Consider the following 56,540-nt stretch of genomic DNA (forward strand, 5'->3'; position numbering starts at 1 on the left):
GACCGTGTCATATCCCCGTTTTTTGACAATGCCGCTGCGTCTCAGGAGCGACCGGAATTTCAGTTCCCTGAATGCTGAATTGATTTCAGAATCCATGGAAATGCTGGTGTTTTGAATTTGTTTTTGCATTGAGAGGGAAAATGTTTTACTTGTATTCATAGCGGCTCTTTCTTGTGTGTTATTAGGTGTTTGGCGATGTCTAATATTACACAATTAAGGCCGCTTTTCAAGTATTTTTTATATTATTTCAAATGGTTATATCTGTCCCCCTCCCATATTTCTTGTGCGAAACTTGAGTTTTAAGTCTAATGGCGCGAATGTTTCGGCATGCGCATTCATTTACAGATGCACCTCATTCACGGGGCTTTCGCCCCAAAAAGGAGGGTAACGCAAGGCATTATTTTCCAACCAACTCTTTATAGGGGCGGGAATTGCCTGATCGCCCGAAAACCAACGCGTCTTCAGGCTGTTACGCGGCTCTTGCCCTGATAATGTCTCACCACAATCCTCATACTCCAAGAAAAGGAGGCAGTCGCATGATTTACGATTCCAAACCCTGGCTAAAATCTTATGACTCCGGCATTGCTGAAAACCTGGAAATTCCCCAAACCCCCTTAAAGGATTATCTGGTCAAATCCTGTTTTGAGTATCCTGACCGGGCGGCGGCGAATTACATGGGAACGACCATGACCTATAAGGATCTGCTGGAGAAATCGGGAAGATTAGCCACGGCCCTCAACCAGGCGGGATACGGCAAAGGCGACGTAGTAGCCGTGTGCCTGCCCAACACGCCCCAGTACATGATCTCCATTGTTGGAGCCCTGCGCGCTGGATGCGCGGTTTCCGGCCTGGCGCCCTTGCTCATGCCTGATGAAATGGCCTATCAGTTGAACGATTGCGGCGCCAAAGCCCTGGTTATTCTGGACATGTTGTTCGACGCCAAACTGGCGCCGGTTGCGGACAAGGTCCCCAACCTGCAAAAAGTGCTGGTCACCGGCGTGTTCGATCCCATCCCCGGAACCACGGATTTCCCCAAAGGCTCGCCCATCAGCGGCAAGCAGGTGAGCAGCTTTTTTGAAGTGATCAATGAAACCCCGGACAATCCGCCCGAGGTTACGCTTGAAATGGGCGATCCGTGCTTTTTGCAATACACCGGCGGCACCACCGGGCCTCCCAAGGGCGCCGTATTGACCCATGGCGCCATGTTCAGCAACGTGTACCAGTTTGAAAAATGGCTGCACGTAAATCACGGCGAAGAGGTCTGGGTCTCGGGCTTCCCCATGTTCCATCAGGCCGGCCTGTATGTGAGCGTTTGCTGCATGGCTTACGGCGGAACCCAATGCCTGATCCCGGATCCCCGCAACACGGATCATATTATCGGGGAGATTGAAAAATATAAGCCCACCCTGCTTGTCAACGTGCCCTCTTTGTACATGATGCTCATGGCCAACGAAAAATTCAAAGATCTGGACTTCTCTACGGTCAGGGGCTGCATGTCAGGCGCGGCGCCCTTCCCCGTGGATGCGGCCAACCAACTGGAAGGCATCGTAGGCAAAAACAAGATGGTCGAAGTATGGGGCATGACCGAAACCAGCCCGCTCATCACGGTCAACCCGGTGAAAAACCCGGCCAAAATCGGCTCCGTAGGCCTGCCTTTGCCTAACACCAAATTCCGCATTGTGGATCTGGCCGACGGATGGACCGAAGTTCCCATGGGCGAGGAAGGCGAACTCATCTGCAGCGGCCCCCAGGTTATGCAGGGATACCTGAACAAACCCACGGAAACCACCAACGCCTTGCGGGAGCATGAGGGCGATCTCTGGATGCATACCGGCGACGTAGGCCGCATGGACGACGACGGATTCGTTTACGTGGTTGACCGTGCCAAAGACATGATCATTGTCGGCGGGTTCAAGGTGTTTTCCTCGGAAGTGGAAGACAAGCTGTATCAGCATCCGGCCATTGAAATGTGCGCCCTTGTCGGCCTGCCCAATCCTGAAAGGCCGGACAGCGAAATCGTCAAGCTCTTCGTCCAGAAAAGTGCGGAGTACGCGGATACGCCTGACGAAAAGGTCCAGGAAGAAATCGCAGCATTCGCCAAGGAAAAACTGGCGCCTTACAAGGTTCCCAAGGTGTATGAATTTGTTGAAGCCATCCCGCTGACCAGCGTGGGTAAGGTCAACAAGAAGATTTTGCGCGTGTAGTCCCCCCTGCATCCAGGCGCGCAGCGGGAGGGAAAATAGGTTCCCTCCCGCATTTTTTTTGGGAGCCGGGGTTATCTGTTGTCTTTATAATGCCTGTGCAGGTCTTCCGGCTTGGCGCCGAATTGATAGCGAAGCATGAGGGAGTAATTTCCCAACGTCCTGCGAAGATGCCCGTCCTGCCGCCACCTTCGGGCCGACGACCGAACCCGGGCGCGGCTCAGTTTGAACCCGCCTATCCGCAATAGCTTTTTAACCAGGTCCACCTCTTCCATCAAAGGAATGTCGGCAAATCCTCCGGCCCGCCAATAGGCCTCTTTCCTGACGAAAATCGCCTGATCTCCGTAGGGCATGTCAAACAGTCTGGTTCTTAAATTGGCGCCAAAGCAAATAAGATCCATGGCCGGGCCGGAGTCATCGGTCCCCAATGAAAAGGCGCCAAAAGCGATATCCGGGTTTTGCAACATGCGGGAAATCTCCTGGTCGAAACCGGCGGGAGGAAGGGTGTCGGCGTGGAGAAAAAGCAGTACGTCCCCGGTTGCATGGCGCGCCCCCGAAGATTGCTGACGGCCCCGCCCAGGCGGAGAGCCTAAAATCAGGTCCGCCAATCCGCTTGCTCTGGCAACAGTCTGATCTTGGCTGCCGCCGTCCACCACAATAATTTCATGGGCGCCGGGCCGGCAGGCCTGCAAGACTTTGCGGATATTCTTTTCTTCGTTCAAGCACGGAATGATGACGGAGATTTTCACAAGGGCTAATCCAAAATCTGCGGATGGGTGCGCCGCAATTCTTCCAATTTGTGCAATGTCTCCCCGGCTGCCGCCTCTCCTCGGGAAAGTCTTTGGAGTAAGATTTTCAGGTCCTCAAGGTCGTCCACATCTTTCCAGGGTGTGGTCAGGCCGCAGGGGATGCGGCTTTGCTGCAGAACATCCAGGGTTTGCGCCAGGACCTTGCTGGTTCCCCATTCAGGGCCGGAAAAGATGGAGGGAAAAAAGCCTTTCTTGGTGAATCCCACCAGAAAATAACCGCCGTCCTCCGAAGGCCCCAACACGCAGGCGTTTTCCTCCAGAAGTTTCTCCGCTTCCTGGATGATATCCATGGGCAAATCCGGGATGTCGCTGCCCATGAGCAAGGCCTTATCATAGCCCTGGCTGAAAATCTCCTCAAAGGCGTTTTGCATTCTCTCTCCCAGGGAGGCCCCTTTCTGGGGATGCAAGGGATAAGGAGTTTTCATTTGCGGCGGTTCTTCCGGAGGCCAAAAAAAAACGTGTATCTCCCCGCCTGTACGCTCCAGCATGGACAGCATGTCCTGGACGAAAGAGGCGTAAAGGTCGCAAGCGGCTTCATCGCCTATCCCGGCGGCCAGGCGGGTTTTCACCTTGCCCGGGACAGGATTGCGCATAAAAAAAATCAGGGCGCAGGGGGATTCCATATGCTACTCATCCAAAGAATCCAGGGAGCATGCCCGCCCCTTGAGGTTAAAGAAGAATTTCAGAGTCTTTTTCACTTTTTCGGAATAGAGTTTGGGCGCGAACACGTTACCGGCGGCTCTTTTGCTGATCTCAGCCAGGGTCGGGTACGGATGGATGGCGCCCGCCACGGTGGAGAGCTTGACCTTGCCGTTCATGATCCCCACCCACTGGTTGATGATGTTTCCCGCCTCCGGCCCTACGACCTGGACTCCAATAGGCTTTTCCTTTTCGTCCAGAACCAGTTTAAAGCAGCCTTTAGACTGGCCTTCGGCCAAAGCCCGGTCATTGCCGGAAAACTCTTCGATAATCACCTTAGGCTCAATGCCCGCTGCCCTGGCCCGTTTTTCGTTCATGCCGATGGATCCGATTTCCGGGTCCGTGTATGTGCACCAGGGGACCCAGGTGTAGTCCGCCTTTCGGGGCAAATGCAAAATGGCGTTGGACAGGGCTATGCCCCCTTCGTAACCGGCCACGTGGGTGAATTGCAGGCCGCCGTTGCAATCGCCCACTGCGTAAATGTGCTTGTGCTTGGTCCGGCAGCGCTTGTCCACGGGCATCCCCCGGGGGGAATGTTTGATGGCCAAAGCGTCCAGGTTCAGGCCCTCCACATTGGCCTTGCGGCCTAAGGCGACCAGAATATCCTTGGCTTCAATGGTTTCGGACCGGCCGTCTTCCGTTTGAATGACCAGTTGCCTGCCGCTTCCCAGGTCCTTAACTTCCTGGGCCGTGCAACCAAGCCGAAAAGCCACGCCCTCCTTTTCCAGAACCTCCTGGACAATGGCGGCCATGTCCGCGTCTTCCGGCCCTAAAATCTGGGTGTTTCGCTCCACCACCGTAACCTGGCAGCCCAGGCGGGCGAAAGCCTGGCTCATTTCAATGCCTATGGGGCCGCCGCCCAAAACGATCATGGACTCCGGAAGCTCCTGGAGGAAAAAAATGTCTCGATTGGTTAAGTGCGGGCATTGATCCAGGCCCGGTATGGGCGGAATCATGGCTGACGACCCAGTGGCGATCACCCAATGATCGGCCGTAATTTTCTTTCCATCCAGGTCAATGGTGTGTTCATCCGAAAAAAAAGGCTCCCCGAACAGCACCTTGGCGCCCAGGGAGCAAAAGCGCTCTTCGGAATCGTGCCTTTGGATGGTTTGAATCACCCCGGCGATGCGCGCCGCGATTTGGGAAAAATCCACGGGCGGCAAATCCACGGCGGGCAGGCCGAAGTCCTGGGCGATCTTCATGTAATGATAGACTTTGGCCGATTTGATCAGGGTCTTGGAAGGCACGCACCCAAAATGGAGGCAGTCGCCGCCCAGCAGGGGCTCCTTTTCAACCAGCAAAGTCTTGGCGCCCAATTGGGCCGCGCCCGAGGCCGCTGTCAGCCCTCCCGCGCCGCCGCCGATAATGCCGATGTCGTAATCTGCCATGCTGCTATTTCCCTTCGCCGGAATCGGCGCCCGGAGGCGTTAGGCCTGCACGCCTGCGGTAGAGTTCCAGCAGTTTTTTTACGGTGATGGGGAAAACGCCTAAAATGATGAACGAAACAATCAGGCTGGGAGACAAAATGCCGGACAGGGAGTCTATCTTGCCCAGTTCCTTGCCTGCGTTGACAAACACGATGGTGCCCGGAAGCATGCCAACCTGGGAGACCCAATAAAAGGTGCGCAACCGCATTCTGGTCAGGCCCATGGCAAGGTTGATCATCCAAAACGGAAAAGCCGGGACCAGGCGCAGGGTGAACAGATAAAACGCCCCTTCACGCTCCACGCCCTGGTTGATCTTCTCCAGGCGATGTCCGACTTTTTCCTGCACCCAGGATCTTAGTAAAAACCGGGAGACCGCACAGGCCAGCGTTGCGCCTATGGTGCTGGCGAACGAAATGACGACCAGGCCGGTCAACAGGCCGAACAAGGCCCCTCCCGCCAGGGAAAGCACAACGGCGCCCGGCAGGGAGAGGCCTGTTACAGCTATATAAATGAGCATGTACGTCCCGATGACTGAGACGGGATGCTCGCTGTACAACTGGGTCAGGCTCGCCTGGGAGGATTTGACGTACTCCAGGCTCATGAAGCGGCCAAGATCAAAGATAAAAAACGAGGCTGCAAGCGCAACCAAGATCCCTGCCACGATTATTTTTTTCACCGTCCCTGGCTTCATCCCCTCGCCCCTCCCCCCCTGTTATATGACTCAGGCCTTAGCTCTATACAATGTCAGGCTGTTGGTCACCACCGAAATGCTGGACATGGCCATGGCAAGGGCCGCCAATATGGGGTGCAAGTGGCGCAGGAATTCCGGCAAAAAGGCAAATCCGGCCAACGCCCCGGCGGCCAGGGGAATCAACACCACGTTGTATCCAAAAGCCCACACAAGGTTCTGCTTGATGGTGCGCATGGTGGCCCGTCCCAGCCCAATGGCGGAAACTACGCCGGTCAGCTTGCCGCTGGCCAGCACCACGTCAGCCGTTTCCATGGCTACGTCCGTGCCTGTACCCAAAGCGATGCCCAGGTCGGCGATGGCCAAAGCCGGAGCGTCGTTAATGCCGTCCCCCACCATGGCCACGATTTTTCCCTGGCCCTGGAGTTCCTTGACCTTGTCGCCCTTCTGCTCCGGCAGGACTTCAGCGAAAATATTGTCCACACCGATTTGCGAGGCGATGGCCTTGGCGGTCTGGGGATTGTCGCCGGTCAGCATGATCACTTCCAGGCCCTGGCTGTGAAGTTGCTTGATCGCCTCGGCCGATTCCGGCTTGAGCGCGTCGGACACCGCAACCAGGCCGGCCAGGGCTTTATCCCTGGCGACGACCATGACCGTTTTTCCCTCATTGGCCAGGCGGTCGATCTCAGCCTGGGCGCTTTGGACGTCCACGCCTTGGGCGGCGGTCCAGGCGGGCTTGCCCACGACTATATTGGCGCCCTCGATGTCGGCGGACACGCCGTTTCCTCCGTGGGCCTCAAAGCCTGCAAGGGCCAGCAGCTTGCTTCCCTGCTCCTTGGCGTGCTCCACAATGGCCCGGCCCAAGGGATGCTCGGAGCCGGATTCCACGCTGGCCGCCAGTTGCAGGACCTTCTCCTGATCCAGGCCGCCGAAAGCCGCCACGTCGGAAACCACGGGCTTGCCCATGGTGATGGTGCCGGTTTTATCCAAAACCACCACGTCCAGGTCGGTGGCCATTTGCAGGGCGGTGCTGTCCTTGAACAATATGCCGTGTTTGGCGCCCCGGCCCGTACCGGCCATGATGGCCGTGGGGGTGGCCAATCCCAAGGCGCAGGGGCAGGCGATGACCAGCACCGCTACAAAACGGATCATGGCGGGAACGAATTCTCCGCCGATGGTCCACCATAGGACGAATGTCAACACGGCCAGGCCGATGACCGCGGGCACAAACACAGCCGCCACCCTGTCGGCCAAAGCCTGGATAGGCGCCTTGCTGCCCTGGGCTTCCCGGACCATACGGATGATGTGGGCCAGTGCGGTCTCGCTGCCCACCCGGGTGGCCTCAATTTTCATTAAGCCCTGGCCGTTGACTGTGCCGCCCGCCACGGAGTCGCCGCCGGTTTTATCCACAGGCAGAGGTTCGCCCGTCAGCATGGATTCATCGACGGCGGAATTGCCCCACACCACCTTGCCGTCCACAGGCAGACGCGCGCCCGGACGGACCAGGACGATGTCTCCGACCTTGACCTGGGATACGGGGACTTCTTTTTCATCCTCCCCGTCCACGATGACTGCAGTGTCGGGAGTCAGGCTCATAAGCTCCTTAATGGCTGCGCCGGTTTTGCCTTTGGAGCGCGCTTCCAGGAGCTTGCCTAACTTGATCAGGGTGATGATGACGGCTGAGGTTTCAAAATAAACGTGCTGTCCCAGGACCGGAAAAAACAACAAGGCCAGGGAGTAGATGTAGGCCGTGGACGATCCCATGGCCACCAGAACGTCCATGTTGGCGCTCTTGTTTTTCAGGCTTTTGATCCCGCCCACATAATAATCCCAGCCCGTATAAAACTGGACCGGCGTGGCCAGGGCCAGAAAAAACCAGTTCACCCAAGGCTGATGGCTCCAGGCGCCGATCAGGCCGAAGTCGCGGGACATGCTGATGATGAACAAAGGCAGGGCAAAAACCACCCCCACCCAAAACTTGCGGGTCTGGTCCTTGATTTCCGCTTCACGGGCTGCGGCTTCCACATCCTCGGGCTCCTCGCCTTCTTGAGGACGTATGGCCTCGAACCCGGCCTTGGAAACCGCTTCGACTATTTTATCCAGATTGGTAAGGGCCTGGACGTACTCCACCGAGGCCCTTTCCGACGCAAAGTTTACGGACGCCGACACCACCCCGGGGACCTTTTTGTTCAGGCTTCGTTCCAGGTTGGCGGCGCAATTGGCGCACGTCATGCCGGTTATGGGGAGTTCAATTTTCGCCGTAGGCACGCCGAAGCCCAGGCTCTCAATTTTATTGATGACATCCTGGGGCTTGGTCTGTGAAGCGTCCAGGTCGAACGAGGCCTCCTCGTTGGCGAAATTCACCGACGCCTCGGCCACTCCGGGCAGCTTTTTAATGCCGCGCTCGATGTTCATGGCGCAATTGGCGCAGGTCATCCCTGTAACCGGTAAGGTTATCCTGGCGGGTTTCATGGCAGCCTCCAGGTTTACTCTGCGGGGTAATTGATCTCTTTGAGGATAGCCCTGATAGAGTCTTCGGTTGCCGGGGAATCCCATTTCACCTTGATGGTCTTGGATCCGGGATCGCCTTCCACGCCAGTCACGCCGTCAGCTTCATTCAGTTCCTCTTTGATGGCGTTTACGCAATGACCGCAGGAAATATTGGGTACGGTAAATGTTTTTTCTTCCATGATGGCGCCTCCATGCTACCAGCAAAAATGTCAAGTGAGACCAAATAGGTCCTAATTAATATGGAGTCCCCGATTAACTCTGTCAAGCGAATGCCATGGCGGGAAAAACAGCGGAGATCATCTACTGGCGAGGTGTGCAAGGGGAAGGCGGTCAAATTCCTTCCCCTTGCAAATACTTATCCTTTAATTGTCCGTCAGGACATGGTCGTCGTATTCAGTTTCGAAATACAGCTTATGCTTGGCTTCTTCCTGAGCCAAGGAAAGAAAAATTTCCTTGAGGTCCCCTTCCACCCGATTGGCCAAATGGGTGTACAGCATGAACGCGGCTTTTTCCTTTTTCATGGCCAAAATAAGGGCCTTTTGGAAATCCATGTTGGGCTCCACCGGAGCGTCCACCACGTAATCCGCAATTTTGAGGTCCGTTACATTGCCCGCTGCGGGGGCCATGGCCTGGCCTTCCTTGACAGACTTGAGCTTTTCTTCATGCCTCTTCTCTTCCGCAACAAAGCTCTCAAACAATGCCTTGGAGCCGGACCTGGTTGTGTTCTCAGCGATTTCTGCGTAAAACTTCTGGGCCTCCTGCTCATTTTTAATGGCGAAATCCAGGATGGCATCCACTGAATTAAAGTTGGTCATCGTGTATTCTCCTCCTCGTCATTTTGAACAATTTGGGCTCCAACCCAGGGCCCTGTTGGTTTATCTTAGCAACGATAATTTCTATTACAATATTGTTTATGTCATAGTTTTCAACGTTGCGTCAAAGAAATATCATGAAATTACATCACGGTTCAGTTCACGCTATTAACTCAAGATAGGCGCCGGAGGCGGAGTGGTCAAGAGCCATAACAGCCTGTTGGGCCTTTTTCCAGACCATGGACGCCGGAGCTTCCGGCGCTTGATCGCATAAAATATTGCGAACGACGTCGGCTTTGCTTTCTCCGGAAATCAAGAACAGAATGTTTTTGGCGGCGCAAATAAACGGCAGGCCAAGACTGATTCTGTCGTGGGGATGCCTATCAGACCGGGCCGCATGCACCCGGGCTTCCTGGGGATAGTCCTGAACGCCCTCGGGAAAAAGCGAGGCCGTATGGCCGTCCTCGCCCACCCCCAAAAGGACGAAATCCAGGCCTTTTTCCGGAGGAACGGCGGCTGCCATAAGGCCTTGCAGCGTCTCTTCATAGGATTCCGCAGCCTTTGCCGCGTCTTTTAAATGAACCGGGACGGAATAAAACCGTTCTTGGGGAAAGCCCGCGGGTTTGATGAGCGACTCCCGGATCAAGCGTTGATTGCTGTCTGCGGCGTCCGCGGAGACCATGCGTTCGTCCACCTGGAACAGGCGGGACTTTGCAATCCATGTTTTATTATGATTCTGAGCCAGAGCATTGAAAAAACCAACAGGCGTTTTGCCTCCTGAAAATGCAGCGGAAAACCGGCCGCGCTCCCGGATGCCGGATGAGGCGCACTCCAGAAAAAATTCAGCGGCGTAAGCGGCCAAGTCTTCCGGTGTTTCATGAATGACGACGGTCTTGCCGGGTCCGGCCTCTTTGACTATCATGCAAAATCTCTCCAACGCCTGCCGTCCCGCCCCATCAATTCGTCCGCGTCCGCGGGCCCCCAGGTTCCGGCCTTGTAATTGGGGAAGTTTGCGGGCGGATTATCCTCCCAATATTGAATGATGGGGTCCACCACGCTCCACATGGCTTCCACGCCGTCCTGCCTTGCAAAAAGCGTGAGGTCGCCCCGCAGGCAATCCAACAGCAGACGCGCGTAGGGAGGATAGCTGGCGGTCTGAAAGGCCTTGGAATAGTTGAACTCCAGCAAAGAAGGATGGGGAATGTTTCCCACCCCCGGCTGTTTGGCGTTAAATCGCAGGATGATGGATTCCTCCGGCTGAATTTGAAGGTGCAAAGCGTTTGGAGCGTCCTGACAGGCCGAGCCCATGAGTTTTAAGGGCGGCTGCTTGAACTCCACATAGATTTCCGTGATCCGCTTGTTCAGCCTTTTACCAGCCCGTAAGTAAAACGGCACCCCGGACCAGCGCCAATTGTCGATATAAAACTTGCCGGCGAAAAAAGTGGGCGAGACGGAATCCTTAGCCACATTCGCTTCTTCCCGATATCCCGGAACGGCCTGTTCGCCGTATCGTCCAGGGCCGTACTGGCCCCGAACCATGTTGTGACGCAGATACTCCTCATCCACTTTTCGGAAGCTCTTGTATATCTTGAATTTTTCGTCCCGCACCGCGTCCGCGTCAAAGCTGGCGGGCGGCTCCATGGCGGTATGGGCGGCCAGTTGCAGCATGTGGTTCTGGATGATGTCCCGAACCACTCCCGCCTGCTCGTAGAAGTTTCCGCGGGTTTCTATGCCGATGTCCTCGGCTGCGGTGATCTGGACATGATCCACGTAATTCCGGTTCCATAAGGGCTCGAACACGTTGTTGCCGAACCGGAAAAACATGAGGTTCTGGACGGTTTCCTTGCCCAGGTAATGGTCGATGCGAAACACCTGGTTTTCGTCAAAGGCATTTAGCACCCTTTGGTTGAGGGCCCGGGCCGACGCCCTGTCCCCGCCAAAGGGCTTTTCCATGATCACCCGAACGCGGCCCGGTCCTTGGGCCAAACCGTGATGCTTCAGCCTGTCGATAATCACAGGCGCTGAATCGGGCGGCGCCGCCAGGTAATGGAGCAGATTGAGGTTTTCTTGCGAAACCCCAGGCAGTCCTTTCTCGACGGCGGCTCTTACTTCCTCGTATTTGGAGTCGTCTTCAAAATTGGCGGAGATGAATTCAAAATGGCTGACAAACTCGTTCAACATGTCTTCCGGGGCAGGGTCTTCGCAATGCTTGATCACGGATTCCTTGATCATCGCCCGGTACTCCGCGGAGTTAAGATTTGTCCTGGCAAACCCGATGACGCGAAAGTCGTGGGCCAGGAGGTTGTCCCTGTAGGGCCGGAATAAAGTTGGCGCCAGCTTTTTCCGGGCAAGGTCTCCGGCGCCGCCGAACATGATCATGATAAAAGGATAGTCCCTGGCGCCCTGAGTTCCCAGGGGCAGGACGCACGGATCCACAGGCTGTTGGCCGCCTTGGGCGGCCGGGCCGGAATCACTCATCATGGTCGCTCCTTATTTTATGGCCGCCGAATTCCTTTCTGAGCGCGGCGATTACCTTGGCGGAAAAAAAGCTGCTTTGCCGGGACCGCAGCCTTTCCAACAAGGCCGTGGTGATGACGGGCGCAGGCGCGTCCTGTTCCATGGCTTCGGCCACGGTCCACCGGCCTTCGCCCGAGTCCTCCACGTACGCCCAGACGGACTTCAGGTCCGGTTCTTCGCGGAAAATATTTTCGCACAACTCCAGCAGCCAGGACCGGATGACGCCGCCCTGATTCCAAAGATGGGCGATCTTGCCCAGGTCCAGGCCGAAATCCTCTTTGCCGTGCATAAGCTCGAATCCTTCGGCGTAGGCCTGAAGCATGCCGTACTCAATGCCGTTGTGGATCATTTTAACAAAATGGCCCGCTCCGTTGGGGCCGACATGCAAAAATCCGCCGGGCGGCGCCAAATCTACAAAAATGGGCCTGAGCAGGTTAAACGCTTCCTCTTCCCCGCCCACCATCAGGCAATAGCCGTTTTCAAGCCCCCACACGCCTCCGCTGACGCCGGCGTCCAGGAAGAAAATTTCCTTTTCCTCCAAGGCACGGGCGTTGGCCATGGAGTTCTTATAAAAGGAGTTGCCGCCGTCTATAATGCAGTCCCCCGGCTCCATAAAATGGATTAATTGATGTATGATGGAATCCGTTGCCTGGCCCGCCGGAACCATCACCCATATAATCCTGGGGAGCGGCAGGCTGGCGACCAGATCTTCCAGGCTTTCTGCGCCGTATGCGCCCTTGGCCGCTATGGCTTCCACGGATTCCCTGGTTCGGGCGTATGCTGAAACCTTATGGCCTCTTGCCAGCAGCCTCTCCACCATGGCTCCGCCCATTTTGCCTAATCCCACAAATCCGATTTCCATAGGATCCTCCGAAAACTATCTGATGGTGCAAAAACGCGAATGGGATGATTCGCCGGCATGGATCGCCGGCGCCGAATTTTTCATTTACAAAGAATATACTACGGTCCAATCGCGGGGTTCAAGGAAAGTCTATGAAATGATTTGCGTCCCGGTCCTATTTGATTTATTGTTGGTGAACAGTTTGATCGCGCCTTGAAACAACTCCCGGATCGGAGCATCCATGAAAGACAGCAAAACCATTCACCAAGGAAGAATTTTCACCCTGAACCATGACCAGGTAACTCTGCCCAACGGCAAGGAAACGGGTTTGGACGTCATTCGCCATCCGGGGGCGGCGGCCATGATTTGCTTGAACGAGAAGCAGGAGGTTCTGCTTCTGCGTCAATTCAGATACGCCGCCGGGGGATATCTCTATGAAATTCCAGCCGGGACCTTGGAGACCGGAGAATCGCCCCTTGACTGCGCGGCCCGGGAAATCGAGGAGGAGACCGGATTTTGCGTTTCCTCGTGGAAAAAGCTGGGTAAAATGATTCCTGTTCCCGGGTATTCGGATGAAGTGATTCACATCTTTTATGGTACAGGGTTGACGCCCTCCAGCCAAAATCTGGATCAGGACGAAATTTTGGAAGTGGAAGCCGTTCCATGGAAAAAGGTCATGACTATGGCCGGAGACGGAACCATTTGGGACGCCAAAACCTTGTGCGCGCTTTTTTGGCTTGACCGGGAGCTCTCCCGTTGAAAATCTTTACATTTCCGGCTTAACCGTTTATGCTGGAAAGGTTTCTACAACCCCAAACGCGGCCTTCAGGTGTTCATATGATTCTAGGACTTGACGTTGGCGGAACCCAGACCGACGCCGTTGTGTTGGAAGACGGCCATGTCCGGGCTCACACAAAAACGGTTAATCGCCCGGAACTTCTCGAAACATTAGGACAATCCCTCGACAAAACCCTGGCTGGAATAGAACCGGATAAAATTCAACGCATGGTGTTTTCCACCACCATGGCCACCAACGCCGTGGTGATGGACAACATGGACCCGGCGGGCATGATCGTTTCGGCGGGACCGGGCATGAATCCGGAATGGTTCAGCGTCGGCCCCTCCTATCATGTGGTGGAAGGGTGCATGGACCACCGGGGAACCGAGGTGATGGCCCTGGATAAAAGCCAGGTTAAAGAAGCCATCCGGGAAATGGAAAAGGCGGGCGTAAACGCCTGCGGCATCGTGTGCAAGTTTTCGGTCCGCAACCCCCATCAGGAATTGCAGTTGGAGGAATGGCTGGGCGATCAATTCGGGTACAAAGCGCTCGGCCATCGCTTCTCCGGCAGCCTAAACTTTCCCAGGCGCATAGCAACCGCCTATTTAAACGCGGCCTTGCACAAACTGCATACAAAATTCATTTCCTCCCTGGAAACCACGCTCACGGAAAGAGGACTGAACGCCCCCCGGTACTTGATGAAACCGGACGGCGGAACAATCCGTTTGGATAAGAGCTGCGAGTTTCCCGCCCAGACCGCCCAGTCCGGTCCGGCAGCCAGCGTCATGGGCGCTCTGGCTTTGGACGGGTGCAAAGGCGTGACTCTGGTCCTGGACATCGGCGGAACCACCACGGATATGGCCCTTGTTTTGGACGGCCTGCCTTTGTGGGTGCCGAACGGCATTCGCATCGGCGAACACAGGACTTCCATCCGCTCCCTGCTGACCCGTTCCGTGGGCTTTGGCGGAGACTCGGAAGTCAAGGTGGATGACGGCAAAAAGCTGTCCATCGGTCCTATACGCCGGGGCGAGGCCATGGCTTTCGGCGGCCCCATGCCCACTCCTACGGACGCCATGATTACCCTGGGACTTATGGAGGAAGGGGATAAGGATCTGGCCCGAAAGGCCATGGAGGACATCGGCGCCCAGCTATCTCTGGACGCAGAAAAAGCAGCCAAAATAATCCTGGAGGAAACCACCAAGGGCATGACCAAGGCGGTCATCGACTTTGTTAAAAGAATCAACTCCAGGCCCGTATACACCATTCATGAAGTCATTGAAGGCATCAAAATTGATCCCGACCGCATTGTGGTGCTTGGCGCTCCCGCGCCTATTGTCGCGCCCATGCTGGAAAAAGCCTTTAACATCCCTTGCGTCGTGCCGCCCCATTACCAGGTGGCCAACGCCGTGGGCGCCGCCGCAGCCAAGGTTACGGCGGAAATTTCGCTCCAGGCGGACACCCAGCGTGGATCCATGGTGATTCCCGAAGTGGGATTGGAAAGCGCCATTGCCAGGGATTTTACCATGGCGGCGGCCATGGAGCAGGCCAAGGAGGCGTTATTCTCCAGAGGACTGGCCGTGGGCGCGGACCCCGGCGACCAGGAGTTCGCCGTTATAGAAAAAGAAGAGTTCAATATGATCCGGGGCGGGTACAGGGTTGGAAAAAACATCCGCCTGAAATTAGCGCTGGTTCCGGGTTTAATTCCTGACTGTAACTGCGGGGGGCAGCAATTATGATTAGGGCGAAACGAAAAACCGGGCTTGTTTTTTTTCCCGCTTTTGACTGGGCCATCAGCCCCACCCACCCGGAAAGGGAGGAAAGGCTTTTATACACCCAGGACCAGGTCATGGAAGAGGGCCTGCTGGACGTGCCGGGCATCCGCGAATACCGGGTGCGGCCGGCTAAATACAGCGACCTGCAACGGGTGCATTTTTGCGTGCCGGACGAACCGTCCATGGCAACGGAAAGCCATTTGATTTCCGCCGGCGGCTGTCTGGTGGCTGCGGACGCGGTCATGAAAAAGGAAGTGGAGAGCGCCTTCGCCCTGGTTCGGCCTCCCGGGCATCACGCCATGAAAGTGGTTCACGGCAACCGGGGATTTTGCAACATCAACATCGAAGCGGTTATGGTGGAGTATATCCGGGACGTCTACGGCGTGAAAAAAATCGCCATTGTGGATACGGACTGCCACCACGGAGACGGCACCCAGGACGTTTACTGGCACGATCCAAACGTTCTGTTCATCTCCATGCACCAGGACGGCAGGACCTTGTATCCCGGGTCCGGCTTCGCCGAGGAAAACGGCGGCGCCAACGCCAGGGGTACGACCATCAACATTCCCCTGCCTCCCAGAACCGGCGAAAAAGGCTTTTTATACGCCCTGGAAGAACTGGTCATGCCCCTGCTTGAAAAATTCGAGCCGGAGCTTGTCATCAACTCGGCCGGCCAGGACAACCATTTTGACGACCCCATCACCCACATGAACTTCTCCGCCAAGGGATATGCGGAATTGAACGCTCGCCTTAAGCCGGACCTTGCGGTTCTGGAAGGCGGCTACTCCGTGGAAAAGGCCCTGCCCTACGTGAATGTGGGCATTATCATGGCCATGGCCGGCATGGACACATCCACGGTCAAGGAGCCCGGGTACGACAAGCATTACGCGCCCCAGGCCCCGGACATTACGGATTACATCACCAACCTCATGGGAACCTTAAAAGATCAGTTTCTGATCAATCCCCCGGCGCCGCATCCGGCAAAAAATGGGGAGATTATCACGACTTCCAAAAGAATCTTTTACGATACGGATATGATCAACGAGAACCAGGACGAACGCCTGGTCCGTTGCCGGGATTGCGCAGGGGCATTGGCCATAGACTCCCATTCCAGCAAGGGGAACAAAATGATGGGCGTCCACATTCCCAAAGACGCCTGCCCCATGTGCCAAAAGATGGCCGAAAAATGGGTGAACGAAGCCCTGGACAACAAAAAGTTCCACCACATCTTTTTGCAGGACCGCACCAAATGCACGTACGAGGTGCTTCGTTAAGGGCCAACTGAAATCTTGAAATAATACTTATGATGGGATCTCAATGCAGGACGATACAGTCAACTTGAGATCCCATTTTTTTAGAGCAATTGGGTAAGCGGAGACGTTGATCAGCGATAGGATAGAATCGGCCAGTCCATTTGATCGGCCTTTTTCCTGAGCGGATCGGTGGGCTCCACCGCAAACGCGTTGCCCACCATGGAAAGGAGCGGGATGTCGGCCTGATGGTTTCCATAGGCAAAGGACCTGGCGAGGTCAATGTTTTCGGACTCCGCAAGGGCTCTCGCTTTTTTGACCTTTTCCTCTTCAATGCACAAAGGCCCCCGGGTTCGCCCGGTCAGCATACCGTCCGGGCCGGTTTCCAGGTCGCTGCATAAAAGGTGGTCAAACCCCAGGTCGGCCCGCACAGGCTCCAGGGTGTACCGGAGGGAGCCTGAAATCAGGACCGTGACATGGCCTTGCTTCTTATGCTCAAGGAATCTTTCCAGGATATTTTTGGCAAGTTGGGGGCGGATCATGTCCTCGTAAAATTCGCAGATTCCATCCACAAAAGGATCCAAAGGCTTGCCTCTGTAGAAGCTCAAAAGAATGCGCGCCATGGCCGTCTCGGACAGCAAATGCCTTTTATAAAGCAGACTGGAGCCCCAGACTTTCAGGATGTACGGCAGGGGCGCCAGCCCCGTCTCCCACAAAAACTTGATGCCCTGCTTTGCGGAATCGGTCTCCAGCAGCGTGCCGTCAAAATCAAAAAAGGCTCCAATGCGTTCGGTCATGGCAATCTCCTGTGTCGTCGAAGAATATGCACGAATCCCGAACAAATAGCAAGGACGGCATGGGACGAAGCGCCCCCTTAGGGAAAGGCGGTTCGCTGCACGGCCTGGGAAATCATGCTCAGGCTGGAGCTGGAAAGCATGTGCACGGGCTTTTTGTGCTTTTTGCCCAGATTTTTTACCATGGTGCAGGCGCCATGGCTGTTGCAGTTCACCGGACACAGCACCACGTCAGCCCTCCGAAGGCGATTTTCCAGATCCCGCACACCGCCCTTGATATAGCCGTCGTGATACTCGAAAATGCCGCCGTTTTTCTCCACGACTTGCCGGTACAAGGCTTCCATCTTTGTTATGCCGCCAACCAGCAATATGCGCTTGCGGCATAAGTTGAACGACGGGCACGAGTCATCGCAACGATTCATCTGCATGAAGTCGTTGATCATCTTTCGGGCCTGCACCTTAAATTGCTCTTTGCCTTCTTCCCTGGCTGATAGCTCCTTTTGCAATTCCTCGCTCTGCGCTTCAAGGGAAGCCAGACGGGCGTCCTTTTGCGCCAGCTCTTTTTCAAGGCGTGACAGCCGATGCAACAATGCCGCGTTTTCCTCTTCCAAAAGGACGGCGCGTTCAACCTGTCCTTTCTCAGGGATAAAGGCGTCCTCCTCATTGACGGAGCTGATTTTGGACTCCAAGGCCGCGCATTTTTGAGCAAAATCAGAGTTTTCCTTGCTCAAGGCTTTGCTCTTCTTAACCTCGTCCCGGTGTAATTTCCTGACTCCGGCAAGCTGCTCCTCCACGGCTGACAGGCGCTTGGCCAACTGGGCCGCGTTTTGAGCGGTCTGATGCATGTCCATGTGAACCGCGCCGAAAATGTGCGCCATGTTTTTGGCGGATAAAACCTGGCGCTCGGCCGCCGCCCAAAGAACCGCCTCGTAGCTGCCGGTCCGGAAGGCGCTTTCCCAGTGATCCATGAACGCCTTTTCGTCAAGATCCCGCAACGGGGCGGCTTCTTTCAGGAATTTCTTGTTCAGCAAGTTCTCAACCTTCCGGGAGAGCCGGTTTTGGTTTTCACAGGAGCCAATCAATATCTCATGGATCTCGTAAAGCGTTTTGCCTTTGGGCGTTATGCCGGACTTTTTTAAAAGCTGCTTCTGCTCAGGAACAGTCAGGCACATGCCCATGAGAGGACATCGAAAAATCTTGTCCGTCTCCCACAGCCGCCGAGGCTCCCGGGAAACCGAGGAAAGATCGATTTCTTCGGCGGAACCGGTCCGATGTTCAAAGTCCGTGATGTGCGCGTTTAACATGGGGCTTTCTCCTTTCTCGCTCCGACGCCGAGTTAGAATATTCTAACTTAAATCCCCTAAAAAATCCGCCTTATTTTTGCGCTAAAGGCGGAATTTGGCCTTCCTATTTTGCCTTAATCGGAATCCCTATCGTTCTACCTATTTTTCTTTTTGCATCGCCTAATAATTAGAATGGGAAACCTAAGTTAGATATATCTATATACCAGGAGACCGGAAACTGTCAAGCCGAATTTTCAGGCCATAGTCAAAACAGGCGGCTGTTCTTTCAAGCCGCCTGTTTTTAAGCAAAAAATCTACATGACCAAACGGGAGGTGGGGACGGACAGCGCATCCTCGCCGTAATGGGCGATGGCTGCGTTGAGGTGGTCTATCATTTTTTCCCGGTCTCTTGGCAGTCTGCCGAACATGGATACGAGGTTGGTGGGGTGGTTGGCCTGGAGAAGAACGTCGTCATGGGCGATGCTTTTGATGAGGGCCTTTTCCTCCTCCAAAACCTCCAGTTCGGTGGGCAAGTTAAAGCTGCCGGAGAGGATGTCCTGATACAGGGGGACGGTCTTAAAAACCCCCATGGTTCCCAGCCAGATGAGGCTGGGTTTTACCTGGTTGAGCAGGTCCGCTGTTTTTTCCGCGTTTTTGGCGCCGTTTCCGGCCCCTGCGGCGCCCAGCATGAGGCTGGTTGCATACTGGATGCCGGCGTTGGTCAGACGATTGAGGTGGTGCACGGCGTCTTTGACCGTGTGCCCCTTTTTAAGATGCTCCAGGACGGAATCCATGCCGGACTCCACGCCCACGTGGAAATCGTTGATTTTTAGTTTTCGAAGCTCCGCCAGTTCCGCATCCGTTTTATTTCGAATGTTTTTGATGGAAGCGTACATGCCTATATTTCGGCATTCGGGAAAGTACTCCAAAATCTTCTCAGCGATGGCCTTGAGGGCGTCCGCCTTCAGCACGAAAGCGTCGCCGTTGACCAAAAAGACTCTCTCAGCCTTGGGGTAAATCCCCCGGGCTTCCTGAAGGTCGCTTTCAATCTCCTCCATGGAGGATACGCGGAATTTCACGTCCCGATACATATTGCAGAAGGAGCATTCATTGTGCGAGCACCCCACTGTAACCTGCAGGAGCATTGAGTCGCATTCCACAGGCGGGCGGTAGGTGGTTCCTTCGTATCTCATAAGCCGTCTCCTATTGACCGGTCAAACCGGCCTGAACCAGGGCCGTCATTTGCTCCCAGGATTTGGCTCCAATCAGACGATTTTCTCCAAAGATCATGGTGGGCACGGCGGTAATCGCCTTGGCCTCCGCAGCTTCCCATTCTTTGTCCACCGCCTCCTGGTAGGTGCGATCCGTGATGATTTTCTCCGCTTCATCAAGGGGCAGGCCCGCTTTTTCCGCGATGTTCAGCAGCACGTCCTTGGAGGCAAGATTCAACCCCTGGCCGAAAAAGGCTTCAAAAGCAGCCTTGTGGAAGGCATGCCCTTTTCCCTGATCCGCGGCCCAAAGCCCCAGTTCCTGAGCCAGCCTGCTGTTGTAGGTTTTGTCCAGGGAGCAAAAAGGCAGCCCCAGGTGGGCGGCTGTTTTCGAAAACTCCCTGTCCCACTTTTCCACTTCGGAGAGGGGGACGTCCAACAGTTCTGTCAGGGCTATGCCCTCGTCGGGAACGTCGGAATGCAAAGGGTAGTAGCGCCAGCGGATGGGAACATTAAATTCCTTGGCCAGTTTTTCGGCGTTTTCCATATTAAAGTAGCAAAAGGGGCAGGTGTAGTCGGAAAATACTTCCAGCACCTGTGAAGATTCGGGCATGCGTCTTCTCCTGATTATCGTCGAGGGTTTCCTGCGGAGCCGTGGGCTCCGCTATACAACTGTATTACTGTATGCCCGGAACGGATTTTGTCAATCATTCGCATGGGCAAGTCCTTAAAACGGATTCGCTTTTACGGTTTTCCTTGACAATCGGCGTTTAAAATTTTAGCTTTTGCCTAAGTTTTTTGTTGCGGGCCCTTTACGGGCTATAGGGAAAGCGGTGCAAATCCGCTGCGGACCCGCCACTGTAAGTGGGGACGAAAGCCGCACACGCCACTGTTTCAAAGGGAATGGGAAGGCGCGGCCGGTAGATTGATCCACGAGCCAGGATACCTGCCGCAACAAAACCGTGTTATTACGTCTTCGGGTTTAAGGCGGGGTGCGGATATGAATGTTTATATCCGTTTAATTCCTTGTTTGGGCGCTTTTTTAAGCCCTGCCTGTCACCCCGACGGGCAGGGCTTTTTTTGTTGCCTCTTCCCGGCCGGGCGATGCTCTGGATTGATTCCTGAGAACCTGGAGACGAACAATGAAGAATGATCATAAGGACGAAAAGGACATTTGGTTTCCGGCGAAAAAATACGGATGGGGATGGGGAATCCCCCTAACCTGGCAGGGATGGGCCGTCATGGTCGGATACATGCTTCTAATGACCGTGGGCGCCGTATTCCTGACGAGGCCTCCGCACGAGATTTGGTTTCTCCCTTTCACCGTAATCGCCACCGCCCTTCTGATCTTCATTTGCTGGAAAAAGGGGGAAAAGCCCCAATGGCGCTGGGGCAAAAAGGATTGAGCCCCAAAAGGCGCCCGGGCGCAATGGCCGCGCCCCGAAAAAATTACTGATAGCGAGCGGCCGGAAGAGGCACGTCTCCTCCTTTTCCGAACCGTTCTTCCGAAGGGTTTTCCGGCGCTCAAACACCGCTCACGAGCGCCGGGAAGCCTTTTGCTTTTTTTTGACAATGCCGTGATAAGGCATTAAAAGTATATAGCTTGATGGCAACATATTTTCCGTGCGCCAAAAACATAGGAGACCACCCATGAAGCCCCCCATCGTCCTTGCTGCATTCGGCACTTCCACCCGCGCAAAAGCCACTTACGACCTTATCGACGCAGCCTACAGGGAAGCATTCCCCGGCCATGAAATCCTTTGGGCATACACCTCCCGCACCGTGGCATCCAAGGTGAATAAACGCAGCGACGAACAAAAGCTCCATCCAGAAGAGGTCATGGATATGCTGGCCAGCCAGGGGCATGAGTGGGCTGTGGTGCAATCGTTGCACCTTGCCTGGGGGCATGAGTTTTTTCGTTTGAAGGATGACGTGCAGCACGAAAAAGTCCGGGCTTCCATGGGCCTGCCCTTGCTCACCTCCCCGGAGGATTGCATGGAAGTCGCCGAGGATCTCGCCCGATTTTTTGATTCCCCCGAAGACGAAGCCCAGGTGTTTGTGGGCCACGGCACGGATCACCCGGCATGGGCCATGTTCACGGCCATGGGGAGCATCCTGAAGGATATGTACGGGGATCGGGCTTTCATGGGAGTGCTTGAGGAAGGGTATCCGGACCGGGAGGTCCTGATCAACAAACTGCTGGTCCAGGGATATAAAAAGGCGCGGCTTATCCCCTTTTTGCTGGTTTCGGGCATGCATTTCGCCAAGGACCTGGCCGGGAAAAAGGATTCCTGGAAAGTGAAAATGGAGGAAGCCGGAATTCAAGTGGAAACGGAAAACATAGGCCTTGGCCAAAGCCCGGCCGTCATCCAAATGTTCGTCCGGCACACCCGAGAGGCCTTGCATTTGGTTCCTTTGTAGGCTGCGCAGTTGTGGGATAATGTAGGCTTGATATTTGTTAGTCGATTATGCAAAGACGTCCCCAAAAACGCACGAACATGTCAACCTCTCCGCTTGCCCCTTCCGCCGTTGCTGCAACGATGCTTTCTTTGTGGACATCCATTCCGACATAAAGTACCTTGTTCATGACCCCTCCTTGATGTGGCTCTGAGTGATTGAAAACTAACAGCTTCCAATTACTTAACCCACGGTTTCAAGGAGCGGGTCAACCCCCTTGGCCTGAATCGCCGCCCGTATTACCCATAATATCTACTATTTTTATAGATAAATCGTAGATTGGGTTGAGTTTGCAAAACCTAACAAAAACTGCGCCGAAACTGCATCCTTTGTTCGGCCGGGGCTGTTCCTCAAAACCGAAAATATTTTGCGTCCCTGTGACAAAAAAACTGCAAGGTTAACCACCGAAGACACGGAACACACAGAAAACGATCTTTCCGTGCCTTTCCGTGTGTTCCGTGGTTTTTTATGCTCTGTAGGCAATCCCCCTGCCCTTTGAAAAAACAGTCATTACGGACCCCGGCGGCACACTACGCTGCCGGGGGCGCCCAAATACTTACCAATTGGCCTCAGTTCTTTGTCGGCGGATCGTCGCCAAGAGCTTGAAGAATCCGGTTGATGGAAAAATGAATTCTCATGCCGTTTTTTTTGCCGTGAGGGGCCAGGGCGGCGTAGCATCCCGGGCAATAGCAATAGACGTTCGGCGCCGCGGTGGCTTTTAACTGATCCACCCGCTTCTGGGTTTCCTGGGCTGCCTGGGTATGATCCCAATTATTCCGGAATCCGCTGGCGAATCCGCAGCACAAGGAGTCCTGCCTGGTATTGGCCGGTTCCGCCAGGGTCAGGCCCGCCGCCTCGTGCAGTCCGTAAACCGCATCATAAAAGGACTCTCCCAACTCGCTGCTGTAGCAGGAATCGTTAATGGCCGCGGTTCCTTCCAACTTGTTTGTAAATTGCAAATCTCCGGCCTGAACCTTTTCCCACAACCAATCCCAAATGGAAATGACCTCAAAGGGCAATTCCACGCCGTGATAGGCGGGCCACATATTTCCGTAAAAGTTGGAGCATGAGCCGCAATAGCATACCAGCCGCTCGGTATCCAGTTGGGTCAGCATGCCGTAGGTGCGGTCCACGGTCCGGGTAAAGGCGTCGTAATCGCCGAACCGGTAGGGAATCTCGCCGCAGCATGCGTTGCGCGGGGCGTATTTCGCCAGGCCGGACAGGGCTTTGGAGTATTCTATGGTATGGGGAATGGTCCGGCCGAAACAGCCTATGAACAAGGTGTCGCGAGATTTTTCGGGAACCTCGGTCCATTTGTCCAAAATGGCCTGATGCGCTTCCGGCGCTTTTTTATATTGATCCAGAAAATAGCCGGAATCCGAGTCGCCCGTGAACATGTACTTCACGCCGGCGGGGACCTCCTTGCCGCCCTCCCGGTTTTTGGCGTTCATCCTCTCCATGATGAGCGCGTAAGGCTTTAGCTCCTGGGGACAGTAGTGGTTGCAGGTCATGCAGAAGGTGCATTCGTTCAATACCCGCTCCGGCTGCTCGCCGTTAAGCAGGCGTTTGATTTCCGCCTTGGACTCCTCCTTGCCCATTTGCATCACCGGGCATTTTTGCAGGCAGATTCCGCAATTGATGCAGGCGTCCTGGTCTTTGCCTGCAGGGATAAAAGCGTCGATATAGGATTTACTGGCCATGATCCCTCCCCAAAATAAATTATGATGATTTTATGAAAACAAAGCGCCGGACTATTAAAATGAATGGGACATCTTACACAAATTCATCCGATCGTGCAAATACTAATTCCGAATTTCCGCATGAGCCCATGGTGCGGGGTTTACTTCGCCAAAATCTCAAAAAGAATAGATCCCCGTTTCCGGGAGTGCGGCCTCTTCGCATCCTCATAAAGGAGCGCCAAACGCCCTTCGAATTTTCGTTCACCTCGAAAGGTCGTCATCCCGGCAAGGGCGATCCGTTTTTCAGGATCGTCCGCAAGCCGGGAGCGGCGTGATCTCCGGCTCCCGGCCTTGCTGAAGGAATGGCGGTTGAGCGTTTATCTTTTAGGCGCTGCGGCGGCTTGCATCATGCGGGTGTAGTTGCGGCAGAAGCGATCTTCGCCCAGGAGCATTTTGACGGTCAGGATCGCCTCCCGCATGGATGCTTCCGTGGGGTCTACAATGGCCGAATCCATACCGGCCGCATAGGCCAAGGTCAGAAAGGTTCGGTTGATGAGCATACGCTTGGGCAGGCCGAAAGACACGTTGCTAAGCCCCATGGTGATGTGGGCCTCGGGGAACTCCTCCCGAATGCGGCGGATGACCTCCAAGGTAATGTTGCCAGCCTGGATGTCGGTGGCAATGGAAAGCACCAGAGGATCGATGTAAAGCCTTTCATCGGCCAGGCCGCTTTCGCGGGTGCGGGCGATCATTTTCCGGACCACCTCCATGCGGGCGTCGACCGTTTTAGGAATCCCGCCTTCGTCCAGGGCCAGGGCGATCAACTCGCAGTCGTTGGCTGCGGCCAGGGGGAGAATTTCCTCCAGCCGCTTGGGCTCGCCGGATATGGAGTTGATCATGGGCTTTTGACTGACCTTTTCCAGGGCGGCTTTTAAAGGCTCGGGCCGGGAGCTGTCCAGGCAAAGCTGACAGTCCACGGCGTCCTGAACCACGCCCACCAGCCAGATCAGGTCCTCGGTTTCCGTATCGGGCGCGGAGCCTGCGTTCACATCCAGAAGGTTTGCGCCGGCCTCCACCTGAGCCTTCGCCAAAGCTGCGATGAATTCCGCGTCTTTCTCCTTGATGGCCTGGCCCACGGATTTCCTGGTTCCATTTATTTTTTCGCCGATTATCTTCATAAGGGTAAACTTCTCCTGTTCCTTTTTTTAAGGATTCAATAATGCCTGGCGCGACACCGTCCGCGCCTTAAAAAGTACGGGGTTGATTAGAAGCGCATGGCTTTCACGAGAACGCTGCTGAAGCTGGAATCGTTGGCCATTTCCACATGCACGGCGTTTCGGGCGATTTTTTCGGCCCGGCTTCTTTCCCGGCGGGAAAGCAAGGCCAGGCATGCTCCGTCCGCGGCTGCATTTCCGGCCTGCACGAATTCAGCGTCCGCCAGGTCTTCGGGCAGGAGGCGGATGGCCAGGGCGCTCTCCATATTCAGGTGAGACCCGAAGGCGCCCGCCATGTAGACCCGGGAGATTTCCTTGGCGGAAATTCCCATCTGTTGCAGCAGCTTTTGCACGCCGGCGTGGATGGCGCCTTTAGCCAGTTGGAGTTCCGATATATCCTTCTGTGTGATTATGATGTCTTGTTTTGCTTGGTCTTTTTCCTTGGTAGCCAGCAGATAATATTTGCCGCGGGGGCTTTTGTGCACTCCCTTGGCCTCGTAGGTAAAATGCCCGCGAGAGTCCAGGACCCCCGCCCTGACCATTTCGGCCAAAGCGTCCACAAGGCCGGAGCCGCAAATTCCTACGGGCGGCTCGTTGTTGATGGTGAAAATTTCAGGGCCGTTTTCCGTTATCCTCACCTTATGAATGGCGCCGGGGCTGGCACGCATGCCGTCGCGAACGTGGGCGCCTTCCAATGCCGGGCCCGAAGCGCAGGATGTGACGAACATGCCGCCGTCTGCGCCCGGCCTGGTTAGGACGATTTCCGTGTTGGTGCCAATATCCACTCCCAGGCAGGTTTCATCAGCCTGATCCAGGCCGCAGGCCAGTATCATAGCTGTATGATCCCCGCCCACAAAGCCCTCAATACAAGGAAAGACATACACTTTGGCGGTGGGAGCGTCTTTTATTCCGAACGCCTTTCCCGTAAGCTCCAGGGGATTGGAAAATCCTGCGGCGTAGGGAGACCGCGCCAGGGGGGAGGCCGGCAATTTTAACAGCAGGTGCGACATGGCGGTGTTGCAGGCGACCGAAATATTGGAAACCCTTTCCGGCTCGACGCCTGCATTTTTACATAATGCGCTCAGGAGATCGTTGATTGCATCCTTGGCCGCCGCCGACAGCCTGCCAGGTCCGTCCGGGTTATGAATGGCGTAGTCCAGACGGCTGATCACATCCTCGCCGTAGGAAATCTGGGGGTTCATGCACCCTTCCGAACAAAGGATTTCGCCGGTTTCCAAGTCCACCAGCCGCCCCGCTATGGTTGTGGTTCCCAAGTCAAAGGCGGCGCCTATGGGCGTTTTTTTTCCGGCAATCAGACCGATGGGAGCGCCGTCCTGCAAAAACACGGTCAACTCTCCGTTCGACTCCCGCAATGAGCCGGACAGGCGTCTTACAAACTCGGGGGATAGGGTCCACCCGTTTTCATCCCAAGCGTCCATAGCCTCGGACAGGCGACGCGAGTCCGAACGCTGGTCCTGCAAATTGGGCAAGGGGAGATTTACAAACCGGGATTGAACCAGCCGGTCTCCGTCCGGGCTTCGCATACGGCCTTCCAGTTGCAGGCTTTGTTCATGAACCATGGAGGCTTTGGGCACATGTATTTTTACATCGCCCAAAATGCGGGTCATGCAGGCCAAACGTTCCTGGGGGGCGGCCGAAGATTGCTCCAAAACCTTTAATTCCGACGAATCGGGAGGAGCGGCCCCGCCGGCGAGAATGTGCACCCGGCATTTTCCGCACTTGCCCTTGCCCCCGCAATCGGCGGCCAGGGGAACGCCGGCCGATTGGGCGGCCTGGGCGATTGTGGTTTCAAAGGGAGCCTCAATGCGCCTGCCCAGAGGCTGGAACTCCACCGTGCAAGTTTTTTCGGATTTGGATGACATTGCGCAACCCGCTGCTTCCCCGGCCCCGCCACAGAGAAGGATTGAACGGGGCCTGTGGGATATTTTTCAGGAAGCGGCGGCCCGGCCTTTGCTACCGGCCGCCGCTGCTTGATGGTTACCGGTTATGAAACTTTGCCGTACTCCCGGTTGGCGGCCACAAAGGCCTCCATATTCTCGAACTTGGTGTTCATGGGCGCGTCGCAGCCCGGCGTCAGCAGGAGGCCCTTGGGCCCCAGGTCCTGCACCAGGTTTTTGGTGTACTCGTATATATCGTCCGGCGTGCCTGCGGAAAACAGGGTGGGCGGCATGTCGCCCATGATAGCCGTGTGGTCTTCCAGGATTTCCTTGGCTTTGCGGATGTCGGTCATGCCGTCCAGGTTGAGGATGCACTTCTTTGGGGGAAGCTCCTTAAGCCTTTCCAGGTCGCGGGTCCAGTCCTGATCCCAGTGAAAAACCGGCGTGATCCCTTTTTCAATAAGCGCTTCAGCGACTCTACGGAAGTACGGCCATACAAACCGGTCCCATAGCTTGGGCGCCAGCATGGCGCTGGCCGTACGCCAGCCTCCCACCCATACGCCCATGACGCCTGTGGCCATGGAGGCCATGACGCCTTGTTCAATGAGCACCGGCACGAGCACTTCCATGGCTTCCTCGACCTTGTCCGGATTTCTGTAAAGGTCAAAAAAGAATTGGTTCATGGAGCGGGCGCCGCATAGAGGCTCAAAGGGAATGGTTGTGATACCGGATACGATGGGGTAGTATCCCGCTTCCTTGAACTTGGGCGCAATTTGCGTAATATTCTCCATCATCCAGGCGTTATGCTTGCCCATAAGCTCCATATCGCACACCTTGGGCAGCAGTTTTTCCACAAAGGCCGGAAAGCCGTTCTCAATGATGAAATCGTAATCCTCGGGTTTCATGACTTCCTTTTCCTGGACCTGCCAAAGGGCGTCCTTGTCCAGGTCGATGCCGGGTATCAGCACCTTGGAAAGCCAAAGGTTGGTCAGGTGCATGGGAAGCATGCCCGATTGCATGAAGTTAACGCCGTCCATGTCGCCCAGCTTTTTAATGGCTTCAATGGTCATGTCCACGCCCGCAGTCGCATCCAGGCAATATTCTTCCTGGGTCCGCCCCATGTATCTGGGGGCGAAAGCGCAGCCCATGAAAATGGAGGGAATCATGTCCACGGGTTCGTGGTTGATGGCCTTTTGGATTCTGGCTTTTCTTTCTTCATACAATTTTTCGTTTTCTTGACTCATGATAACCACCCCCGCGCCAATGTAACGGCCGCCTGGGCGTCTGCGCCCCAGTTGTCCGCGCCGGTGTATTTGCATACGGTTTCGTCAATAGGGCCGCCGCCGATCATGATCTTGACCTTGTCGCGCAGACCTGCTTTTTCAAAGGCTTCCACGGTTTCCTTGATGGAGTCGAAAGCCACGGTCAGCAAAGCGGACAGGCTGACCACCGTGGCGCCGGTTTCCTTGACTGCTTCTACAAATTTTTCGGCCGGTACGTCCACCCCTAGATCGGTCACGTCCATGTTGGCGGATTGGAGCATGCCCACGACCAAGTCCTTGCCGATGTCGTGGATGTCGTCTTTCACGGTTCCCACGATCACTTTTCCGGCTTTGGCGCTTTGTTCAGAAGCAAGATTCGGGCCGATCTCCTCGTTAATCTGCTTGAAAATTTCACCGGCCATCATGAGGTCGGAAATATAATAGGTTCCTTCTTCGAACTTCTTGCCCACGCCGATCATGCCTTCCTGGCAGGCGGCGAGAATGGCGTTGACGTCCACACCTTCCTCCAACTGCTTTTTCACCAAAGCCAGAACTTTCTCCTCTTCCAGCTCCGCCATCAATGCAGCGATATCGTTACTCATATTCAGTCTCCTTGTGAAGTCCGCCTTTCTTGCTCAAAAAAGGCGTGCAGCCGCCCTCGCGGCTTCAGTTGTCGTCCCCCATATACATTTCGTACCGAATTGTTTCCCCGGGCGGCACGATCCGAATATGGCTGCTTCCACCACCTTGGATCAACTCGTCGAACAGCGCGGTCGACCCAAATACTTCCTCATATTCCAACCCATGCTCCTTGGCCTTGGAGCGGGCGTAATCCTGGTATGATTGGGCATTGGCGGCGCCTTCCATTCCGATGTACGTCAAGCGGGTGTAATTTTTCAGAATGGCTTTCATAAGGCGATTCGCCGCCTTTTCCCCAAAGCGGCCGAGCATGTATTCGTATTCCGTAAACGGAGTGGAACCCACGTCCATCCAGCCTTTGCTCAGGAAAAAGGTGCCGGGCGCGGACTTCATGTGAGCCTTGTGCGCAGTTTTCGATCCCAGAAAAAGGCCGATGCAGTCGTCCACCAAAGGAAAGACCAGCCTGGACTTTTTCGATTTCAGGCCTTCCACAGCGCGAGAGCAGAGCCCGTACCCCAAAATCAGGGTTTCGTAGTTGTTTTCCTCCTCGTCGATGGCCTCCTGGATTGTGGTGCGCAGGCGATCCGGGTATACATGCAGGGAGGGGTCCAACTTCCTGACAGGCAGGTCCTCTCCTATTCTTGATTGAAGCTCGCTGGCTACGACTTCGCAGGCGATCAGGATTGATGGTGCGCGCATAAACACTTCTCCGTCCCCCCGCAATTAATTTCGACACAGGCGTCTTTTTGCGCCTCTTCAATGGACTCCATTACCAACTTCTCCACTTTTTCCGACGAAAGGCCCAAAACATGCGCGTTCAACGTTGCATGCACATGATCCAGCGCTTCGGCGAGGCCTCCCTCCACGGATGGGGCGTGCTTTGCGTCCACGGCGCTCACCCGCATCCAGGCGCCCTGGTCGTCTTGGGCGAAGGCTTTGAGGTGGCCGATTACGGCCCTATTTTCTTTGGAGCACTTGTCCGCCAAACTTTTTACAACGGAAAGAACTGCTGCTTCACAAACGGAAGCCGCGCCGCTGCTTGTGGGGCGCAGGTGCAGCTTCATGGCGAAAGGCTCCAGGTTTAATCCTTCCATGGAAAAATCCTTTCCAATATTTCCTGAGAGATTTCCTCCCGAACATTGATTGCAAAAACACTTTCCCCGGACAAATGACTCAGGGCGACCTCCCGGGCAAGATTCAGTTCCTCCTCCGAGGCGATGTCCGCTTTGGTGATGAGAATCATGTCCGCATGGGTGAGCGTGGAATCAATCAAAGGGCCGGCCACGGCCATGAGCATTTCCACCCGCAGGGAGTCGATGAGGCCCACTTTGGTCAGGCTTTCAAAGGGAACGCCCTGATAGTCCGCCAGGACGTTCATGAGGTTTTTGGGATCGGCTGCGCCGGAGGGCTCCAGCAGGACCACGTCCGACTGAAACTCCCGGTCGATTTTTTCCAGGGTTCCGATAACGTCTCCGGCCAGGGAGCAGCAGACGCATCCTCCCAGCATTTCCCACACATTGTGTCCAAGCTGTTTCATAATTTGGTTATCCACGCCGATTTCGCCCACTTCATTGACCAGAATGGCGGTTTGCTTGTTCAGGCTTTGGGCTTTCTCGGCCAGTTTCAGGAGGAGGGAGGTTTTTCCGGTCCCCAGAAATCCGATGATGATGACGAGTTTCATGGCGTCTCCTTGGGTGCGCGTTGTCACTATGTCACAATAAGCACTTATTATAATAAGTTGTCAATATAATTTTTACTATAAATTCTAACCCAGTCGGCCCAATAACGACTATTCCCAATAAATCAAATTTGTTGCCAAAATTTCCCCAACCGGCGTCTCTATCTCGCCTCCAAATCTTTTGATTTGATTTTATAGGATTAACCTATTATAATAATATCAATGGATGCGCCGAGGCCCCAGGGCCTCCTTGCTTTCCCATCCGCCAGGCGGCCGGCCCCCTATCGGCCTCGGAACGGCCGGCGCGTTTTTTTTTGGGTGAAGCTCCCCATGGCAAGCATAAGGGGCGTCTCAAGGCCTGCGCGCAGCAAGCCCAGGGGTGATGATTATCCCCCCTAAAATAATAAACTCTTGACCGGCGGAGAAAAATCAGAGCCAATAGGGAAAATCCGGACATAAAAGGCAGCCGAACAAATCCAGCAACCCTTACGACGCCTAAAACATGGACAAAGCACTTAAAATAGATCGAAAATCCTACCTGCCCGCTTACGCCCAGATTGTGGATATCATCCGAAAGCAAATCTCTTCGGGGGAGTATCCGCCGGGAAGCCGCCTTCCCTCGGAATCCCAGTTGTGCCGGCAGTTCCAGGTCAGCTCGGTGACGGTTCGCCGGGCCATAAGCGTCCTGGTGGAGCAGGGGGTTGTGGACACAACCCAGGGCAAGGGGTCTTTTATCAAGCCCCTGGAGCTGGGGAGCTTCTCTTTTGACCTCCGGGAGTTGCAGGAGGTTTTCGAAGACGAGGAAGACACCCAGGTCAAACTATTGAAGGCCAGAATAATAAAAGCGGATGCAGCGCTGGCCGACAAGCTGCCAGTGGAGGAGGGAGACCGCGCCATTCACATCTGCAGGCTGATTTCCAGCCATGGAGCCCCTCTGATTTATAATCACCAGTATTTGATATACGATCCCAGCAGGCCCATCGTGGAGTCGGAGCTGGACCTCACCTCCCTGGGCGGCCTTTTCGCAGGAACCGGCAAGACCAATTTAAAAAGGGGCGACCTGCGCCTTAAGCCAGCCTCCCTGAGCGAGGATGAAGCCCGGTATCTGCAGGAAAAACCGGGGACGCCCGCCTTTTGCCTGGAGCACACCTTTTTCGACTTGCAGGACAAGCAGATCAGTTGGGGCTGGTTCATCTTTTTGAATGAACGGTTGCATTTCGGCGCCAAGGTGGGAGTGTGACCCGATGACAGGAGTTGTTAATGGCTGGTGACGACGCGCTATTTCCCGATGCATCCTTTCTGATGCATCTCTTGATGGAATTAAGGGAAGAGGAATCCATCGCCCTGGTGGAGAAGCTCTTGAGCCAGGGGGTCGACCCGTTGATGATTGTGGAGTACTGCCAGTCGGCCATGCGGGACGTGGGCAGATATTATGAGGAGGGCCGCTATTATTTGTCCGGGCTCATGATGGCCGGAGAAATCCTTCGCCAGGTCATGGAAATGGTGCTGCCCATCCTTTCCAAGAACATTCAGGAAGAGGCTTCCGGACGGGTTTTGATCGGTACGGTGCAGGGAGACATTCACGACATAGGCAAGAATCTGGTGACCATGCTGTTTCGGTGCCACGGATTTGAAGTGCTGGACCTGGGCGTGGACGTTCCGCCCTCGGAATTTTTAATCAAAGCCAAAGAGTTCAAACCGGACATTGTCGCCATGTCCGCCCTGCTGACCACCGCCCACGACTCCATAAAGGCCGCCGTGGACCTCCTCGCCTCCCAACCCGTGGACCTGGCGCAGCCCATCGCCACTATCGTCGGCGGGGGATTTATGGACGAGCAGGTTTGCCGGTATGTGGGGGCGGATTTTTGGGCCAGGGACGCCGTGACAGGCATACGCATCTGCCAAAGGCGCCTGGAAGAGAAGAAATCCTCTACATAGCCCTGAGCCTTTGAAGCTAAAAACTAAAAAGCCCCGGAAGGCCGCGCCTTCCAGGGCTTTTTTGATTCAGGATTATTATTCGGAGGCGTCCTTGCTTCTCAAAGGACGCACCCGGACCATTAGATCGCCTTTGGCGACCTGCTGCCCTTCGGTCACGGCAACTTCAGACACCACGCCGGCGATGGCCGCGTCCAAAGAATTGAGCATTTTCATGGCTTCCAGGACCAAAAGCGTATCTCCCTCGGAAATCTTCTGATCCACTTCCAGGGAAATCTGGGCCACCACCCCGGTCATGGGGGCGCGCACCTCTCCCATTTCGGCCAGGGAGGCGATTTCCGCCTGGGTAAGCTCCTTCTGCGGCCCCGCCTGCCCCTGGGAGGCTTCCGGGTAATGATGGAAGGGCTCCAGATGATGGTCCACGTACAGGTAATTCAACTGGCTGCCGTCATGCAATTCCTGGGTGCTGGCAAAGGTGACGGAGTGGTGCTTGCCCGTGTGGTCGGCGAAGGTCACCACCTCTTCCGCATCGAACCCGCCCTGGCGCAGCCATACGGACGGAGGCAGCACATAGGTCTTGCCATATTCCTCCTCGAACTTGAGGAAGTTCACGGCATCCCTGGGATGCTGGAGATACAAGACCAGTTCCTCAATGTCCGCCGGGCGGCCCAAAGCCTTTTCCAGTTCAGCCTGTTCGGCCTCCAGGTCTACGGGCGGGCATTCCTCGATGCCGGAATCCCGCTCCACAATGGCTTTCCAATCCTTGCCGAAGGCGGCTTCGTATATTTCGTCCGCCGGCCTGTAGAATGGGAAGGGCCCGTAGCGCTCCAGAAGCAGGCGCTTCAAGTCCTCGGAGGCGTTAACATAGCGTTTGCCGGACAGCGTGTGCGTGACCGCCGTGGTCCAGAGGATCTGGGATCCCGGGGTGACGCTCCAGTAATTGCCCAGCTCCTTGTGGACCCGGGGCAGCTCCTTCATGAGGATTTCGTTCATGCGGTCCAGAAACCCGCCCTTGACCGCCTGCTCAAAGCTGGAGCCCATGGCGCCGCCGGGCAGTTTGTGGGTGTGGACCGTGGGGTCGAAGCCCTTGAACTGGGACTCGAACACGGCGTAAGCCGGACGCTCCTGTTTGAGCTTGTCCGAGGTTGCGATCACGGCGTCCCGATTAATTCCTTCGGCCTTGTATCCCATGTCCTCCAGCAGATCCAGGACCGTCAGCAGCGGAGGCGGGCCGAAGAAACCGGTCATGGCATGGTCGGCGGCGTCAATGATTTTCGCGCCGGCCTGAACGGCGGCCAGAATTCTGCCGATGTCGTTTCCGTCCGTATTATGGCCGTGGTAGTGGATGATCAGCTCCGGGTAGGCGTCCAGCAGCGCGGAAACCAGTTGGCCGATGCGCTGGGGGGTTCCCAGGCCCGAGTGGTTTTTCAGGGCCAGCAGAATATCCGGGCCGGTGACGTCCAGGATTTCGCCCACTTTCTTTACGTAAAATTCGTCCGTGTGCTCCGGGCCGGTGGAAAAGCACACCGTGGCCTCCAGGAACTTGCCCGCCCTCTGAACTTCCTCAAACACGGGAATCATGTTGGGGACGTGGTTCAAAAAGTCGAAGACCCGCCAGACTTCCACGTACTTGGCGAATTCCTTGACCGTGAGCCTGAGGACGTTTTCGGGATAGGGCCTGTACCCGAAGAGGTTGACGCCGCGGCACAGGGTCTGGAACATAGTGTTGGGCATGAGGCTGCGAAGAAGCTGCAGCCGCTCAAAGGGATTGATCTGCTTGCGGAGCATATCCACATGCACCGAGGCGCCGCCCGTGATTTCCAGGGAGAAATATCCGGCCGCCTCCCTTTCGGGAGCGACCAGGATGTCCGTATGCGCCAGGATGCGGTTTTTAAAGTCCGACTGGGACAAGTCCCTCGCCGTATTGGTGACAAAATAGGAATCGGAGCCGCGTATGGCTTTTAGAGCCTCTTTGACGTCCGAGCCCGGAGTGATGCGAATAGACATATCATCTCCTTTATATATGCTAAGGCCTGCTAAGCCTGTTATTCGGCGAAAATGTTCTTTCCGTGATAATGGATGGCGGAAAGCAGCTTGGCCACCTTGGCTTCCTGGGCCTCCTGGTCGCTGTAGTCGTACAGCTCGGGATGGCGCTCCAGGTATCCGGTGTCAAAGGCGCCGGAGGCGAACTCCGGCTCCAGCACCAGCTTGCGATAGAACGGGATGGTGGTCTTTGGGCCCACGATCCGGTAGTTCTTCAGAGCCCTGGACAGCCGGGAGACCGCCTCGTCCCAGCGGAAGCCGTACACCGTGAGCTTGACCAGCAGGGAGTCGTATTCCGTGGGGATGGTGTAGCCCTGATAGGCCATGCCGTCCAAACGAATGCCGGGGCCGCCGGGGGAGTTATACACGGCCACGTGCTTGCCGCTTTCCGGGGCGAAATCCTGCTTGGGGTCTTCGGCGTTGATCCGCATTTCAATGGCGAATCCGCGGCAGAAAACCTCGTCCTGGGTCACGTCCAGCTTTTTGCCCTCGGCCACGCGAATCATGCGGCGGACAATGTCAATTCCAGTGACCACTTCGGTCACGGTATGCTCCACCTGGAGGCGGGTGTTGATTTCCAAAAAATAAAAGCTGTCGTCCGAGTCCACCAGAAACTCCACGGTGCCTGCGTTGACGTAGCCCACGTGTTTGGCGTATTGGATGGCCGACTGGCAGATTTTTTCCTCCAGGGCCGGGTCCAGCAGGCTGGGGGCGATTTCCACCAGCTTTTGGTGCCTGCGCTGGATGGAGCAATTCCTGCCGCCCATATGGATGACGTTTCCATGCTGGTCGCCCAAAATCTGCACTTCAATGTGACGGGGATTGACGATTCCTTTTTCCAGATACAGGCGGCCGTCGCCGAAAGCGGAAATGGCTTCGTTCTTGGCGATTTCAATCTGGCTTAGCAGTTCCTTTTCCGAGTCCACCTTGCGGATGCCCCTGCCTCCGCCGCCGGCGACCGCCTTGAGCATGACGGGATATCCGTATTTTGCGCCGAATTCCACGGCGGCGCGCTTGCCGTCGCCGCCGGGGGGGAGGATGCCGCTGCCGGGAATGGTGGGCAGCCCCGCCTCTTCCGCCAGACGGCGCGATATGGTCTTGTCTCCCAAATCCTGAATGGTGGCTGCTGAAGGTCCTATGAAAACCAGCCCTGCTTCTTCGCAGGCGGCGGCGAACTGGGGGTTTTCCGCCAGGAACCCATAGCCGGGATGCACGGCCTGGGCGCCGCTCTTTCGCGCAGCCCAAATAATGCGGTCAATGTCCAAATAATCCTTGCGGGGGCCGGGGCCTATCCACACAGCCTCGTCGGCGATGCGGAGATGGCGGCTTTCTGCATCGGGGGATTCGTAGATCGCCACCGCCCGTTTCCCTTCTTCCTGAACGCCGCGGCACAACCGGATGGCAATCTCGCCGCGGTTTGCTACAAGCACTTTTTCAATGGGGGGAATTGTGTTCACGCGATTCTCCTTCTATTTGGATTTTCGGCCATAGCCACACTACAAAACCGGCCGAAGGAACCTTTGATTGTAGCACAGTATTACTCAATCAGCAAAAGCAAAATTTGTTCGGCCGTACAATCCCGTAATTCAGGCAGCCGGTCAGTCTGTGAAATGCTTCCCATTATCAATGTGAGATTTCTCGTATTTTTGCTGTGAAAGGCTTCATTTACATCTTATGCAAGCTCTTGTAGACATATACCGTGGCTCCCAGCGGCTACGCCATGACGACAGTCAAACAAACCGGCGCTGGGGAAGGAGGTAAGGACCATGAGAAGGCGCCCTTTATCAATCACAATCATCGCATGGACGCTCATCGTTATTGGATTAAACATTGCTTTTTTGACCTTGCTGGTTATGCCCACCACGCCCGGCCTCAAGGAATACACCCTGGCCAATCTGCCCCCTGAACTGTTTTACATCCTGGCCTTTGCATCGGCGGGAATCTCCCTTTTCTCCGGGATGTTCATGCTGGGCGGCGCCAATTGGACCCGGTACATGTGCCTGGCCTACGGCGCGGTTTTTCTTGCGTGGTCATTCGTCGCCCTTCCGGGCAACGGCCTGCTGATTCCGGAAATGGGAGTGTTCGCGATTATCTTATTCTTTTTATTCAAGCCCGGCGCCAGGGATTTTTTCGCGCCCAGGGGCATGACGGCCACACAGGATCACGGTATTTTTTAATTGAACCGCAAGCATTTATCACCCAGTTTATCCTTCCGAATTCACCCTGCAGGGTGCACGGACAAGTGCATCCTGTTTCCGCAAAACCGGATTGACATGCGGTAAACCCTCATCGTACTATACACCCTTCTAAGCCTTTTGAGGCGTTGCGTCATCGCAGGCCTCTTTTTATTGTTCTCATTGTACAGTTTTAACATTTCGGCGCTAAGGTCGTCCGGAAAGGTTTTCGCCGTGGATCTGATTTGGCAGTATAAAAGCGTTTTGTTTGCAATCATTATTGCAATAGCCTATTTCTTTTTCATCAGACCCCGGCTGAAAGCGGGCGTAAAAGCCAAGGAGCAAGAGGGGCCGACCTATGTCTGCGACCAATGCGGAGACATGGATTGCGATTGCCACCCCCTGGAAGAATCAGAGGATCCGGCAGCCGCTCGGGAAAGGCAACACGACCATACCAACGATTAACTTATTAAAATAATAATACATATGGAATGCCAAGGAGGATACGCCATGAGAATTTTAACCCGCTCGGATTTCGACGGCCTGGGATGCGCCGTTTTGCTGAAGGAAGTGGGTATGATGGACGACATCAAATTCGTCCACCCCAAAGACATCCAGGACGGACTGGTGCAAGTGACCTCGGACGACATCCTGGCGAACATTCCTTACGTCCCCGGATGCGGCATGTGGTTCGACCATCATTCCAGCGAAGAGGAAAGAAAGCTCCACGGAGAATTTGAAGGAAGCTGCGATCCAAACGCCCCCAGCGCAGCCCGGGTGATTTACGACTACTACGGGGGCAAGGAAAAATTCTCCGATCCTCATTTCGACGAATTGATTGCAGCCGTGGACAAAGCGGACTCGGCCGATTTCACCGCCGACGAAATTCTCAACCCCAGCGGTTGGGTGCTTCTTTCCTTTGTCATGGACCCGCGCACCGGCCTCGGCAGGTATCACGATTACCGCATCAGCAATTACGCCCTGATGCTGGACATGATCGATTATTGCCGGAGTAAAAGCATTGACGAAATTCTGGAAGTTCCCGACGTTCAGGAAAGGACCATGCGCTACTTCGAGCAGGACGCCCTGTTCCGGGGGATGATCGATCAAAAAGCGGTGGTTCGCGGCAACGTTATCGTCCTGGATCTCAGGGATCAGGAGGAAATTTATACGGGCAACCGTTTCCTCGTCTACAGCATGTTCCCGGATCAAAACATCTCCATCCAGGTGATTTGGGGCTTTCAGCGCCAGAACATCGTCATGACCTGCGGACATTCCATCATCAACCGGACGTCCAAGACCAACGTGGGCTCCCTCTGCCTGAAATACGGCGGCGGCGGCCACGAAAAAGTGGGGACCTGCCAGGTGCCCATAGAAAAAGCGGACGCGATTTTGGAAGAAATTATCGCCCAAATGAACCAGGACGGATAAAAACGCCCTTTGATAAGAACGAGATCAAGGAGGAAAACCGGCTGCGGTTTTCCTCCTTGTTATTGCAGGGGGCCTTGCATAACCCATAAAAAGCATTATTGTTTTTATATGTTTTAAACCCGGCGTTCCCCATGGAGGGGGCGTGAATCTCAAGGAGGAGTTCATGAAAACCATTTTAGAACTGATGCTGGCATTCACTCTGACGGCCATATCCATCGCGGCCGTGCCGTTCGCCATGGCCTACGCCATGATTCCGGAAAACAGCAAAACCGCCAAAAGGCTGCCCGCGCCCAAACGCTAAGAACTGTTTGTAACGCCGCGCCTCCCCGGATAGCGGCGGTCCGCATCCCACCCGCACCCGAAGCATTCCCCTGAGTGCAACCACTTGACTTCACTTAAAAAATAAAACGACCGCTCGCTCCTTGATTGTTACGATTGTTTGACCATTAGATGCACCTTCTCTATATGGCGGATGCATCACAGAAAAAAGTTAGTCTTTTAGCCAAAGAGACCCTCAAAGCCAGCCTATGGATACTCCTATAGCATACATAATTTTCTTCAGTCTATAAGTCGCACCCCTTGAACAAACGACACATAATAGCCTTTATATCCCTGCATTTTTTGCTTGACAAGCAGAAGACCACATAGTAATTTTTATCTATCATGTAAAAATTTAACCATATTCATCCACAATAGGCTTTTTTTAGGCTTTTACTGGGGAAAGTAACTGTGATGTTTTTTTCCCTTCGTCTAATGGTGAGAGCGGCAAAAACAGCCCCCAAAAAGTATGCTTTACCTCCCTTCTCGCGACGACTTTTGGGAGGTGCCCTAGTCATTATGGATTCAGCCAATATGGGAGAAGAAAGAAATGGCTAGATCTATTACCCCTACTTCTTCATACTCCGATGTTCTCATTCAACTGATTCCAGCGGAAATGGTAAGCGCCTATATTGCCATCCAGGAAATGGCGATAGACTGCCCCAGACATAAAGACGTTGTCTTGCTTGGATCGGCGCTGATCTTGCTTATAGCTTTACCATTTTATCTATTTAAAATTCAGGGGGTTGTATCAAAAAGACAGATAGTTGTGACGATGGTTTCATTTGTAATCTGGGTTTTTAGCGTTGGAGGAAGATTTATTGATCCCATTTCGACAGACCCAATATGGAGAGCCGCAGCCTTAATCCTTTGGACAACTTTTGCACCTATGTTTTATGTTCAAACAGGACAAGACGCAAATGACTAAATCCATTACAAGCTGTAGGGCTACGAAAAAATGCTTTAATTGTTTCGTTTTCTTATTCATTTTATTAACATGGATTTTCCCAACATGTGGTTTTTCAAAAGAAATGGACCCTCCAAGATACGGAAAAAACGCGTTTTATTCGTTTCCTGTGGGCACAGTTGCTTTTCTTCCAGGCATAATAGACGAGGCTGATGCTAAAGAATTTATTCAGTTCTGTATATTGCCTGAGTCGGGTGCATACCAACTGCAGAAGCAAGTTGAATACTGGTTTGTCGTGAATCACCATCTTCCTCGTGAAACAGGTACATTTTCCTACATCGGCGTTTCAGCGCTTTCCTTTTTGGATAGAAATGTAAAAAAATTAGATCAGCCTGTTTCTATGTTCAGAAATGCCGGTTGGTCCCGTTTAGACGACGCTAACTTTTCAAACAATAACGAGAGACGAGTTGGATCTGAAATTTCACCAAGAGATTTTTTTGCGTTCCATAAAGAAACAAAAAATCTCTTCGATCAAGATCGACAATTAGGACACCCATGGCATGGAAATTTCACCAAAACGCATAGTTCATTCTCAGAGAGAACGTATTGGGACTTAGGCTCAATTTTATATGGGGATTTATCAACCTACGGTTTTGATAATGAAATATTCCAAAATGCATGTACGCGTGTTGATGGAAAACTCCTCCGATTTCAATTTACATCAAAGAAAAATTCAAATAACCCTCTCATATTTAGGTTGAACGGAACAAACAGAACTGGCTCATATTTAAAACTGTTTTCACCTGATCATTATAATGACTTTTACAGGACGTTCTCCTTAACCTATACAGAAGATTAGTCTTTGAAGGGTTGAAATTTGTTTCTGGATACATCCTTAGTACACGACTAACTTCATTTCCGATTGAAATTTCAGAGGGAGCGATGTAGCGATGAGTACAGTATTCTTTATGGTTATGGGCTTCACATTTTCGATAGTCTGTGGGCATGCTGTCGTTTCTAAATTCAGTGATTGGTTTGCACATGAAATTGAGAAAGAGTGTAGAGGTTGGGAGATAGATGTCAATATTTGTCAACAATCTATTTTTAGAGTAAACATATTAGCTGCCACTGTTGGACATGTCGAAAGAATATTTTTTACCGTGGCAACAATCATTTCGCCAGCTTCTGGTCCTGCCGTCATGGTTGGATGGCTTGCCTTAAAAATGGCCACCAATTGGCATCCTTATTCGTCATCTTCAACAAAATGCAAAGAAGAGTCGCAAGTCTTAAGAGCAAAGGCAATGGGGGCAGTTTCAAGCGGCTTACTGTCTATGTTGTTCGCCCTGTTTGGAGGCTTGCTGTGTCGTCTTGGCCTTTGAATGAGCAATAATGGATTCTCGCCCCCCCCTGACTAATCGATTAACCTTGCACCATTATGAAATCGCACATAATTTCTGCGCTATAGTGACAAACTAACATAGTTTATCAATCCATAATCAGCCCGCAATATGGCTTTAGGGGACATCCTAAAATCGGTTTATGCGTTTTGTTCATCACTTTCAAAAAATTCTGGCTGTTTTTTAAACTTCCCGTAATCATACTTGTGGACTCTTGAGGACATCCGTCAAAAACTCGAAAGACTGATAGGGACGATGGGAAAAGGGAGTAATTTGACTGCTTGGGCAAGCCCCCTGAGAGGGGCCTGTAAAATAAAATTTTGGTTTTCGGCCGCACGCATGGAAGCGGTTTTATTCCCGATCCCTGTAGGGAAGGTGCGGAGAAGGATGAGGCGGAGGTATGCATTCCCACATGCACCATGGGAGCGAGTCCGAAAAGCATGAACCATGGGAAACATGAACAGCAAAAAACATAAACCACGGAACACACGGAAGACACGGAAGGGTCGTTTTCAGTGTTTTCCGTGTCTTCCGTGGTTAACATTGTTGTTTTAAAGGCCAGGGACGCTGGATTCCCGATAGGGACATTCGGGAATGACGATCCCCCCAATCTGACCTTCCCCCGCCAGCGGGGAATGGACGTAGGGGCAGGGTTTTCCTGCCCAAGGGGTGGTAGATCCAACCCCTACGCGGGCGCAGCAAGCGGAGGCCCTGCGAACAATCGGGCGTGGCAAGCACCGTCTAATACGGCCAGGAAAATGGGCATGCCAAAGGCGGCGCCCCTACAAGACGCAGCAAGCGACTCCCTTACAAGATTTAGGACCTTTGGGAATGAATGCGAAAGAATAAGGACGCCGCTTTGCGGCGGATTTGTGGGCAGGTGCGGCCAGCCGCACTGACGTTGGGTTTCGCAGGCTCGAGCCAATCAACGCCGTTGTTTCGGCAAATGCTTTTTTCTTGCCATTTTCAACTTCGTTTGCTAACAAACGTTCCATGGAAGAGGAATATCGCCCCCCCAAATATTTTTTAGCCTTGCTGACCTTTCAGGCCGCCCGAAACCTGATCTCCTACTACAATCGCGAGTTGGAGCCCATGGGGCTGACCGGCGCCCAGGCCAACGCCTTGGGCATCCTTTTCCGAAAAAAAAACCTGAGCTTGGGCGAATTCGCCGCCCGTGCGGGAATCGGCAAGGCCGCCGCGGTTTCCATGATCCATCGTTTGACGGAAACGGAGTTCGTCACCGCCGTGCCCGACCCCAATGACGCCCGGAAGAACATCATCAACGTCACGGACAAAGCCATCAAGGTGATCGCCCCCGCCATGGAAATCGTCCGCCACCTGGAAAGCACGGTGGAAGAGGCCCTGGGCGAGGACGTCTTGAAAACCCTGGTGGAAGCCCTTAAAGTAATCCGCAATCTGGAATTTTAAATTATTTGGATTGGAGATATATCCGGCCATGATTGAATCCATAACGGAAAGTCCTTTATACAAAATTGTTAATCCGAAAAGCATTGCCTTTTTAGGCGCATCCAACAGTTTCGGGGCCATGGGCGCCAATTGCTTCGACTCCATCATCAAAAGGGGATTTGAAGGGGATCTGTATCCGGTCCATCCCCGGGACGAGGTGGTCCAGGGGTACAAGGCTTATAAAACCGTGGAGGAATTGCCCTGCGCGCCGGACCTGGCCATCATGGTCATTCCAACGCGGGTGGTTTTGGAAGCCATGGAGGCTTGCGGAAAAAAAGGGATCAAAAACGTCATCTGCGTAACCGCCGGATTCAAGGAGGTGGGCGGGGAAGGCCCTGAGCGGGAAAAGGAGCTGGTGCGGATCGCCGAAAAATACGGAATCCGTTTTATCGGACCCAATTGCATCGGCGTTACCAACGCCAGCGCCAAGCTGAACACCACCTTTTTGGCGGACAACAGCAAGCCCGGATGTATCGGCCTGGCTTCCCAAAGCGGCAGCTTCGTCACGCAGATGTTCAACTACCTGGATCGCATGGATCAGGGATTTTCCACGGCGTTTTCCGTGGGAAACGGCGCCAATATCGACCTGGTGGACTGCCTGGAATATTTGGGCGCCAGCCCGGATACGAAAGTGATCGCCCTATATGTGGAGGGAATTGCCCGCGGCCGGGAGTTTATGGAAACGGCCAAAGCCATCGTCCCCCACAAACCTATTGTGGCTATTTACGTAGGAGGCAGCGAGACCGGCAAACGCGCCACCTTCTCCCACACCGGAACCATGGCTGGCCCCGACGCCCTGTACGACGGCATGTTCCGCCAATGCGGCATCATCAGGGCCTCGTCCATTGTGGAGTTGTTCGACTTTGCCTGGGCCTTGGGCTGCCTGCCCATGCCCAAAGGAAAAAACACGGCCATCCAGACCAATTCAGGCGGCCCGGGAGCCACGGCCGCGGATTGCTGCGGACGCGCGGGTTTGACTTTGCCCTCCCTTTCTCCCGAGACTCTGGAAAAGCTGAAAGACCTGCTGCCGGGCACGGCCAGCGCCAACAATCCCATTGATATCACCTTTGCCAGAAACCCCAGGGATTTCTGGCACGCCATCCCCAAAGCGCTCCTGGAAGACCCCAATATTGATATGCTCCTCACCTATTACCTCACGCCCCTCCAGGCAATTAAGAGGCCTTTGATCAGTTCGGGCGTGGAAGAAGCGGAAGCGGAGAAAATGGCCGTGGAATTTCTGAAATCCTTTGCCCAGGATACGGGAAATCTTTTGGGAGAATACGGAAAGCCCATGGTGGGCTTCACCTTCCGGGGCCTGGAGGAGCCTTTTCCATCCATGCTGCGCAAACAGGGGTGCCCCATCTTCTCCTCGCCGGAACGGGCGGCGGCGGTTCTATCCGCCATGGTGCAATATGTGGAGTTCAAGGCCAGGCTGGAAGCCTGAAGGGCCAAATTCAGGATCTAATTAAGAACTCTTTCCATTAATAGGGTACTTAGCTTATTTTTTTAGAGAATTGGCTTGCAAATTCAATTTTATGCAAAATTGTATTATATAAATAAATTTTGTTTTGGCGCTTGTTCAGCATGTTGAAAGCCTCCCGCCTCCATTGAAAAGTATGAGGCTGCGTTCATATTCCTCTTCAGAAAATCAAGGCCTGAAAAAAGCCATACCTCCCCCTTTGCGGGGATAAAGAAGCACTCGGATAACGGTATATGCACAAGGTCGATGGGCCTGGTTTTGTTGGGTTTCGTCGGCTCCACCCCCCACGTCTCGATTGGAATCTTGTCGGCTTACTGAATTTAGGGGGGGGACTTTAGGCAGGCGCGCCGGGGGGATTTCCTTGGCCCCAAAAAGGGCAAGCCCTGCCTGGAGGAGAGAGTCAGGCAGGGCTTGTTCACTATCGGGGAGGCTTTCGCCTCCCCAGGGGGTCGCACTGGTTTATAGATTACATGTGAGAGGCTTTCTGGAAATCGGGGTAAGCGGTTCCGCCGTGTTCGCCGTAGTCCAGGCCTTCCATTTCCTCTTCGGGGGTGACGCGGAGGCCGATGGTCATGGAGATGATTTTGAACATGATGAAGCCGCAGCCGAAGGCCCATACGAAGGCGGCCAGGATGCCGACCAACTGAACGCCGACCACGCTGGCGCTGAATCCGCCCATGTCGAAGATGCCGGCGGCCAGGGTTCCCCAGGCGCCGCAGACGCCGTGCACGGACACTGCGCCGACCGGGTCGTCCACTTTGATTTTGTCGAAGAAGACGACGGAGAAGACGACCAGGATGCCGGCGACGATGCCGATGATCATGGAGCTTCCGGGAGTTACGTTAGCGCAGCCGGCGGTGATGCCGACCAGGCCGGCCAGGGCGCCGTTGAGGGACATGCCGATGTCGGGTTTGCCGAACATGATCCAAGCGGTGATCATGGCGGCGATGCAGCCCATTGCAGCAGCCAAGTTCGTGTTCACAAAGATCATGGCGATGGAAGTGTCAGCCGTGGTGGTGGAGCCGGGGTTGAAACCGAACCATCCGAGCCACAGGATGAAGACGCCGAGAGCTGCCAGAGGCATGTTGTGGCCGGGGATGGCGCGGGCTTTTCCGTCTTTATCGAATTTGCCCAAACGGGGGCCGACTACGATGGCGCCAGCCAGAGCCACCCAGCCGCCGATGGAGTGGACGACCGTGGAGCCGGCGAAGTCAATGAAGCCCATGCCTTCCAGCCAGCCGGAGCCGTTCAGCAGGCTTCCCCAGGCCCAGGAGCCGAAGATGGGGTAAATGAGGGCGCTCAATACGGCGCTGTATGCCAGGTAGCCGATGAACTTGGTGCGTTCGGCCATGGCCCCGGAAACGATGGTGGCGGCGGTGGCGGCGAACACGACCTGGAACATCCAGAAGGCCAATATCCAGGGATCGCCGTCAACAGGGTTCCAATCGGACAGGAAGAAGCCTGTGGTTCCGAACCAGCCGGTGCTGCTGGCGCCGAACATCAGGCCAAAGCCGATGGCCCAGAAAAAGAAGGTTCCCATGGAGAAGTCCATGAGGTTTTTCATCATAATGTTAATCGCGTTTTTGGCGCGGGTGAAACCGGTTTCAACCATGGCGAAGCCGGCCTGCATAAAAAAGACCAGCGCGGCGGCCACCAGGGTCCACAAAAAGTTGGCGTGCGTCTGCACCAGTGCAATGGCGTCTGCATTGGTTGCAACGGTGGGAACGGCGTCGTCGGCCATGGCGTAAGAGGCGGCTATCCCGAAGATGAGTGTGTAAATGGCTTTTTTCATTTTTTTCTCCTTATAGTGTAAAGTCTTTGCTGCTCAAGTACTCAGGATCAGATAGCCTCTGTTCCCGTTTCGCCTGTACGGATGCGAAGCACCTGCTCAACAGGCATGACGAATATTTTTCCGTCGCCGATTTCACCGGTTTTGGTTGTTTCCAAGATAGTCTGGATGCACTGCTCCACCATTTCGGCCTGGATGACGACTTCCACCTTGACCTTGGGTACAAAGTCCACCGCGTATTCCGCGCCTCTATATATTTCGGAATGGCCCTTTTGCCTGCCGAACCCCTTCACCTCAGTGATGGTCATGCCTTTGACTCCCATATCCGAGAGTCCTTTTTTGAGTTCGTCCAGTCTGAATGGTTTGATGATGGCTTCAATTTTTTTCATTTCCCAACTCCTTTCGTGAGTGTGTGTGCCGCCTTCTGTAATGGCAAGGCTTGTGCCAGGAGCTGAAAAAAATTTTATTTGGAGCTTAAGATATTGGTTTTGAAGGAGAAAAAATTTTCAGGAGGAGTAAAAAGCAAGGAGAAAAAATAAATATTTACTACAAATTTGTACTTCATCTAACTATGTAATACATTTTTGTAAAATTATTGCGAAACAGGTCGGTTCCTGTAATCAGTTTCTGAAATACCGCAAAATCCCGCAGGGCGGCGTCCGGACCACGCCGCCCAAAACAAACAATTTATCATTTCTTTTCCAGCACTTCCCAGATCCAGCTCATGGCCGCCATCATCTGGGAGAAGCCCACGCTGGTCAATGCCAGCAAAGCCGCCTGGGAGACTTCCTCGGCCGTGGCGCCTTCCTTGAGGGCCTTGCGGGTCTGGGACATGACTCCGCCCCGGGATCCGGTCCCGATGGCAACGCCTAACTTGACCAAATGCCGTGTCTTGGGGTCCATGGGGCCTGACGCCAGGCACTCGGCGGCCAGTTTTTCGTGGAGTTGGGAAATTTCCGGATATTTTTCGGAAAAGGACTTGAAGAGTTCGGGAAGATACATGTCAACCTCCTTGCGGCGGCCCTGAAAACAGGCCTGAAAAGGGATGCGAATAAGAAAATTACCAAAACGTCAAAACCCGGCAAGCGCCCGGTTAGGCAAGCTCCCGGACCTTGGCGATGTTCGCAACCTCCCCCATGACCACCAGGGTTGTGCCCTGGGCCAACTCCATGGCTGCGTGCGGATTGAACTCGATATCAAAGGCGCCCAGCTTGCGCGCGCCCAAAACCAGCAGCCCGTATTTTTCCTTAAGGCCTGCGCTCCGGATGGTTTTCCCCACCAGAGGAGAGTGCTCCGAGATGGTGATCTCATGGATGCGCAGGGTCCGGTCGCCGGTGCGAAGCATTTTATCCAAAAAGCTCACGGCCGCCGGCCGGATCATTTCGGAGGCCATACGCATGCCGCCGATGAAATTGGGAGAGACCACGCTGTTGGCGCCGGCCTTTCTTAGTTTGGGTTCTATGCTGGAATCCACCATCCGGCTGATGATGCGAATGCGCGGGTTAAGCATGCGCGCCGTCATGGTGACGTAAAGGTTGTCTTTGTTGTTGGGCAGGGCGATGACGATGCCCAGGGCGCGTTCTATGCCCGCCAGCAGCAGGTTGTTGTCGTCCGTGGCGTCGCCCTGGATGAACAGGATGTCCTCCACCGTGCTTTGGCACTGGTTGATTTTCCCCTCGTCCATTTCAATGACCACCACCTTTTCGTTGTTTTTGGATAGCTCCGCCAGCACGTGGCGGCCGGTCTGCCCTCCCCCGCACACGATGTAATGGCTGTCCAGTTTAGCGATCCGCTTTTCCATGCTTTTTCTCCTGAGAATCCCGGAAAACTCCCCTTCCACAATCACGGCGGTGAGCGTACTGATGCCGTACATGATGATCCCCAACCCAAAGGTGATGAGGAAGATGGTGAACACTTCCGCGTAAGGGTTTCCCGTTACCGGCAGAACTTCCCCGTATCCCACGCTGGTCAGGGAAATAACGGTCATGTACACGCAATCCAGGAATGCAGGCTCTCCTTCAAATAAAATATAGTATCCCAGGCTTCCTCCCAGGACGATGAGGAAAATTATGAACACCACATATTGAAGTCGCTGCTGTATGCCCATTGACCGATTTCTCTTGTGTTTTGAACGGTTTTTTTCATTGTATCTCAAGAAAAGGAAAATGCAAGCAAAAGCGGCGCCGCCCATCGGGCCTGGGCCGGGCGCCGCCGACCTTGACAAGAGTCCGGCATGGAATTACCCTGAAGAATATGGATTTTACGCTCGTTTCCAGGAGGTCGAGCATTTTATGACGCATATTATTCAGGAATCTTTGGCAGGCCAGTTTCTTATCGCCATGCCTGCGTTAAATGACCCCAACTTCGCCCTGTCCGTCACCTATATCTGCGTTCATAACCAGGATGGGGCCTTTGGTTTGGTGATTAACCAATCTTTCGACTCTGTAACCGGCAAGACCCTGTTCGACCAAATGGACATGCCCGCCGTAAAAGCGGCCGAAAATCAGACGGTGCACATAGGCGGCCCCGTTCACCAGGGGTATGTGTTCGTGCTCCACGGGCGCCCCATGGAATGGAAGGCCAGCCTTCAGATTTCAGACACGGTGGCCATGAGCAATTCCACGGACATTCTTCAGGCCATCGCGTCGGGAGTCGGGCCTGATCCCTGCATGATATTCCTGGGCTGTGCGGGCTGGGCGCCGGGACAGTTGGAAGCCGAACTGGCGGAAAACTCCTGGCTCACCTGCCCCGGCAACGACGACCTGCTTTTCCGCACGCCTTTGGAGGAGCGCTGGGAAAAGGCCGCCCAAAGCATTGGGGTGGACCTCAACTTGCTCAGCGGAGTCGCCGGCCACGCATAGGCGCGGAAAATCAGCTCTCGTCTTTGAACTTCTCCGTATAGGCGGTCTTGATGACCGCCGTTACGGAGGAGGCTCGGGGAAACTGCTCCCGGTTGATGACCAGGTCGAACTCCTCCATGGTCATTTCCTTTTTCCGGAACATCTTCTTGAAAAAGCCCTGCTGCTCCCGATCAAAACGTTCCAGAGCCCCGACAGCATCCTCGGTCACAAGCTCCCTTTCCATGATCTGGGCAATCCTGCGGGACCGGTACTCCCGGGATCCCACAAGACGCACCGCCAGGGTGCGGTTCCTGGGCAGCAGCAGATAAGCGCCGCGCCCCAGAAAAATGTTCGGCCCCAAACCGGCGATGGCGGCTACCGCCCTCAGCAGCTCCCTGGAATAGTCTCCTGAAATAAAAGACTTTTCCCCAAACAGCCAGGACGAAAGCTCCATAGACAGCCCCGGGCGACGCTCATCAAAGATTTGGACTGTCTTTTCAGTCAGTTGCTTTGACTCGCAAATGATATCCAGGATCATTTTGTCCACCACAGGCAACCCCAGGTCCTGTGACAGAAGATCGGCGACCTCCAAGGCGCCCACCCCCACCTGGCGAGAAAGGCAGATATTGGGGGGAATCTGGTACTCCTGGGGCGGCCCCTTGTACAACTGCCTGGATTCCCACTCCTTAAAATACTGGTCCACCAACATCATGCGGCCGGGCCTGTTTTTTCCATACTGGGCCGGGTCGTAATCCACGCCGCCATTTTGAAATATGCTCATGATCGCCTCCTTTGCCTGATGGGACGCTTCAAGCACATGGGCATGAAGCAGCAAAACCGCATCCGCCAAATCCTCCTGGACTCGGCGTCCGGGTATTGGGCATTTTATCGGTCTATCCTCAGCGCAGGAAACACTAAACCAATAAAAAATTATGCAACGGATGTGCCAATCTATAAGGCGATGGAAATGTATTGGGAGGCGATTTTGGCGAAAAAAAACCAGGAATGTGGCGGCGCCGTAGTCCCGCGCTTGGGTTGGAGGAGTGAAGGATTCCGGCGCCGCTGGACCCATGCATGGCCAGCAGGGTCCCACATCCAGGCAATGTGGAGCCAGAAGAGGGGTGGCTTATACCACATTGTGGTATAATTATTACCATGATGCAGCTCCGTGTCAATCCTTTTTCCAGGTTTTTTCTGTGCGCCCGGAGTAAAGAATCCACGCAATATATTGAATTTAAGCCTTAATTGCCCAGCCGTTAAAAATTGCACCCGCCGAAAAGAAACATCGCGGCCTGATCGCTCTCAATCTCCTCATCGATTGTATAGGGAGCAACCCCGGGCAGACGGGCGCTGGAGCGCGCGTCCACCCGAATGTACATCAAGGAGCCTTTGAAGGCGCAGTACCACTGGGGGGTGATGTTGTACCGGACCTCCAGGCGGCCCGCGTAGGTGGTTCCGTCCCAGTCGGAGTCCACGGAGGTAAACTTGTCCCTCAACAGGTGGCTGTCGTCGTCCGTGGCGTGGGTGAACCAGGTGGCCCGGCCTTCCAGGCTGATAAACCAGGAGTCGCCGTAGACGGCCTCGCCGCCGGCCATGAGATAGGGAATGTCAAAGGTCAGGTCGTAAACCAGGACCGGCCCCCGAATGACATCATGGGGAATGGAGGGGAGCTGGGGATAAAACTGGTCCAGGTCGTACACGTCGTATTCAAAGGACTGATACATGTAGCCCAGGCCTGCGAACAGGCGATAGACGTTGCCGGGTTGAGGGCCCGTGACGGTTCCCTGGCCGTGGACGGCCTCCAGGAAGCGATACCGGGTGTTTATATCGAGAATCCAGGCTTCGCAATCCATCTTGCTGGTGGAATAGATGTCTTTGGTGTCATTGCCGCCGAACCCGCCGAAAATCCAGTCCGAATCCTTCATGTCGCTGCCGGGATCGGTAAAGTTCCGTTGCAGGGAGGCGGACAGGCCCCATTTCGGGGTTATGTTCAGATTGCCGTCCAGGGAGAAGAACCCCATGTCAATGGGGAACTCCAAACGGCTGATGGGAAAGTCGAGATACTCGTTCTGGCCGTCGCTGCTGATTACGGATCCGCCGATTTCGTATTGATTTTTACCGGCGACATAGCCCGCCCCCAGGGAGGCGTCCACATCGAGCCGAGCCGCCAGGGCCGGCAAAGCCAAAAGGAATACGCACAAAAAACATAAAGCGCCGCGGGCGATAGTTTTCATGGAACCCCCTTCATTTTTCTCGGATATGGGTATGAAAATGCTGCACATTGTCTTGTTATGAAGCATAATCATACCCCAATCCGTCCGGGTGTTCAATAAACTTTGTAAACTTTGTAAACTACTCCCGGTTTTCCTTGGCGATGGTGCGAACCAGATCCCGCCCTGTTGCAAACGGCGTGGATCTTTCCAGACGCTGCAGCTTGAGGGCGCCGGTAGGGCATCCCAAAGCGCAGACGCCGCAGCCGATGCACTCATCGGGATTGACCACGGCTCTTTCGGTTTCCTCGTCCACGGTCAGGGCGTTGAAAAAACACCGTTCCGTGCAGGTTCCGCATCCCACGCAATCTTCGCCCGCTACAGGATAAAAATTAGAAGGCGACATGGCGTCCGGGTTGTCCCAGCGGGTCCGGCCCCGGATCTGAGAACAGCAGCATTCGCAGCACAGACAGATGACCGAACTGTCGGTGATGGTGTTGTCCGTGGCGCCCACCAGCCCCAGCTCGTTCATTTCGTCAAAATAGTCCAGGGCTTGTTGCCGGGTGACCCGTTTCCCCAGGCCCAGGCTTTCAAAATGCAGGGCGGTGGGGCCCATCATGATGCAGGCGGCCACGGGAAAATGGTCCTTGCATTCCCTGATTCCCATTTTTTCCGTTCTGGTGCGGCACGGGCAGGGCACCAGGGCCATCTCCTCGGGCGCATGGTTCAGGATGAAATCGTGCGCCTCCTCGGCTTCCAGCACTTTTTGTCCTTCGTCAATAACCTTGTCCACGGGAATGGTCCGGAATATTGGCGTGCCTTTGATGGACCCCTCATAATATTTGTAAAAACCGTCTTTGACAAAAAAGTCCTGGTACAGTTCAGCGGCTTTTAAATCATCGGGTTTGATTTCCGGGTAGAATACATGTTTGTTCAACAAAAGCGGCGCCGGCGGCAGGGCGTAGAAATTGCCCATAGCCAAAAGGCCGTTTTTTTTGTTCACGCCGTTCAGAACCGCCTCCACATACTCCACGCTTTTTCCCGAGGCCTCGGCAATCTCCTGGGAGGGCGAAAACTGCACCGGCCGCAGCATATGCTGCATGATTTCCGCCTCTTCCGGGGAGTATAACAACTCAAGATATTTCATAAATGCAGGATGGGGATTTCCCTCTGCATCCGCGGGCGCGGTAGTGAATGCCTGGTTCAGCCTTTCCCAAAGATTTTCATATGCATTTTTTTCCATACTTAACCTCCTTGAACAAAATTATCCGGCCCTCCGGCAGGGGGAATTGCTTTATAATCCTGGAACCTTGATGCGTTGGTGATACATGGAAACCCCGTAAACGGCCGCCAGGGGGTTATGGCCCGTCACCCGATCCTTGACGGCCAACACGGTGGTCGGAGCCTTGGCGTGCTGGAAAAACAGGGAGTCATGGCCCACGCACAAGCCCAGCAGGATATTGAATTCCGTGCGTTCATGATTGAGCAGTTCCGCCTGAAACACAGGATTGCAGGCGGGCTCGTCCATTCCCCGGTAGATCATTTCGTCATCTTCAAGACCCAGCACCGCCTTTTTGGAGGTCCTGCCCGCCTTGCACATCACGGAAACCATTTCAAAGCCCCAGGCTTCAAATATCTCCGCAACGGTTTTGGCTTCGTTCATAAGCCCCAGGCAAAAGGCCAGGCCCAGGCGTTTGTACCCCATCTTTTGGGCGAATTCAGCCACCTCAACTATTCGGGTTTTACATGGTTGCAGCACATAAGGGCTCTGATCGCGATTGGCATAGCACTCGGATTCCTGGATGGACGCCTGGCGGGCGAATTCCAGGGTTTCGGGCGCCTCATAAGCCTTGTTTGCCGCCCTCACCACATCTTGCCGCGTGAGGGTGGGGCACCCTTTGGCCCCTTTCCCGGACTCAAACAGGCAAGATCGCTCAAACAGGTCCAAGTCGCATTGGGCGCAATGGGCGGCCCGTTTCTTGTCTTCAGCCATTTGCTCCTCCCTGGTGACTTATCGCACAGCGGTATTTTTATTTGTTTTTTTCAGCCCGACCCCTCAAATACGCAAACCCCGGGGTGATGGACTCGCTCATACCGCTGGGCATCATGGTTTTGAACGGCATGCCGATGTTCATGAGGCCGCCGGACTTGAACATATGCTCCATCATTTTGGGGAACATGGGGGCCGGGATGCCTATGGCCAGCTCATCGGGTGCGATTCCGGCAAAGGCCCGGTCTCCCATGCCCGGCAGCACCACTTGGGGCCGGCCGGTGACGAACGGAAGCAGGCCGCCTTTGGCGCAGGACTCGCCGAATCCTTCAAAGGCGGCGAACACGGGCGAGGTATAGTCGTAGCACAAGGCCTGAATGAGATGGGTCATGTGGATGCCGTTGCCGAAGACCAGAATCGTGTCCGGCTCCATCAGAGCGTTTTGTAAGGGGGAGCAAACAAAGCCCATGCGGCTTTGCATGGTTTCCAGCCGCTTTCGTCCTTCCTCTCCGGCGAACAGGCTATTAAACACGGCCAGGCGGTTCATCTCCGCCTGGCGGTCAATATGCCAGCCCTGACGCACCTGGCTTTCCACAAACTCCTCGTCGGTGACATTGATCCACTTGTGCATGGCTGAAGAAGGTACGCAAAAATTGTCCTTTTCGGTCATGGCCGTATGCGCGCCCCAGGAGCGGGCGTTGGTAAAGGCTTGGCACAGGGCCATCTTTTGGCCCATGGCGGACGGCCGCAAGGCTTGCTGCGGGATCTCATCTTCGCTTTTTATGTACGTGACAGCTACGGGATAGGTAGGCAGATGCAGCTTGGCGTACAACTCCTCCCCCAACTTTTTCAAGGTTTCCAAAGCCATTACACCCTCCTTAAAACGACGAAGGCCCGGCCTGCACAAGACCGTTTCCAGGCCGGGCTTTCCGTCTATGTCATTATGAGAATTATTACATGAGTCCGCGTTTTTGGGCCATGCCCATCATCTGCTCCATCATGGAGGCGGGCGGGAGGCGCATTGCGTTCTCGGATTTGGCAGCCAGGGTAATGGCTTCCGTCGGACAGGTGGTGACGCACAGGCCGCAGCCGATGCAGCGGTCCAGGTTGATTTGAGCGACGTCGTCCTTCATGTCGATGGCGCCCATCTGACAGCGCTCCAGGCAGGTTTCGCAGCCGGTGCAGTCTTCGTCGGACACTACGGCGTAATGGTTGGAAAAAACGATCTCCACCGGCTTGGGATGCTTGTTTATGGCTCTCAAGACCCCGCAGCAATCGCCGCAGCAATTGCACATGCCGCCGGGATTCTGGGCGGTGGCCGGCTGGGTGACCAAGCCGTCCTCCCGACATTTTTCCAATATTTGGATGGCTTCCTCCAGGCTGATCACCCGGCCCATGTCGCGGTCGATATAATATTGCCCCATGGAGCCGAACATAAAGCAGGCTTCCAGGGCTTTGCCGCAATCCTCTTCCATAATGGACGCCCGCTTACGGCAAATGCAGTCGGTGATAACTATCTGAGGGACTTTTTTCAGGATTTCCACGGCGTCTTCGTAGCTGGCCACGTTATGGGCCACGTCCAAGGATTGCTGGACCGGAATGGTGCGGAGAAAATGCTCCACCCCGAATTGCATGGCGTCGTCAAAGGCTTCATCAAAGTATTGCCCGCCCATCTCCGAGAGTTCCTTGTCCAGAGTCTTGACCTGAAACTCAAACAGGCCGTGGACGAACGGAATCGTCCCGTATTTGGAAACGCCGCCCTTTTTCAGGCGGAACAAAAGGCCGCGCTCGGCCATGTCCTCCAGCTTGGCCGCCATTTCAGCCTCTGGCTCGCCCATGCGCTGGGCCACGGCTTCCGGAGCTTCCAGTTTGGGGGTCATATTCAGGAAAACATTGGCGTCTTCTTCGCTGAACAAATATTTGAGGATCTTGATTTCAATGCCGGATTCCGTGGCAGGGTATCCCATGGAATATTGATCCAACTGTTGCTGCAATTTACGATAAACGTCTTCTGACATGATGCCTCCTTAAACATGTTGACGCCGTTCGTCGGCGCCGGTTGAGAAATCCGGCGGCGGAGCCAGCAATCCGCCGAATATATTTTGCTTGAACACTTTTCTTGAATATGAATTCTGACTGAGCTTCATTTGGATGAGGGTTCCCTGCCAGGCGCAGATGATGTGCTCTGCCATCTGTACGGAGTCGATGTCCGGACGAATTTCTCCGGCGATCCGGGCTTTTTCCAGAACTCCGGCCAGGAGCCGGCGCTGCCGGTCGAAAATCTCCAGGAGCCGCGTGCGGAAATTCTCGTTCCGGTCCCCCATTTCCTGCCCCAGATTGCCAAAGGGGCAACCGCCTTGATAGCCGACGGCTTCCATGTAGTCCCCTTGCCAATCCAGAAAGGCTTCGATTTTCGGGATGTATGGGCCTTCCTCGCCCTTGAAATGCCCGCGGGCGTGGCGGTCGAAAAAATCCGCATAAAAATCGATAAGATGAAGCCCGTAATCTTCCTTGCTCTTGAAATAAAAATAAAAAGAGCCCTTGGGCACCCGGGCTGCGTCCAGGATTTCCTGGAGCCCGGTGTCGTTAAAGCCCTTTTGGATCACAATTTTCGCCCCCGCCCTTAACAGGCGGGTCTTGGCGTCCTGTTTGCGTTTGGATGTCATAACCGTGTTTTACGAAACCATTTCCTGAATAATGTCTTTGACCGGACGGATTTTCGAAATCAGAGCGCTGACCTGCCCCGCGCCTGCGGGAAAAAGATCGAAATCCCCGCTTCTCCAGGCCTGGCCTGCGTTCATCAGATTGTACTCCTTGGAAAAATCCTCTCCCTGCCCAACCATTTCCTTCAGCTTGGGGTTCATAATGGCGCGCATGGCCATGGGGCCCAAAGGAACCCGCACCGTGCCCGCATCGCCGCATTGCATGATGGCCTCTTTCCAGGCCTGGCAGGCAGGGCTTTCCTCCGCCGCCAAAAAGGCCGTGCCTATCTGCACGCCCTGGGCGCCCAATGCCATGGCCGCCCGGTATCCCCGTTTGTCCGCAATGCCTCCGGCGGCGACAACCGGCGCGCTCACCATGTCGCAGGTCAAGGGAATCAGGATAAAATTGGTGGATTCCGGTCCCAAGGTGCGCAGCCCGCCCGACTCCGTGCCGGACACCACCACGCCGTCGGCGCCGGCTTCCACGGATTTGGCCGCCATGGGCGCGGACAAAGTCACGTGCAGCCCTTGCATGCCCATTTCCTTGATTTTGGGATAAATCTTCTTGGGCGAGCCCCCGGAGGTCGTCACCACACGCACCCCGGCCTCGTAGAGGATTTCCAGAATCCGGTCGTTGTTGGGATTCATGGAAATCATGAGGTTGGCGCCAAAAGGCTTGTCCGTCAGCTCCCGGATCTTGCCCACCAAGGCCTTTACCTGTTCCAGGTCCGACACGAACCCCAGGGCCAGCACGCCGAAGGCGCCGGCCTCGGACACCGCCGCGACCATACCGGGGTCGTACAACTCGCCGATAGGCCCTTGAAGAATGGGGTATTGACAACCGAGCATTTCCAGCAGTTGGGACATGACTCATCTCCTTATTTTGGGTTTGGAAAAGGGGGATAGGGCAAGGCTGTTTTGGCGATAGACCACTTGTCTATCTGCGCTTACAGTAGACCAGTCGCCTAGTCCTGTCAATTGCTTTATTATCCGAAAGTTTTATTCATTTTTCTATGACGGAATAACATACTAATAATATTAACATTAGGATGTTATGGGCCAAGGAAAAATCAAACATATTTCAAACGAACGTTCGGAAAAATATCAGGCCGAAATTGCGCCAAAAATTTAGGCGCCGCAAAGACTGAAATCGGGCTGGATTTTTAAACAAAGGCTTCCCTGGACAAGCCCAAAAAGACTTCGGATCCAGACAAGGGGCTTTTCTGGCTTGGTTTTGTTGGGGCCTCTTTCCCCAAACCGGGGACCCAGGGTCGTTGTAGAATTGCGGCAAGGTATGATTTAAAATCCGGAAACAAAAATTTTTGAATTGTAGTCAGGATGGAGGGCATTGCAAAGAATCCTCCAGGCAAGGATTAGCCTGGAGGATTATGGAAAATCAGATGGGTACTTCCGTTTCCTCGTGTGTAGGACCGGATATCA

The 56,540-nt window shown here is 54.5% G+C and carries 56 protein-coding genes and 1 riboswitch (1 of these 57 running past the window's edge); of the genes, 18 read left to right on the forward strand and 38 right to left on the reverse strand.

The features are described from left to right. Positions 1-536: 536 nt before the first annotated feature. The gene (locus G491_RS0108640) at positions 537-2,204 is read left to right on the forward strand and encodes an AMP-binding protein (RefSeq protein ID WP_035218275.1); all 1,668 of its coding nucleotides are present in this window, start codon (positions 537-539) and stop codon (positions 2,202-2,204) included. 71 nt (positions 2,205-2,275) lie between these two features. On the opposite strand, the gene G491_RS0108645 is transcribed toward G491_RS0108640, so the two are convergent. The 10 genes from G491_RS0108645 to gnd form a co-directional block, all read right to left on the reverse strand. Then, positions 2,276-2,950 carry a TIGR04283 family arsenosugar biosynthesis glycosyltransferase gene (locus G491_RS0108645; RefSeq protein WP_028314312.1) on the reverse strand — a complete coding sequence of 225 codons (675 nt, stop codon included), beginning with the start codon at positions 2,948-2,950 and terminating at the stop codon, positions 2,276-2,278. Between the two features lie 5 nt (positions 2,951-2,955). Continuing rightward, the gene (locus tag G491_RS0108650) at positions 2,956-3,633 is read right to left on the reverse strand and encodes a TIGR04282 family arsenosugar biosynthesis glycosyltransferase (protein WP_028314313.1); all 678 of its coding nucleotides are present in this window, start codon (positions 3,631-3,633) and stop codon (positions 2,956-2,958) included. Positions 3,634-3,636: 3 nt separating this feature from the next. Next, entirely contained in the window at positions 3,637-5,097 is a 1,461-nt protein-coding gene (locus G491_RS0108655) for a dihydrolipoyl dehydrogenase family protein (RefSeq protein ID WP_028314314.1), read from the reverse strand. 4 nt (positions 5,098-5,101) lie between these two features. Next, positions 5,102-5,827, reverse strand: coding sequence for a TVP38/TMEM64 family protein (locus G491_RS0108660; RefSeq protein WP_015947752.1), 726 nt, complete (start codon positions 5,825-5,827; stop codon positions 5,102-5,104). A gap of 30 nt (positions 5,828-5,857) precedes the next feature. Further along, entirely contained in the window at positions 5,858-8,296 is a 2,439-nt protein-coding gene (locus tag G491_RS0108665; protein ID WP_028314315.1) for a heavy metal translocating P-type ATPase, read from the reverse strand. Positions 8,297-8,310: 14 nt separating this feature from the next. Beyond that, positions 8,311-8,514 (reverse strand): heavy-metal-associated domain-containing protein, encoded by a 204-nt coding sequence (locus G491_RS0108670; protein ID WP_028314316.1) that lies wholly within the window; start codon positions 8,512-8,514, stop codon positions 8,311-8,313. A gap of 183 nt (positions 8,515-8,697) precedes the next feature. After that, positions 8,698-9,150: a ferritin-like domain-containing protein gene (locus tag G491_RS0108675; protein WP_028314317.1), complete on the reverse strand. Its 453-nt coding sequence runs from the start codon at positions 9,148-9,150 to the stop codon at positions 8,698-8,700. A gap of 157 nt (positions 9,151-9,307) precedes the next feature. Next, positions 9,308-10,069 carry a 6-phosphogluconolactonase gene (gene pgl, locus G491_RS33585; RefSeq protein WP_051327132.1) on the reverse strand — a complete coding sequence of 254 codons (762 nt, stop codon included), beginning with the start codon at positions 10,067-10,069 and terminating at the stop codon, positions 9,308-9,310. After that, complete coding sequence (zwf, locus tag G491_RS0108685; RefSeq protein WP_248635352.1) at positions 10,066-11,628, reverse strand: glucose-6-phosphate dehydrogenase; 1,563 nt, start codon at positions 11,626-11,628, stop codon at positions 10,066-10,068. Before zwf ends, pgl begins: the two co-directional genes overlap by 4 nt. After that, the gene (gene gnd, locus G491_RS0108690; protein WP_028314319.1) at positions 11,618-12,526 is read right to left on the reverse strand and encodes a phosphogluconate dehydrogenase (NAD(+)-dependent, decarboxylating); all 909 of its coding nucleotides are present in this window, start codon (positions 12,524-12,526) and stop codon (positions 11,618-11,620) included. The genes zwf and gnd overlap by 11 nt, the downstream gene beginning before the upstream one ends. 220 nt (positions 12,527-12,746) lie before the next feature. Between gnd and G491_RS0108700 the strand changes: the two genes are divergently transcribed. The 3 genes from G491_RS0108700 to G491_RS0108710 all read left to right on the forward strand — a co-directional run bounded on the left by G491_RS0108700 (position 12,747) and on the right by G491_RS0108710 (position 16,329). Beyond that, positions 12,747-13,265: an NUDIX hydrolase gene (locus tag G491_RS0108700; RefSeq protein ID WP_028314320.1), complete on the forward strand. Its 519-nt coding sequence runs from the start codon at positions 12,747-12,749 to the stop codon at positions 13,263-13,265. Positions 13,266-13,342: 77 nt separating this feature from the next. Beyond that, on the forward strand, positions 13,343-15,019 hold the full coding sequence (locus tag G491_RS0108705) for a hydantoinase/oxoprolinase family protein (RefSeq protein ID WP_028314321.1): 1,677 nt from the start codon (positions 13,343-13,345) through the stop codon (positions 15,017-15,019). Then, a complete protein-coding gene (locus G491_RS0108710) occupies positions 15,016-16,329 on the forward strand; it encodes a histone deacetylase family protein (RefSeq protein WP_028314322.1) in 1,314 nt (437 codons plus the stop codon). Before G491_RS0108705 ends, G491_RS0108710 begins: the two co-directional genes overlap by 4 nt. A 110-nt stretch (positions 16,330-16,439) precedes the next feature. Here G491_RS0108710 and G491_RS33590 read toward each other — a convergent pair whose 3' ends face one another. The 4 genes from G491_RS33590 to G491_RS33600 all read right to left on the reverse strand — a co-directional run bounded on the left by G491_RS33590 (position 16,440) and on the right by G491_RS33600 (position 20,203). Beyond that, positions 16,440-17,102 (reverse strand): HAD family hydrolase, encoded by a 663-nt coding sequence (locus G491_RS33590; protein ID WP_028314323.1) that lies wholly within the window; start codon positions 17,100-17,102, stop codon positions 16,440-16,442. A gap of 77 nt (positions 17,103-17,179) precedes the next feature. Continuing rightward, positions 17,180-18,403, reverse strand: a complete 1,224-nt coding sequence (locus G491_RS33595; protein WP_051327133.1) for a DUF2325 domain-containing protein — start codon at positions 18,401-18,403, stop codon at positions 17,180-17,182. A gap of 293 nt (positions 18,404-18,696) precedes the next feature. Then, positions 18,697-19,575, reverse strand: a complete 879-nt coding sequence (locus tag G491_RS0108725) for a radical SAM protein (RefSeq protein ID WP_028314324.1) — start codon at positions 19,573-19,575, stop codon at positions 18,697-18,699. Between the two features lie 10 nt (positions 19,576-19,585). Beyond that, on the reverse strand, positions 19,586-20,203 hold the full coding sequence (locus G491_RS33600; protein WP_051327134.1) for a DsbA family oxidoreductase: 618 nt from the start codon (positions 20,201-20,203) through the stop codon (positions 19,586-19,588). A 174-nt stretch (positions 20,204-20,377) separates the two neighbouring features. After that, positions 20,378-20,558, forward strand: a riboswitch (cobalamin riboswitch). Between the two features lie 174 nt (positions 20,559-20,732). Between G491_RS33600 and G491_RS0108735 the strand changes: the two genes are divergently transcribed. Together G491_RS0108735 and G491_RS0108740 are read left to right on the forward strand one after the other, a co-directional pair. Next, complete coding sequence (locus G491_RS0108735) at positions 20,733-20,996, forward strand: hypothetical protein (RefSeq protein WP_028314325.1); 264 nt, start codon at positions 20,733-20,735, stop codon at positions 20,994-20,996. Between the two features lie 244 nt (positions 20,997-21,240). Beyond that, positions 21,241-22,011, forward strand: coding sequence for a sirohydrochlorin cobaltochelatase (locus tag G491_RS0108740; RefSeq protein WP_028314326.1), 771 nt, complete (start codon positions 21,241-21,243; stop codon positions 22,009-22,011). Positions 22,012-22,048: 37 nt separating this feature from the next. Here G491_RS0108740 and G491_RS36520 read toward each other — a convergent pair whose 3' ends face one another. From G491_RS36520 to G491_RS0108785, 9 genes are all read right to left on the reverse strand, one after another. Beyond that, positions 22,049-22,177, reverse strand: a complete 129-nt coding sequence (locus tag G491_RS36520; protein ID WP_282705981.1) for a hypothetical protein — start codon at positions 22,175-22,177, stop codon at positions 22,049-22,051. A 439-nt stretch (positions 22,178-22,616) separates the two neighbouring features. After that, positions 22,617-23,747, reverse strand: coding sequence for a (Fe-S)-binding protein (locus tag G491_RS0108750; RefSeq protein WP_028314327.1), 1,131 nt, complete (start codon positions 23,745-23,747; stop codon positions 22,617-22,619). Positions 23,748-24,103: 356 nt separating this feature from the next. After that, entirely contained in the window at positions 24,104-24,904 is an 801-nt protein-coding gene (locus G491_RS0108755; RefSeq protein WP_028314328.1) for a dihydropteroate synthase, read from the reverse strand. 86 nt (positions 24,905-24,990) lie between these two features. Beyond that, the gene (locus G491_RS0108760; RefSeq protein WP_028314329.1) at positions 24,991-26,823 is read right to left on the reverse strand and encodes an ASKHA domain-containing protein; all 1,833 of its coding nucleotides are present in this window, start codon (positions 26,821-26,823) and stop codon (positions 24,991-24,993) included. Between the two features lie 122 nt (positions 26,824-26,945). Further along, complete coding sequence (locus tag G491_RS0108765) at positions 26,946-28,082, reverse strand: uroporphyrinogen decarboxylase family protein (protein ID WP_028314330.1); 1,137 nt, start codon at positions 28,080-28,082, stop codon at positions 26,946-26,948. Next, positions 28,079-28,702: a cobalamin B12-binding domain-containing protein gene (locus G491_RS0108770; RefSeq protein WP_028314331.1), complete on the reverse strand. Its 624-nt coding sequence runs from the start codon at positions 28,700-28,702 to the stop codon at positions 28,079-28,081. The genes G491_RS0108765 and G491_RS0108770 overlap by 4 nt, the downstream gene beginning before the upstream one ends. 64 nt (positions 28,703-28,766) lie before the next feature. Next, positions 28,767-29,438 (reverse strand): DUF1638 domain-containing protein, encoded by a 672-nt coding sequence (locus tag G491_RS30035; protein ID WP_051327135.1) that lies wholly within the window; start codon positions 29,436-29,438, stop codon positions 28,767-28,769. Beyond that, positions 29,417-29,833, reverse strand: coding sequence for a hypothetical protein (locus G491_RS0108780; RefSeq protein WP_028314332.1), 417 nt, complete (start codon positions 29,831-29,833; stop codon positions 29,417-29,419). The genes G491_RS30035 and G491_RS0108780 overlap by 22 nt, the downstream gene beginning before the upstream one ends. Continuing rightward, complete coding sequence (locus tag G491_RS0108785; RefSeq protein ID WP_035218279.1) at positions 29,821-30,420, reverse strand: GTP-binding protein; 600 nt, start codon at positions 30,418-30,420, stop codon at positions 29,821-29,823. Before G491_RS0108785 ends, G491_RS0108780 begins: the two co-directional genes overlap by 13 nt. A 499-nt stretch (positions 30,421-30,919) precedes the next feature. Between G491_RS0108785 and G491_RS0108790 the strand changes: the two genes are divergently transcribed. Together G491_RS0108790 and G491_RS0108795 are read left to right on the forward strand one after the other, a co-directional pair. Then, entirely contained in the window at positions 30,920-31,657 is a 738-nt protein-coding gene (locus tag G491_RS0108790; protein ID WP_028314334.1) for a GntR family transcriptional regulator, read from the forward strand. A gap of 20 nt (positions 31,658-31,677) precedes the next feature. Beyond that, positions 31,678-32,355: a cobalamin B12-binding domain-containing protein gene (locus G491_RS0108795; protein ID WP_051327136.1), complete on the forward strand. Its 678-nt coding sequence runs from the start codon at positions 31,678-31,680 to the stop codon at positions 32,353-32,355. Positions 32,356-32,430: 75 nt separating this feature from the next. Here the strand turns inward: G491_RS0108795 and G491_RS0108800 are convergent, their stop codons facing one another. Then, entirely contained in the window at positions 32,431-34,359 is a 1,929-nt protein-coding gene (locus G491_RS0108800; protein WP_028314336.1) for a biotin/lipoyl-containing protein, read from the reverse strand. Positions 34,360-34,397: 38 nt separating this feature from the next. Then, complete coding sequence (locus tag G491_RS0108805) at positions 34,398-35,852, reverse strand: acetyl-CoA carboxylase biotin carboxylase subunit (protein ID WP_028314337.1); 1,455 nt, start codon at positions 35,850-35,852, stop codon at positions 34,398-34,400. A 309-nt stretch (positions 35,853-36,161) separates the two neighbouring features. On the opposite strand from G491_RS0108805, the gene G491_RS0108810 reads away from it, so the two are divergent. The 9 genes from G491_RS0108810 (at position 36,162) to G491_RS0108840 (ending at position 43,533) form a co-directional block, all read left to right on the forward strand. Next, positions 36,162-36,572, forward strand: a complete 411-nt coding sequence (locus tag G491_RS0108810) for a hypothetical protein (RefSeq protein ID WP_028314338.1) — start codon at positions 36,162-36,164, stop codon at positions 36,570-36,572. A 231-nt stretch (positions 36,573-36,803) separates the two neighbouring features. Then, positions 36,804-37,034 carry a preprotein translocase subunit YajC gene (locus tag G491_RS0108815; RefSeq protein WP_136360642.1) on the forward strand — a complete coding sequence of 77 codons (231 nt, stop codon included), beginning with the start codon at positions 36,804-36,806 and terminating at the stop codon, positions 37,032-37,034. 45 nt (positions 37,035-37,079) lie between these two features. Continuing rightward, positions 37,080-38,000 (forward strand): DHH family phosphoesterase, encoded by a 921-nt coding sequence (locus G491_RS0108820; RefSeq protein WP_028314340.1) that lies wholly within the window; start codon positions 37,080-37,082, stop codon positions 37,998-38,000. Between the two features lie 163 nt (positions 38,001-38,163). Continuing rightward, positions 38,164-38,301, forward strand: coding sequence for a hypothetical protein (locus G491_RS35380; RefSeq protein WP_157468128.1), 138 nt, complete (start codon positions 38,164-38,166; stop codon positions 38,299-38,301). A 567-nt stretch (positions 38,302-38,868) separates the two neighbouring features. Next, positions 38,869-39,246, forward strand: coding sequence for a hypothetical protein (locus G491_RS0108830; RefSeq protein WP_028314341.1), 378 nt, complete (start codon positions 38,869-38,871; stop codon positions 39,244-39,246). Then, a complete protein-coding gene (locus G491_RS35385; protein ID WP_157468131.1) occupies positions 39,239-40,084 on the forward strand; it encodes a hypothetical protein in 846 nt (281 codons plus the stop codon). Before G491_RS0108830 ends, G491_RS35385 begins: the two co-directional genes overlap by 8 nt. A gap of 91 nt (positions 40,085-40,175) precedes the next feature. Next, positions 40,176-40,604 (forward strand): hypothetical protein, encoded by a 429-nt coding sequence (locus G491_RS35390; RefSeq protein ID WP_157468134.1) that lies wholly within the window; start codon positions 40,176-40,178, stop codon positions 40,602-40,604. Between the two features lie 1,011 nt (positions 40,605-41,615). Beyond that, positions 41,616-42,050: a MarR family winged helix-turn-helix transcriptional regulator gene (locus G491_RS33605; RefSeq protein ID WP_051327137.1), complete on the forward strand. Its 435-nt coding sequence runs from the start codon at positions 41,616-41,618 to the stop codon at positions 42,048-42,050. A gap of 28 nt (positions 42,051-42,078) precedes the next feature. Further along, complete coding sequence (locus tag G491_RS0108840) at positions 42,079-43,533, forward strand: acetate--CoA ligase family protein (protein WP_028314342.1); 1,455 nt, start codon at positions 42,079-42,081, stop codon at positions 43,531-43,533. Positions 43,534-44,035: 502 nt separating this feature from the next. On the opposite strand, the gene G491_RS0108850 is transcribed toward G491_RS0108840, so the two are convergent. The 4 genes from G491_RS0108850 to G491_RS0108865 form a co-directional block, all read right to left on the reverse strand. Next, positions 44,036-45,361 (reverse strand): ammonium transporter, encoded by a 1,326-nt coding sequence (locus tag G491_RS0108850; RefSeq protein ID WP_015947783.1) that lies wholly within the window; start codon positions 45,359-45,361, stop codon positions 44,036-44,038. Between the two features lie 47 nt (positions 45,362-45,408). After that, complete coding sequence (locus G491_RS0108855; RefSeq protein WP_015947784.1) at positions 45,409-45,747, reverse strand: P-II family nitrogen regulator; 339 nt, start codon at positions 45,745-45,747, stop codon at positions 45,409-45,411. 301 nt (positions 45,748-46,048) lie between these two features. After that, positions 46,049-46,360: a carboxymuconolactone decarboxylase family protein gene (locus tag G491_RS0108860; RefSeq protein WP_015947785.1), complete on the reverse strand. Its 312-nt coding sequence runs from the start codon at positions 46,358-46,360 to the stop codon at positions 46,049-46,051. Positions 46,361-46,451: 91 nt separating this feature from the next. Beyond that, positions 46,452-47,465, reverse strand: coding sequence for a potassium channel family protein (locus tag G491_RS0108865; protein WP_015947786.1), 1,014 nt, complete (start codon positions 47,463-47,465; stop codon positions 46,452-46,454). Between the two features lie 184 nt (positions 47,466-47,649). On the opposite strand from G491_RS0108865, the gene G491_RS0108870 reads away from it, so the two are divergent. Then, positions 47,650-48,219 carry a YqgE/AlgH family protein gene (locus G491_RS0108870; protein WP_015947787.1) on the forward strand — a complete coding sequence of 190 codons (570 nt, stop codon included), beginning with the start codon at positions 47,650-47,652 and terminating at the stop codon, positions 48,217-48,219. A gap of 10 nt (positions 48,220-48,229) precedes the next feature. On the opposite strand, the gene G491_RS30045 is transcribed toward G491_RS0108870, so the two are convergent. The 9 genes from G491_RS30045 to G491_RS0108920 all read right to left on the reverse strand — a co-directional run. Then, positions 48,230-48,979 carry a cytidylate kinase-like family protein gene (locus tag G491_RS30045; RefSeq protein ID WP_051327138.1) on the reverse strand — a complete coding sequence of 250 codons (750 nt, stop codon included), beginning with the start codon at positions 48,977-48,979 and terminating at the stop codon, positions 48,230-48,232. A 475-nt stretch (positions 48,980-49,454) separates the two neighbouring features. Further along, entirely contained in the window at positions 49,455-50,432 is a 978-nt protein-coding gene (locus tag G491_RS0108885; protein ID WP_169829410.1) for an omptin family outer membrane protease, read from the reverse strand. A gap of 118 nt (positions 50,433-50,550) precedes the next feature. Further along, a complete protein-coding gene (locus G491_RS33610) occupies positions 50,551-51,651 on the reverse strand; it encodes a 4Fe-4S binding protein (RefSeq protein WP_028314345.1) in 1,101 nt (366 codons plus the stop codon). Between the two features lie 51 nt (positions 51,652-51,702). Next, positions 51,703-52,401 carry a DUF1847 domain-containing protein gene (locus G491_RS0108895; protein WP_028314346.1) on the reverse strand — a complete coding sequence of 233 codons (699 nt, stop codon included), beginning with the start codon at positions 52,399-52,401 and terminating at the stop codon, positions 51,703-51,705. Positions 52,402-52,438: 37 nt separating this feature from the next. Next, a complete protein-coding gene (locus tag G491_RS0108900; protein WP_028314347.1) occupies positions 52,439-53,266 on the reverse strand; it encodes a DUF169 domain-containing protein in 828 nt (275 codons plus the stop codon). Positions 53,267-53,351: 85 nt separating this feature from the next. Continuing rightward, the gene (locus G491_RS0108905; protein ID WP_028314348.1) at positions 53,352-54,416 is read right to left on the reverse strand and encodes a 4Fe-4S dicluster-binding protein; all 1,065 of its coding nucleotides are present in this window, start codon (positions 54,414-54,416) and stop codon (positions 53,352-53,354) included. A gap of 9 nt (positions 54,417-54,425) precedes the next feature. Further along, complete coding sequence (locus tag G491_RS30055) at positions 54,426-55,064, reverse strand: TetR/AcrR family transcriptional regulator (RefSeq protein WP_051327139.1); 639 nt, start codon at positions 55,062-55,064, stop codon at positions 54,426-54,428. A gap of 9 nt (positions 55,065-55,073) precedes the next feature. Next, positions 55,074-55,967, reverse strand: coding sequence for an NAD(P)H-dependent flavin oxidoreductase (locus G491_RS0108915; RefSeq protein ID WP_028314349.1), 894 nt, complete (start codon positions 55,965-55,967; stop codon positions 55,074-55,076). 529 nt (positions 55,968-56,496) lie between these two features. Continuing rightward, positions 56,497-56,540: the 3' end of a hypothetical protein gene (locus tag G491_RS0108920; RefSeq protein WP_028314350.1), read on the reverse strand. It continues 400 nt past the right edge of the window; only the last 44 of its 444 coding nucleotides appear in the window; the start codon falls outside the window, past its right edge; the stop codon is at positions 56,497-56,499.

The organism is Desulfatibacillum aliphaticivorans DSM 15576, from assembly GCF_000429905.1.
GTDB lineage: Bacteria > Desulfobacterota > Desulfobacteria > Desulfobacterales > Desulfatibacillaceae > Desulfatibacillum > Desulfatibacillum aliphaticivorans.

What these genes read in the sequence shown, in the direction of transcription:
- G491_RS0108640 (WP_035218275.1), top strand. Translation starts at nt 537, where the DNA reads ATGATTTACGATTCCAAACCCTGGCTAAAATCTTATGACTCCGGCATT.
- G491_RS0108650 (WP_028314313.1), bottom strand. Translation starts at nt 3,633, where the DNA reads ATGGAATCCCCCTGCGCCCTGATTTTTTTTATGCGCAATCCTGTCCCG.
- G491_RS0108655 (WP_028314314.1), bottom strand. Translation starts at nt 5,097, where the DNA reads ATGGCAGATTACGACATCGGCATTATCGGCGGCGGCGCGGGAGGGCTG.
- G491_RS0108660 (WP_015947752.1), bottom strand. Translation starts at nt 5,827, where the DNA reads ATGAAGCCAGGGACGGTGAAAAAAATAATCGTGGCAGGGATCTTGGTT.
- G491_RS0108665 (WP_028314315.1), bottom strand. Translation starts at nt 8,296, where the DNA reads ATGAAACCCGCCAGGATAACCTTACCGGTTACAGGGATGACCTGCGCC.
- G491_RS0108670 (WP_028314316.1), bottom strand. Translation starts at nt 8,514, where the DNA reads ATGGAAGAAAAAACATTTACCGTACCCAATATTTCCTGCGGTCATTGC.
- G491_RS0108675 (WP_028314317.1), bottom strand. Translation starts at nt 9,150, where the DNA reads ATGACCAACTTTAATTCAGTGGATGCCATCCTGGATTTCGCCATTAAA.
- pgl (WP_051327132.1), bottom strand. Translation starts at nt 10,069, where the DNA reads ATGATAGTCAAAGAGGCCGGACCCGGCAAGACCGTCGTCATTCATGAA.
- zwf (WP_248635352.1), bottom strand. Translation starts at nt 11,628, where the DNA reads ATGATGAGTGATTCCGGCCCGGCCGCCCAAGGCGGCCAACAGCCTGTG.
- gnd (WP_028314319.1), bottom strand. Translation starts at nt 12,526, where the DNA reads ATGGAAATCGGATTTGTGGGATTAGGCAAAATGGGCGGAGCCATGGTG.
- G491_RS0108700 (WP_028314320.1), top strand. Translation starts at nt 12,747, where the DNA reads ATGAAAGACAGCAAAACCATTCACCAAGGAAGAATTTTCACCCTGAAC.
- G491_RS0108705 (WP_028314321.1), top strand. Translation starts at nt 13,343, where the DNA reads ATGATTCTAGGACTTGACGTTGGCGGAACCCAGACCGACGCCGTTGTG.
- G491_RS0108710 (WP_028314322.1), top strand. Translation starts at nt 15,016, where the DNA reads ATGATTAGGGCGAAACGAAAAACCGGGCTTGTTTTTTTTCCCGCTTTT.
- G491_RS33590 (WP_028314323.1), bottom strand. Translation starts at nt 17,102, where the DNA reads ATGACCGAACGCATTGGAGCCTTTTTTGATTTTGACGGCACGCTGCTG.
- G491_RS33595 (WP_051327133.1), bottom strand. Translation starts at nt 18,403, where the DNA reads ATGTTAAACGCGCACATCACGGACTTTGAACATCGGACCGGTTCCGCC.
- G491_RS0108725 (WP_028314324.1), bottom strand. Translation starts at nt 19,575, where the DNA reads ATGAGATACGAAGGAACCACCTACCGCCCGCCTGTGGAATGCGACTCA.
- G491_RS33600 (WP_051327134.1), bottom strand. Translation starts at nt 20,203, where the DNA reads ATGCCCGAATCTTCACAGGTGCTGGAAGTATTTTCCGACTACACCTGC.
- G491_RS0108735 (WP_028314325.1), top strand. Translation starts at nt 20,733, where the DNA reads ATGAAGAATGATCATAAGGACGAAAAGGACATTTGGTTTCCGGCGAAA.
- G491_RS0108740 (WP_028314326.1), top strand. Translation starts at nt 21,241, where the DNA reads ATGAAGCCCCCCATCGTCCTTGCTGCATTCGGCACTTCCACCCGCGCA.
- G491_RS36520 (WP_282705981.1), bottom strand. Translation starts at nt 22,177, where the DNA reads ATGAACAAGGTACTTTATGTCGGAATGGATGTCCACAAAGAAAGCATC.
- G491_RS0108750 (WP_028314327.1), bottom strand. Translation starts at nt 23,747, where the DNA reads ATGGCCAGTAAATCCTATATCGACGCTTTTATCCCTGCAGGCAAAGAC.
- G491_RS0108755 (WP_028314328.1), bottom strand. Translation starts at nt 24,904, where the DNA reads ATGAAGATAATCGGCGAAAAAATAAATGGAACCAGGAAATCCGTGGGC.
- G491_RS0108760 (WP_028314329.1), bottom strand. Translation starts at nt 26,823, where the DNA reads ATGTCATCCAAATCCGAAAAAACTTGCACGGTGGAGTTCCAGCCTCTG.
- G491_RS0108765 (WP_028314330.1), bottom strand. Translation starts at nt 28,082, where the DNA reads ATGAGTCAAGAAAACGAAAAATTGTATGAAGAAAGAAAAGCCAGAATC.
- G491_RS0108770 (WP_028314331.1), bottom strand. Translation starts at nt 28,702, where the DNA reads ATGAGTAACGATATCGCTGCATTGATGGCGGAGCTGGAAGAGGAGAAA.
- G491_RS30035 (WP_051327135.1), bottom strand. Translation starts at nt 29,438, where the DNA reads ATGCGCGCACCATCAATCCTGATCGCCTGCGAAGTCGTAGCCAGCGAG.
- G491_RS0108780 (WP_028314332.1), bottom strand. Translation starts at nt 29,833, where the DNA reads ATGGAAGGATTAAACCTGGAGCCTTTCGCCATGAAGCTGCACCTGCGC.
- G491_RS0108785 (WP_035218279.1), bottom strand. Translation starts at nt 30,420, where the DNA reads ATGAAACTCGTCATCATCATCGGATTTCTGGGGACCGGAAAAACCTCC.
- G491_RS0108790 (WP_028314334.1), top strand. Translation starts at nt 30,920, where the DNA reads ATGGACAAAGCACTTAAAATAGATCGAAAATCCTACCTGCCCGCTTAC.
- G491_RS0108795 (WP_051327136.1), top strand. Translation starts at nt 31,678, where the DNA reads ATGGCTGGTGACGACGCGCTATTTCCCGATGCATCCTTTCTGATGCAT.
- G491_RS0108800 (WP_028314336.1), bottom strand. Translation starts at nt 34,359, where the DNA reads ATGTCTATTCGCATCACTCCGGGCTCGGACGTCAAAGAGGCTCTAAAA.
- G491_RS0108810 (WP_028314338.1), top strand. Translation starts at nt 36,162, where the DNA reads ATGAGAAGGCGCCCTTTATCAATCACAATCATCGCATGGACGCTCATC.
- G491_RS0108820 (WP_028314340.1), top strand. Translation starts at nt 37,080, where the DNA reads ATGAGAATTTTAACCCGCTCGGATTTCGACGGCCTGGGATGCGCCGTT.
- G491_RS35380 (WP_157468128.1), top strand. Translation starts at nt 38,164, where the DNA reads ATGAAAACCATTTTAGAACTGATGCTGGCATTCACTCTGACGGCCATA.
- G491_RS0108830 (WP_028314341.1), top strand. Translation starts at nt 38,869, where the DNA reads ATGGCTAGATCTATTACCCCTACTTCTTCATACTCCGATGTTCTCATT.
- G491_RS35385 (WP_157468131.1), top strand. Translation starts at nt 39,239, where the DNA reads ATGACTAAATCCATTACAAGCTGTAGGGCTACGAAAAAATGCTTTAAT.
- G491_RS35390 (WP_157468134.1), top strand. Translation starts at nt 40,176, where the DNA reads ATGAGTACAGTATTCTTTATGGTTATGGGCTTCACATTTTCGATAGTC.
- G491_RS33605 (WP_051327137.1), top strand. Translation starts at nt 41,616, where the DNA reads ATGGAAGAGGAATATCGCCCCCCCAAATATTTTTTAGCCTTGCTGACC.
- G491_RS0108840 (WP_028314342.1), top strand. Translation starts at nt 42,079, where the DNA reads ATGATTGAATCCATAACGGAAAGTCCTTTATACAAAATTGTTAATCCG.
- G491_RS0108850 (WP_015947783.1), bottom strand. Translation starts at nt 45,361, where the DNA reads ATGAAAAAAGCCATTTACACACTCATCTTCGGGATAGCCGCCTCTTAC.
- G491_RS0108855 (WP_015947784.1), bottom strand. Translation starts at nt 45,747, where the DNA reads ATGAAAAAAATTGAAGCCATCATCAAACCATTCAGACTGGACGAACTC.
- G491_RS0108860 (WP_015947785.1), bottom strand. Translation starts at nt 46,360, where the DNA reads ATGTATCTTCCCGAACTCTTCAAGTCCTTTTCCGAAAAATATCCGGAA.
- G491_RS0108865 (WP_015947786.1), bottom strand. Translation starts at nt 47,465, where the DNA reads ATGGGCATACAGCAGCGACTTCAATATGTGGTGTTCATAATTTTCCTC.
- G491_RS0108870 (WP_015947787.1), top strand. Translation starts at nt 47,650, where the DNA reads ATGACGCATATTATTCAGGAATCTTTGGCAGGCCAGTTTCTTATCGCC.
- G491_RS30045 (WP_051327138.1), bottom strand. Translation starts at nt 48,979, where the DNA reads ATGAGCATATTTCAAAATGGCGGCGTGGATTACGACCCGGCCCAGTAT.
- G491_RS0108885 (WP_169829410.1), bottom strand. Translation starts at nt 50,432, where the DNA reads ATGAAAACTATCGCCCGCGGCGCTTTATGTTTTTTGTGCGTATTCCTT.
- G491_RS33610 (WP_028314345.1), bottom strand. Translation starts at nt 51,651, where the DNA reads ATGGAAAAAAATGCATATGAAAATCTTTGGGAAAGGCTGAACCAGGCA.
- G491_RS0108895 (WP_028314346.1), bottom strand. Translation starts at nt 52,401, where the DNA reads ATGGCTGAAGACAAGAAACGGGCCGCCCATTGCGCCCAATGCGACTTG.
- G491_RS0108900 (WP_028314347.1), bottom strand. Translation starts at nt 53,266, where the DNA reads ATGGCTTTGGAAACCTTGAAAAAGTTGGGGGAGGAGTTGTACGCCAAG.
- G491_RS0108905 (WP_028314348.1), bottom strand. Translation starts at nt 54,416, where the DNA reads ATGTCAGAAGACGTTTATCGTAAATTGCAGCAACAGTTGGATCAATAT.
- G491_RS30055 (WP_051327139.1), bottom strand. Translation starts at nt 55,064, where the DNA reads ATGACATCCAAACGCAAACAGGACGCCAAGACCCGCCTGTTAAGGGCG.
- G491_RS0108915 (WP_028314349.1), bottom strand. Translation starts at nt 55,967, where the DNA reads ATGTCCCAACTGCTGGAAATGCTCGGTTGTCAATACCCCATTCTTCAA.